Source organism: Nocardia sp. NPDC003963, from assembly GCF_053605105.1.
The window spans coordinates 1-44,907 of the sequence record NZ_JBSGIP010000046.1; the positions used below are offsets into that span (position 1 = coordinate 1).

At 68.6% G+C, this 44,907-nt stretch carries 37 protein-coding genes and 1 pseudogene; 23 read left to right on the forward strand and 15 right to left on the reverse strand.

Features of this window, described 5'->3' with window-relative positions; translation table 11 throughout:
• Nucleotides 1–473: 473 nt before the first annotated feature.
• Nucleotides 474–1,499 (reverse strand): glutathione S-transferase family protein, encoded by a 1,026-nt coding sequence (locus ACWEWT_RS33450; RefSeq protein ID WP_452564849.1) that lies wholly within the window; start codon nucleotides 1,497–1,499, stop codon nucleotides 474–476.
• A gap of 113 nt (nucleotides 1,500–1,612) precedes the next feature.
• Between ACWEWT_RS33450 and ACWEWT_RS33455 the strand changes: the two genes are divergently transcribed.
• Both ACWEWT_RS33455 and ACWEWT_RS33460 read left to right on the forward strand, forming a co-directional pair.
• On the forward strand, nucleotides 1,613–2,407 hold the full coding sequence (locus ACWEWT_RS33455; protein ID WP_452564850.1) for an enoyl-CoA hydratase/isomerase family protein: 795 nt from the start codon (nucleotides 1,613–1,615) through the stop codon (nucleotides 2,405–2,407).
• A gap of 175 nt (nucleotides 2,408–2,582) precedes the next feature.
• Nucleotides 2,583–3,926 (forward strand): class I adenylate-forming enzyme family protein, encoded by a 1,344-nt coding sequence (locus tag ACWEWT_RS33460; protein ID WP_452564851.1) that lies wholly within the window; start codon nucleotides 2,583–2,585, stop codon nucleotides 3,924–3,926.
• Nucleotides 3,927–3,929: 3 nt separating this feature from the next.
• Here ACWEWT_RS33460 and ACWEWT_RS33465 read toward each other — a convergent pair whose 3' ends face one another.
• Nucleotides 3,930–4,688, reverse strand: coding sequence for a tyrosine-protein phosphatase (locus tag ACWEWT_RS33465; RefSeq protein ID WP_452564852.1), 759 nt, complete (start codon nucleotides 4,686–4,688; stop codon nucleotides 3,930–3,932).
• Between the two features lie 439 nt (nucleotides 4,689–5,127).
• Between ACWEWT_RS33465 and ACWEWT_RS33470 the strand changes: the two genes are divergently transcribed.
• Both ACWEWT_RS33470 and ACWEWT_RS33475 read left to right on the forward strand, forming a co-directional pair.
• The gene (locus ACWEWT_RS33470; protein WP_452564853.1) at nucleotides 5,128–5,562 is read left to right on the forward strand and encodes a TetR family transcriptional regulator; all 435 of its coding nucleotides are present in this window, start codon (nucleotides 5,128–5,130) and stop codon (nucleotides 5,560–5,562) included.
• 44 nt (nucleotides 5,563–5,606) lie between these two features.
• Complete coding sequence (locus ACWEWT_RS33475) at nucleotides 5,607–6,794, forward strand: amino acid deaminase/aldolase (protein ID WP_452564854.1); 1,188 nt, start codon at nucleotides 5,607–5,609, stop codon at nucleotides 6,792–6,794.
• Nucleotides 6,795–6,913: 119 nt separating this feature from the next.
• Here the strand turns inward: ACWEWT_RS33475 and ACWEWT_RS33480 are convergent, their stop codons facing one another.
• Both ACWEWT_RS33480 and ACWEWT_RS33485 read right to left on the reverse strand, forming a co-directional pair.
• Complete coding sequence (locus tag ACWEWT_RS33480) at nucleotides 6,914–10,237, reverse strand: AAA domain-containing protein (protein WP_452564855.1); 3,324 nt, start codon at nucleotides 10,235–10,237, stop codon at nucleotides 6,914–6,916.
• Between the two features lie 135 nt (nucleotides 10,238–10,372).
• A complete protein-coding gene (locus ACWEWT_RS33485) occupies nucleotides 10,373–12,175 on the reverse strand; it encodes a DEAD/DEAH box helicase (RefSeq protein WP_452564856.1) in 1,803 nt (600 codons plus the stop codon).
• Nucleotides 12,176–12,235: 60 nt separating this feature from the next.
• Between ACWEWT_RS33485 and ACWEWT_RS33490 the strand changes: the two genes are divergently transcribed.
• Both ACWEWT_RS33490 and ACWEWT_RS33495 read left to right on the forward strand, forming a co-directional pair.
• Nucleotides 12,236–13,102: a carbon-nitrogen hydrolase family protein gene (locus ACWEWT_RS33490; protein ID WP_452564857.1), complete on the forward strand. Its 867-nt coding sequence runs from the start codon at nucleotides 12,236–12,238 to the stop codon at nucleotides 13,100–13,102.
• A complete protein-coding gene (locus ACWEWT_RS33495) occupies nucleotides 13,102–13,737 on the forward strand; it encodes a phosphoribosyltransferase (RefSeq protein ID WP_452564858.1) in 636 nt (211 codons plus the stop codon). The genes ACWEWT_RS33490 and ACWEWT_RS33495 overlap by 1 nt, the downstream gene beginning before the upstream one ends.
• A gap of 40 nt (nucleotides 13,738–13,777) precedes the next feature.
• Here ACWEWT_RS33495 and ACWEWT_RS33500 read toward each other — a convergent pair whose 3' ends face one another.
• Nucleotides 13,778–14,902 carry an acyl-CoA dehydrogenase family protein gene (locus ACWEWT_RS33500; protein WP_452564859.1) on the reverse strand — a complete coding sequence of 375 codons (1,125 nt, stop codon included), beginning with the start codon at nucleotides 14,900–14,902 and terminating at the stop codon, nucleotides 13,778–13,780.
• Nucleotides 14,903–14,911: 9 nt separating this feature from the next.
• Complete coding sequence (locus ACWEWT_RS33505; protein ID WP_452564860.1) at nucleotides 14,912–16,084, reverse strand: acyl-CoA dehydrogenase family protein; 1,173 nt, start codon at nucleotides 16,082–16,084, stop codon at nucleotides 14,912–14,914.
• A 229-nt stretch (nucleotides 16,085–16,313) separates the two neighbouring features.
• Here ACWEWT_RS33505 and ACWEWT_RS33510 point away from each other — a divergent pair, with 229 nt between their 5' ends.
• From ACWEWT_RS33510 to ACWEWT_RS33530, 5 genes are all read left to right on the forward strand, one after another.
• Nucleotides 16,314–17,039, forward strand: a complete 726-nt coding sequence (locus ACWEWT_RS33510; protein WP_452564861.1) for a hypothetical protein — start codon at nucleotides 16,314–16,316, stop codon at nucleotides 17,037–17,039.
• Between the two features lie 96 nt (nucleotides 17,040–17,135).
• Nucleotides 17,136–17,819 carry an alpha/beta hydrolase gene (locus ACWEWT_RS33515; protein WP_452564862.1) on the forward strand — a complete coding sequence of 228 codons (684 nt, stop codon included), beginning with the start codon at nucleotides 17,136–17,138 and terminating at the stop codon, nucleotides 17,817–17,819.
• A 39-nt stretch (nucleotides 17,820–17,858) separates the two neighbouring features.
• Entirely contained in the window at nucleotides 17,859–18,245 is a 387-nt protein-coding gene (locus tag ACWEWT_RS33520) for a hypothetical protein (RefSeq protein ID WP_452564863.1), read from the forward strand.
• Nucleotides 18,238–19,509 carry a PPE domain-containing protein gene (locus ACWEWT_RS33525; protein WP_452564864.1) on the forward strand — a complete coding sequence of 424 codons (1,272 nt, stop codon included), beginning with the start codon at nucleotides 18,238–18,240 and terminating at the stop codon, nucleotides 19,507–19,509. The genes ACWEWT_RS33520 and ACWEWT_RS33525 overlap by 8 nt, the downstream gene beginning before the upstream one ends.
• Nucleotides 19,506–20,252, forward strand: coding sequence for an ESX secretion-associated protein EspG (locus ACWEWT_RS33530; protein ID WP_452564865.1), 747 nt, complete (start codon nucleotides 19,506–19,508; stop codon nucleotides 20,250–20,252). Before ACWEWT_RS33525 ends, ACWEWT_RS33530 begins: the two co-directional genes overlap by 4 nt.
• Nucleotides 20,253–20,286: 34 nt before the next feature.
• Here ACWEWT_RS33530 and ACWEWT_RS33535 read toward each other — a convergent pair whose 3' ends face one another.
• Nucleotides 20,287–21,072, reverse strand: coding sequence for a hypothetical protein (locus ACWEWT_RS33535; RefSeq protein ID WP_452564866.1), 786 nt, complete (start codon nucleotides 21,070–21,072; stop codon nucleotides 20,287–20,289).
• 298 nt (nucleotides 21,073–21,370) lie between these two features.
• Here ACWEWT_RS33535 and ACWEWT_RS33540 point away from each other — a divergent pair, with 298 nt between their 5' ends.
• From ACWEWT_RS33540 to ACWEWT_RS33550, 3 genes are all read left to right on the forward strand, one after another.
• Nucleotides 21,371–21,667 carry a hypothetical protein gene (locus tag ACWEWT_RS33540; RefSeq protein ID WP_452564867.1) on the forward strand — a complete coding sequence of 99 codons (297 nt, stop codon included), beginning with the start codon at nucleotides 21,371–21,373 and terminating at the stop codon, nucleotides 21,665–21,667.
• Nucleotides 21,668–22,186: 519 nt separating this feature from the next.
• The gene (locus ACWEWT_RS33545) at nucleotides 22,187–23,272 is read left to right on the forward strand and encodes an S-(hydroxymethyl)mycothiol dehydrogenase (protein ID WP_452564868.1); all 1,086 of its coding nucleotides are present in this window, start codon (nucleotides 22,187–22,189) and stop codon (nucleotides 23,270–23,272) included.
• The gene (locus tag ACWEWT_RS33550; protein WP_452564869.1) at nucleotides 23,269–23,883 is read left to right on the forward strand and encodes an MBL fold metallo-hydrolase; all 615 of its coding nucleotides are present in this window, start codon (nucleotides 23,269–23,271) and stop codon (nucleotides 23,881–23,883) included. The genes ACWEWT_RS33545 and ACWEWT_RS33550 overlap by 4 nt, the downstream gene beginning before the upstream one ends.
• Nucleotides 23,884–24,065: 182 nt before the next feature.
• Here ACWEWT_RS33550 and ACWEWT_RS33555 read toward each other — a convergent pair whose 3' ends face one another.
• The 6 genes and pseudogenes from ACWEWT_RS33555 to ACWEWT_RS33580 form a co-directional block, all read right to left on the reverse strand.
• Nucleotides 24,066–24,548 carry a nitroreductase family deazaflavin-dependent oxidoreductase gene (locus ACWEWT_RS33555; RefSeq protein WP_452564870.1) on the reverse strand — a complete coding sequence of 161 codons (483 nt, stop codon included), beginning with the start codon at nucleotides 24,546–24,548 and terminating at the stop codon, nucleotides 24,066–24,068.
• A 23-nt stretch (nucleotides 24,549–24,571) separates the two neighbouring features.
• A complete protein-coding gene (locus ACWEWT_RS33560; RefSeq protein ID WP_452564871.1) occupies nucleotides 24,572–25,150 on the reverse strand; it encodes a TetR/AcrR family transcriptional regulator in 579 nt (192 codons plus the stop codon).
• Between the two features lie 18 nt (nucleotides 25,151–25,168).
• The gene (locus ACWEWT_RS33565) at nucleotides 25,169–26,635 is read right to left on the reverse strand and encodes an FAD-dependent oxidoreductase (protein WP_452564872.1); all 1,467 of its coding nucleotides are present in this window, start codon (nucleotides 26,633–26,635) and stop codon (nucleotides 25,169–25,171) included.
• A 188-nt stretch (nucleotides 26,636–26,823) separates the two neighbouring features.
• Nucleotides 26,824–27,705 (reverse strand): annotated as a pseudogene (locus ACWEWT_RS33570) (NAD(P)-dependent oxidoreductase); the annotation flags it as partial.
• Complete coding sequence (locus ACWEWT_RS33575; RefSeq protein WP_452564873.1) at nucleotides 27,705–28,454, reverse strand: SDR family oxidoreductase; 750 nt, start codon at nucleotides 28,452–28,454, stop codon at nucleotides 27,705–27,707. The gene ACWEWT_RS33575 and the pseudogene ACWEWT_RS33570, both read right to left, overlap by 1 nt.
• Nucleotides 28,455–28,550: 96 nt before the next feature.
• Nucleotides 28,551–30,020: an aldehyde dehydrogenase gene (locus ACWEWT_RS33580; protein WP_452564874.1), complete on the reverse strand. Its 1,470-nt coding sequence runs from the start codon at nucleotides 30,018–30,020 to the stop codon at nucleotides 28,551–28,553.
• A gap of 311 nt (nucleotides 30,021–30,331) precedes the next feature.
• Between ACWEWT_RS33580 and ACWEWT_RS33585 the strand changes: the two genes are divergently transcribed.
• The 5 genes from ACWEWT_RS33585 (at nucleotide 30,332) to ACWEWT_RS33605 (ending at nucleotide 35,475) form a co-directional block, all read left to right on the forward strand.
• Nucleotides 30,332–31,537 carry a cytochrome P450 gene (locus tag ACWEWT_RS33585; protein ID WP_452564875.1) on the forward strand — a complete coding sequence of 402 codons (1,206 nt, stop codon included), beginning with the start codon at nucleotides 30,332–30,334 and terminating at the stop codon, nucleotides 31,535–31,537.
• Nucleotides 31,538–32,338 carry an SDR family oxidoreductase gene (locus ACWEWT_RS33590; protein ID WP_452564876.1) on the forward strand — a complete coding sequence of 267 codons (801 nt, stop codon included), beginning with the start codon at nucleotides 31,538–31,540 and terminating at the stop codon, nucleotides 32,336–32,338.
• Complete coding sequence (locus ACWEWT_RS33595) at nucleotides 32,338–33,561, forward strand: cytochrome P450 (RefSeq protein ID WP_452564877.1); 1,224 nt, start codon at nucleotides 32,338–32,340, stop codon at nucleotides 33,559–33,561. The genes ACWEWT_RS33590 and ACWEWT_RS33595 overlap by 1 nt, the downstream gene beginning before the upstream one ends.
• On the forward strand, nucleotides 33,558–34,043 hold the full coding sequence (locus ACWEWT_RS33600; RefSeq protein WP_452564878.1) for a glutathione peroxidase: 486 nt from the start codon (nucleotides 33,558–33,560) through the stop codon (nucleotides 34,041–34,043). The genes ACWEWT_RS33595 and ACWEWT_RS33600 overlap by 4 nt, the downstream gene beginning before the upstream one ends.
• A 229-nt stretch (nucleotides 34,044–34,272) precedes the next feature.
• Entirely contained in the window at nucleotides 34,273–35,475 is a 1,203-nt protein-coding gene (locus tag ACWEWT_RS33605; protein WP_452564884.1) for an MCE family protein, read from the forward strand.
• Nucleotides 35,476–35,902: 427 nt separating this feature from the next.
• On the opposite strand, the gene ACWEWT_RS33610 is transcribed toward ACWEWT_RS33605, so the two are convergent.
• Both ACWEWT_RS33610 and ACWEWT_RS33615 read right to left on the reverse strand, forming a co-directional pair.
• Complete coding sequence (locus tag ACWEWT_RS33610; RefSeq protein ID WP_452564879.1) at nucleotides 35,903–36,838, reverse strand: TauD/TfdA dioxygenase family protein; 936 nt, start codon at nucleotides 36,836–36,838, stop codon at nucleotides 35,903–35,905.
• Between the two features lie 156 nt (nucleotides 36,839–36,994).
• Nucleotides 36,995–37,765: a deoxyribonuclease IV gene (locus ACWEWT_RS33615; RefSeq protein WP_452564880.1), complete on the reverse strand. Its 771-nt coding sequence runs from the start codon at nucleotides 37,763–37,765 to the stop codon at nucleotides 36,995–36,997.
• Nucleotides 37,766–37,870: 105 nt separating this feature from the next.
• On the opposite strand from ACWEWT_RS33615, the gene ACWEWT_RS33620 reads away from it, so the two are divergent.
• The 4 genes from ACWEWT_RS33620 to ACWEWT_RS33635 all read left to right on the forward strand — a co-directional run bounded on the left by ACWEWT_RS33620 (nucleotide 37,871) and on the right by ACWEWT_RS33635 (nucleotide 44,822).
• Nucleotides 37,871–39,223, forward strand: coding sequence for a protein kinase domain-containing protein (locus ACWEWT_RS33620; RefSeq protein ID WP_452564881.1), 1,353 nt, complete (start codon nucleotides 37,871–37,873; stop codon nucleotides 39,221–39,223).
• 214 nt (nucleotides 39,224–39,437) lie between these two features.
• A complete protein-coding gene (locus ACWEWT_RS33625; protein WP_452564882.1) occupies nucleotides 39,438–41,282 on the forward strand; it encodes a protein kinase domain-containing protein in 1,845 nt (614 codons plus the stop codon).
• A gap of 170 nt (nucleotides 41,283–41,452) precedes the next feature.
• Entirely contained in the window at nucleotides 41,453–42,229 is a 777-nt protein-coding gene (locus ACWEWT_RS33630; protein ID WP_452564883.1) for an ABC transporter ATP-binding protein, read from the forward strand.
• Nucleotides 42,230–42,308: 79 nt separating this feature from the next.
• Nucleotides 42,309–44,822, forward strand: a complete 2,514-nt coding sequence (locus ACWEWT_RS33635) for an ABC transporter permease (RefSeq protein ID WP_452564885.1) — start codon at nucleotides 42,309–42,311, stop codon at nucleotides 44,820–44,822.
• The last annotated feature ends 85 nt before the right edge of the window (nucleotides 44,823–44,907 follow it).

A 44,907-nucleotide genomic window follows, 5' to 3' on the forward strand; every position in this document is an offset into this window, starting at 1 on the left:
GGGCCTCGAGACTCGCGCCTTCGGCGCATGCGCTTCGAGGCCTGAACGGCGGGACGGGCCTCAACCCTTTGTGGTGTCTCGTAAGACTCGACTCGGGTGGGTTGCGGGGGGCATCGACGGCCGGGTCGGCATGCGGAGTGCGGTGGCATTCGAATGTTCTGGTCGGCCTGTGGGGCGTTGTCGGCCAGGCTGGTATGCGGGTTGCGGGGGTACTCGACGGACTGTCGGCATGCGCGTTGTGGGGGCGTGCCAGGTCGGCATGCGGGTTGTGGGGTGTTGTCGGCCTGGTCGGGATGCGGTTGTGGGGCGTTTACGGCCACATCGGCATGCCGGGTGTGGAGCATTGACGACTTGGTCGGCATAGAGACCAGATTTGTCGTGCGGGCTCATCTGTGGCGTTCGTGGTGTGGGCTTCCGTTCGTGGTGTGGGCTCTGTGGAATTCGGGCTGGGGAGGGGCGTTCCGGGAGATCGGCTAGCGCGCGCCGTGGCTTTCGGGAACGGTCTCGGCGGGAATCGGTGGGGGTGGGGGTGTGCCGTCGCCGAAGGGGCGTCCGCCGAGGGTTTCGCGGCTGTGGGGGGTGAGCCAGTTGGCGAGGTCGGGGCCCTTGGGGACTACCTGGGTGGGGTTGATGTCGGTGTGGACCTTGTAGTAATGGTCTTTGATCTGCGCGAAGTCGATGGTGTCGCCGAAACCGGGGGTCTGGAACAGGTCTCGCGCGTAGGCCCACAGGACGGGCATCTCGCTGAGTTTGCTCCGGTTGCATTTGAAGTGGCCGTGGTAGACCGGGTCGAACCGGGCCAGGGTGGTGAACAGCCGGATATCGGCTTCGGTGATGGTGTCGCCGACGAGATACCGCTGTCCGGCCAGCCGGTCCGACAGCCAGTCCAGGGCGGTGAACAGTCGGTCGTAGGCGGCATCGTAGGCGTCCTGGGCGCCGGCGAAACCGCACCGGTAGACGCCGTTGTTGACCTCGCGGAAGACGCGGGCGTTCACCTCGTCGATCTCGGCGCGCAGGGCTTCGGGGTAGAGCTCGGGCGCTCCTTCGCGGTGGTACTCGGTCCATTCGAGGGAGAAATCGATGGTGATCTGCGGGTAGCAGTTGGTGACGACTTGTCCGGTCGGTACATCCACGATCGCGGGGACGGTGATGCCGCGCGGATAGTCGGGGAAGCGGGCCAGGTAGGCGTCACGCAGGCGGGGGATCTGCAGGACCGGGTCCACGCCGCCCGGGTCCAGGTCGAAGGTCCAGCTGAGTTTGTCGTGGGTGGGTCCACACAGACCCAGCGATATCGCCGATTCCAGGCCGAGCAGGCGGCGCGCGATCAGGGTGCGGTTGGCCCACGGGCAGGCACGGGCGGCGACCAGCCGGTACCTGTCCGGTTCGACCGGATAGCCGTCGCGGCCGTCGGCGGTGATCCGGGTGGTGATGTAGTTGGTGTCGCGTTTGAATTCGCCCGGTTCGACGTAGGTGCCCTGTGCGGTTTCCGAGTCGGTCATGGCACCAGTCTTGCAGGGCCGGCCCATAAGCTGACGGTATGAGCGGGTCAGGCCCGGAGGCGGTAGCGGAGCGTAGCCATGGAGGGCCCCCGCTCATACCTGATAATCACGGTATGAGCGCAACCGAACGCACCCGACTGGAACGTACGGTCACCGACGGCGGTGCCGAAGTCGCCACCCTCACGCTGGCGAGCCCGCCGCTGAACCTGTTCGACCGGGCCATGTTCGACGCGCTGGTCGCCGATATCGCCGAGTTGACGGCGCGGCCGCCGCGGGCGCTGCTGATCCGGGCGGAGGGCAAGGTGGTCTCGGGTGGTGTGGATGTGCACACTTTCGACGGCCTCACCGCCGCGCAGGGTGCGCGGCTGTGGCAGGACCTGTTCGACCGGATCGGCCATCCGATCGAGGCGCTGCCGTGCCCGGTGATCTTCGCCGCGCACGGGCTCACCCTCACCGCCGCGTTCGAGATCGCGCTGGCCTGTGACCTGATCCTCGCCGCACCGAAGGCGAAGTTCGGACTGGTGGAGATCGTGGTGGGACTGACCCCGTCGATGGGCGGGCCGCAGCGGCTGGCCGAACGAGCCGGTTCCGGGCGGGCGCGTGAACTGGTGATGACCGGCGATCTGTACGACGCCGAGACCATGCGCGAATGGGGTGTGGTCAACCGGATCCACGAGGATCTCGACACCGCGGCGGTCGCGCTGACCCACCGGCTGGCCGAGGGTCCGACCCGCGCGCACGCCGCTACCAAACGGATCGTCGAAGCGTGGCGGTCGGGTGGGGTGGCGCACGCGGATTCGGTGACCCCGCAGGTGTCCGGCGAATTGTTCGGTACCGAGGATCTGCCGCGGGCAGTGCGCAGTTTCCTGGAGCTGGGCCCGGGCAAGGCGACTTTCCGGGGGCGCTGATACGACGTGGCCGCCGTTCGGCGGATCGGGTATCAGTGGGTCCGCGGGCGACCGGCCGGTCTGCCGGGATGACGATTCGATAATCGATTCCGGCGATTCGCCGACTCCGCACCCGGTTTTGTGATCTGCGTCATATAGTCACAGGTGCCTGACTGTTCGACTGTGCGGAGGTCCGATGCAAGCCGGTACGACCACGACCATCGGGCCTGCGACCGGTCCTGCCACGGCCGGGGAGCGGACGGGTGGTCCGCCCGCCGCCCGGCCGGATCTGGTGGAGTTCCATATCGTCGACGCCGGTACCGCGGCTCCGCTGTCCCGAGGCGCGGACGGGATCCTGCGTTACGGCAACCTCAGTCCCGCCCTCACCGAACTGCTCGATCTGCAGGTGCACGCCTTCTCCAACCGGGAGGCGGTGGTCGAGGTCGGGGGTGGCCGGCTCACCTACCGGGAGCTGTGGCATTCGGCGTCGCGGGTGGCCGGGGGGCTGCAGGAACACGGGATCGGCTACGGGGACCGGGTCGCCGTGCATATGCCGCCCGGTGTGCGCTGGGTCCAGGCATTCCTCGGGGCGTTGCTCAGCGGCGCGGTACCGGTGCTGGTGCACCACGGGTTACCGGGTGGACTGGCCGACCGGGTGATCGCCGACAGTGACGCCGATTTCGTATTGGGCGCGCTCGACCGTGGCTGCGGTGCCACTCGCAGTGGTGCCCACCGCGCCGCCGATCTGCCGGACGGCGCCGCGTTCATCGACGACGGCGCGGCACTCGACGATCTCGGCCTGCTCTGCTACACCAGCGGCGCCGGGGCGAACGGTATCCCCACCGGGGTCGAACTCACCAACGAGAATCTGCTCTCGGCCATCCGGTCCATGGTGGCCGCCCTGGATCTGCCCACCGACGGTCTGCGGAATCTGGTGTTGCAGCCGCTGGCATATGCCAGCGGCTGCGTGGACCAGCTGTTGCCGACCTTCGCGGTCGGCGGCACCGTCGTTCTGGCGCAGGAGCCGGCCGGGGTCGCGGCGGCGATCGCCACCGAGGGCGTGGACACCCTCGCCGCCAGTACCCGCATCCTCGGCGGTCTGCTGCCGGAGCTGGCCGCGAGCCGGTCCGCGGGGTTGTGTACCGAGCGGGTGATCCGGATCAGCACGGCGGGTCACCGCCCCGATACCGGCGATCCGGTCCCGGCCGATCTCGGCGAGGTCTTTCCGTCCGCCCGCCAGTGGTCGGTATGGGGTGCCACCGAGACCAGCGGTATCGGACTCGCCCTGGGGCCCACGGCCGGGCCGGCCGCGGACAGTGACGGCGCGGTGCTGGGGTTCCCGTTCGGCGGTACCGAGCTCGCGCTGTGCGGGCCGCGTGCCGCCGCGGGCCACGGTGAGCTGTTGTGCCGCGGCCCCAATGTGACCAGGCGCTATTGGAACGATCCGCAGCGCACCGCCGATCGTTTCACCGGCAGCTGGTTCCATACCGGCGATCATGTGAGCATCGGCGCCGACGGTCTGGTCCGGCGCAGCGCCTGAGAATCAGGCGAGCAGACGTTGCCGCAATCCCTCGCGCAGGTCGGGGGTCAGTCCGATTGCGGCCAGATACGCCTCGAAGTCGCCGTGCAGTTCGATACCGGACGCCACGCCGGCCCGCAGGTACTCCTCACGCACTTCGAGGACGGCCTGGGGCAGATCCGCGCCCAGTTCGTCCTTCAGCGATGTGCGCAGTTCGGCCACGGCCTCGTTGCTCAGCAGGTAGTCGCCCAGGATCTCGGACTCGGTGACCCCGACCGCCCGCAGCAGCGTGGCGATGGTCCAACCGGTGCGATCCTTGCCGGCGGCGCAGTGTACGAGGACCGCACCGCGATCGGCGACGATCGCCTCGGCGAGCGCGGTGATGGCGGCATGGGCCTCGGGCCGGGCCGGGAAGTTGCGGTACACATCCATCATGTAGGCGAGCGCGGCACCCGGGGCGTCCTGCCGGTCGGCGCCGGCCTCGTGCGGCGGGGCGGTGACCGTCCCGTCGTCGAAGGGGGTGATGCTCAGGCGGATCTCCGAGGGCAACCGGTCGGCGCCGGCGCGCTCGATCTCCCGGTGTCCGCGCAGATCGTGGACCGCGCCGACCCCGAGTTCCCGGAGTGTGCTGTGGCCGGCGTCGTCGAGCCTGCTGAGCTGGGCCGAACGGAGCAGGACCCCGGACCTGGTCGTCCCGCCGCCGCTGGTGCGCAATCCGCCGAGATCCCGAAAGTTGAATGTGCCGCTGATCCGCAGATGCCCGGCGATGGGAGAGCTTGTCACCGCATCAGGCTAACCGGCGCCGGACGGCGGCCGTTGTGTGATGCCGCACAGCAGCCGAAGATCGGTGGGAGGTGGTCGTAGACTATCCGATGGTCTCTGTCATGAGGCGCCAGGGCGGTGCGGGTAAGCTCGCCGGGCCCGGCCCAGGGTGGGCCGGGAGTGCGCGCACCGAGGTTGCGGGTATGCGGTGGCGGCCCGTTGGGGGCCGTAAAAACAGTCTTCGGGTATGAGTTTCCCGTCAGAACTGTTCTCAAACCCTGAAAACCTTCTAATATCGAGAAGACGGATTGTTTAGGCTGCCAGTTCCCGACCAATGCCTACTCGATCCGGCCGGCCGCTTCGGTGCCGAGTAATCGGCCCGGTGTGTGCGAGTTGTTTGCCGAGGGAGCTTGCGTTGGGCGTACGTGGAGAAATAGCGGAGGTCCGGATTCGATCGGCCGTGCGTGAGGCGGTCGATCATGCAGATGCGGTACTGGATATCACCGGATTACGGGCGTTGCGGGTGATGCTGCACGCCGGGGTGAGCGCCTACTGGCCGCTGGTCAAAGCGACGCCGGTGCAGCAGATCCATGCGTATTCGAAGACCGTGCAGTCACTGTGCCGGCACTGGGATTCCGGTCCCGACTACGAGCCCGACCCGGTCATCTCCGCACGGCAGAAGGCTCAGCAGCGCGATGTGATCGAGTGGCTGGAGCTGTGCGCCGCTCGGTCCGGTACCCGCTGGATCGAGCCGGTCGAATCGGTGGCGTCCTACGTGATCATGGTGGTTCAGGGGTCGGTGCTGCGGTGGCTGGCCGATTGTGACGACGAAGTGGTCCTGGTCGCCTTCGACGATCTGGTATCCAATCTGGTCACCCGCGCGGTCGACGCCTGAAACCCGCGCCGTAGAGCTGGACGTCTGACCAGTTCAATGGTTGAGTGGTCGGGGTGAGCGCGACCTCGCCGATTGCCCCCCTGCACGCGGCCACCGCCGATCTCGATCCGCCCCTGGCCGCCGTGGATCTGCCGGTCCTGCGCGCCAATGCGGCCGACCTGGTCCGCCGGGCCGCCGGGCGCCCCATCCGAGTGGCCAGTAAATCGGTGCGTTGCCGCGCCGTGCTCGAAGAAGTGCTCGGCTCCGGGCTGACCGCCGCGGGTGGTTTCGCCGGCCTCATGTCGTATTCGCTCGCCGAGGCGATCTGGCTGGTCGGCCGGGGCGCTCGCGACGTACTGCTCGGATATCCCACCGCCGATCGCGCGGCACTGGCCGAACTGGGCGCCGATCCCGTACTGCTCGACGCGATCACCCTGATGGTCGACGACAGTGATCAGCTCGATCTGATCCGGGCCGCGCTCGGTAGCGCCACCGTCCAGCCGCGGATCTGCGTGGACGTGGACGCGTCGCTGCGAATCGGGCCCGTGCACCTCGGCGTGCGCCGGTCGCCGATCCGGACGCCCGAACAGGCCGCCGAACTGGCCCGGACAGCGCGCGCCCGGGGCTTCCGGGTGGTCGGGCTGATGACCTACGAGGCGCAGATCGCCGGGCTCCCGGATGCTTCGCTGCCGGTGCGGCTGGTGAAGAAGGCATCCGCCCGGGAGATCGGCCGGCGCCGGAGCGCGGTGCTGGACGCGGTACGGTCGGTGACCGGGCCGCTGGAAATCGTCAACAGCGGGGGTACCGGCTCCGTCGAATTATCCGCCGCGGCCGAAGGTGTCACCGAGATCACCGCGGGATCGGGTCTGTACGTGCCGACGCTCTTCGACGATTACCGATCGTTCCGGCCCAGTCCCGCACTGTATTTCGCGCTACCCGTACTCCGGCGGCCCGCATCCGGAATAGCCACGGTATTCGCCGGAGGATATATCGCGTCCGGTCCGGCCGGGGCTTCTCGCGTACCGAAACCGGTGTGGCCGAAGGGATTGCGCCTGCTGGGTACCGAGGGGGCCGGCGAGGTGCAGACGCCGCTGTCCGGCGCCGCCGGACTGCAGGTCGGCGACCGGGTCTGGTTCCGGCACGCCAAGGCGGGCGAACTGTGCGAACGGTTCGACCGGCTGTATCTGGTGGACGGTGACGGTACACGGACGGCGGTACCGACATATCGCGGCGAAGGTAAATGTTTCGGGTGAACTCCGGCCGAATTCGGTTCTGCCGTGCCGCATGATCGCTTTCCCTTTCCGGCATACGAATCCTATTCCGGCGGCCGAATACGAACTGTCTCGGCGAGTGCGAAATATGTGAAAATCAGTCAATTGTTTCCCAGGCGGATGAAACGGGAGATATTCGCCGATTCTTCCAGTGTTTCCGGGAGGAATTCGGTCAGCAGCACCGAACGTACGATCACCGTCCGGCGGCGGGCCCGCCCCACCGAATCGTGCACCAGGGCGGGGGACAGCAGTGCGCCGACGGGCACCGGAGAATCCTCGGGACTCGACGCCGCGAGCGAGACCAGCACCACCGCGGCCTCACGCCCGCGCAGCAACTCCGGCGTGCCCACCAGCACTTCCTCGAACCGGGCGCGCGCCAACAGCGTTCGGATCCTGCCCACCTGCGCTCGATGCGGTGAGACCACGACGATATCGTGCGGCTGAAGCGGCCGGGATCCGCTGCCGTCGTGGCGATACTGTCCCAGCAGGTCCCGGATCTGTTGCAGGACCTCGCGGGCTTCGGCTTCGGCGGCAGTGCTGTTCCCGTGATGATCCACCAGCACCGCGACGATCCCGGGCGGTACGGCATCGGCGGGCCCGGCCGGTTCGGGCGCCGCACGCAACCGATCCTCGAAGTAGAGCTGTGCGAGCGTATCGCTCACCAGTGGATGCAGGCGCCGGGTGAGCCCCAGGAAGTAGCCGTGGTCCGGGGGCAGGGTGGGCCGGCCGCCGGCGAACCAGGTGAGGGCCGGCATGTGCACCGGCTCCGGGTGCGGACCCGGATCGGGGTCGTGACGGGCGGTCGGATCACCGGTGAGCAGCAGGTTGCGGGTGCTCACCGAAACGGCCGCGGTGGTGGCCAGCGGAACGGCGTTCGCGTCCGCGATCACCAGCAGGTCCAGCGAATCGCGGGGAATACGTGCCGGATCGCTGAAATCGGCGGGTGTACCGCCCACCACACAGCCGCGGATGGCGTTCGCCAGGAATCGGGGATAACGCCCGGGCTCGAGCACCAGCCATTCGGGGGCCACGGCCACCGCTTCGCTCTTGGCGACCAGCTCGGGCAGGACACCTGCCCGCACCACCGCGTCGAGCAGGTTCTCGACCGGCGCGGGAGTGGGCGCGACGATCCCGATACGCCAATTGTCCTCGGTGACCAGTGCGGCGAGGACATCGGCGAGGATGGCGTTGCGGCCGGTACCGGTCGGTGCCTGCACCGCGAGACAGGACCGGTCCAGCGCGCGCAGTGCCGCGGTGATCGCTGTCCGTGGATCGTCACCGGAACGCGGCAACTCGGGGCCGGTGCGGAGTCGCGGCGGGCGGCGGGCGAGCAGGTCGAACAGAGCGGTGGCGGGAATCGACGGCAGGGTGACCAGTAGCTGCCTGCCGATATCCTCCATCGCGTCCGCGGCGCCGGCCGGCGGATCCGGGAGCGCGGGGACCAGTGCGACCGGTAGTTCGCTGTGCGGTTCGGCTCCGGGAGCCAGGGTCTCCTCCAGCCGGACGATATCGGCGTGATCCGCGTCCACCGAACAACCTAGGACGGTGGCGGTTCCGCAGGTCCGGATGGCCCGGGGCGCACGGACCGCCGGTTCGTAGACGATCCGGACCGCGGTACCCGGTGCCGGACTCGGACCGGCCAGGCGCCCGGTGAGCCGGAGAAACCGCCGCACAGTATCACCGGGGCCGATATGCCATTTCGTATCCACCGCCGCGGAATCGGCCACCATGACCCGCGGCTCGGCGGTCCACTCGGCGAGCGGATGGGTCAACCGGTCGATATGCGCCCACCACGCCGACTGCTGTGCGCGGCGGTGGAAACCGAGCAGCGCGGCGGTCAGCTCCGCGACGCGGTACGGCCGCACCGGAGCCGCGGGATCCGCGGTCTCCTGCCGGGCCGCGAACTCGGCCAGCGCGGCCTCGGTGGAAGAAGGTTGTGCCGGGGGAGTTTCGCGTAGCAGCCGGTCGAGCGTCTCGACCGGCCCGGTGGGCGGAACGCTCGCCGGGGCGCCCTGCTGGTCACGCAACCTGTCCGCGAGCCGGAGCACAGTGAGGGCGTCGGACCCGCCCGGCCGGTCGCCCGTCACCGCGGCGATCGCCGGTAGTGCGTAGGTCTGTGCACCGGCGACGAAGGCGCCCCGGAAGATCGGATACAGATCCACCAGCGTGCCCGTCCGCAGCAGTACGTCCACGGTCTCCTCACCGGAGCCGAGGCGGGCGGCGGTGTGCAGCAGGAAGGTACGGGCGGCGGCGGTGTAGTGGTAGATGTGCAGATCGGGGTCGGCCAGCAGCGGTTCGGTGAGCGCGGCGAGGATATCGGTGAAGGCGCGGCGCCCGGCGGCGCGCAGCTCGCGCCGCTGTGCGGGAGCGAGCCGCTCGGATGTCGATTCGCGCGGGATCTCGCGGGTCAGGCGGACCGCCCCGCGGGCGGCGATCTCGATCCGTACCCGGCCGGACGGTATCTCGTGCACCTGGAGAGCGAGATCGCCGGGTGTGGCGGGCGGCAGCATATCGAGTGCGCGGGGATCGGCCGCGACGTACTCACCGCGGCCGGAATGCTCCTGCCGGAGTTGGACGACGGCCTGGGTACGCAGCCGCGCCAGGACCCGCGGTGGTATCTCCGGTGCGGCCACGGTGCGGGTCGTGAGCCGGTCGATGGTGGTGACGCCGACGGCACGCAATGCCGCTCGGGTGGGCAGATCCATGCCGGCGACGAGCAGCAGATCCCGCGCCTCGGCCCGCGCTGCGAGACAGACGGCGCATCGGTAGCAGGCGCGGAAGCGCGGATCACCCCACTGCACCGGAAGCAGTTCGCTGGAATGTTCGTCCAGGATCCGCGTGGTCCGCCGCCGCCGGGCTCGGTACAGCGGCAGCGTATCGGCGAGCGCGACGGTGTGGGTCCCGGTATCCGAGTAGACCGAGAGCAGCGGGTCGATCCGCACCGACCGTTCCGCCAGCAGTGCGGCGGCGACGGTCATCCGCAATGCTGTCGCGACCGCTTCCGGTCCGCCCACTCCGTGCAGCCGGAATCCGTCGGCGGTCCGGGTCAGTAGTTCGGTGTGCGCGAATACTTCCCCGTCGAAGACCGAGGGATCCACCATCGCCGGGGGGTCGGTGGTGAGCGCGGCGAGGGTTTCGGTGTGCGCCCCGGACAGGGCGGGGAGCTCGCCGGAACCGGTTCCGGGCCGGGCGATCTCGATCAGAGTGCCCGCGTACCGTTCCCGGACGGCGTCGCGCACCCGCTCGAATTCCGGCGCGCCGCGGATATCTCGACCGGAAGCGGCCGTGTCGCACCCGTCGTCGTCGGGTAGCGGGGCCACGGTGCCCAATTCGGCGTCGAGGGCGCGGAGCAGCGCGAATTCGCAGCGCGCGGCACGCACCAGATCCGTGGCGCCGTACACCACCCGATCACCGACAACGAACACCCACGGCCCTCCTACGCCCAGTGATACACCGCCCGACGCAGCCTGCGGACCGGACGACACCGGCCGGTGCTCGCCTGCGGACCGGACGGGCCCACTGTAACCACCGGGCCCGACCTGGTGGATCAGACCGTGGATTCAGGAACGCGGTTTCCGGCGATCCTGCCGTTTCGGACCCTCGCGCCGGGGGCCGCGGCCGATCGGGCGATGTCCGGGCGGGCCCTGGTCGAGCTGCAGTTGGATCAGTACGCCGCTGATCCGGGTGCGGCGCAGGGCCTCCAGGGTCTCCGGCGGCAGCTGGGCGGGCAGTTCCACCAGGCTGTGGTCGGGCCGGATACTGATATGCCCGAAATCGCTGCGTCGCAAGCCGCCTTCGTTGGCGATGGCGCCGACGATCGCACCGGGCACCACCCGATGCCGTTTGCCCACCGCGATGCGATAGGTGGCCAGTTCGGCATCGGTGGTGCGCTGCCGGGACGGACCGCGGCGCTCGTCGAAACCGCCCTCCTCGAAACGACGGGGCGTCCGTTCGCGGCGCGGCCGCTCCACCGGCTCCGGTTCGGGTTCGAGGAAGAAGCTCTCGCCGTCCTGCGCGGCCACCGCGAGCGCGGCCGCGATATCGGCCAGCGGGGTGTTGTGCTCCTGCTCGTAGTCCTCGATCAGCTTGCGGAACAGCGCGAGATTGTCCGAGCTGAGATTCTCGGTGATGGCGTCGCCGAATTTCGCGACCCGCTGCGCGTTCACATCGTCGACGCTGGGCAGCTGCATCTCGGTGAGCGGATGCCGGGTCGCGCGTTCGATGGATTTGAGCAGATGCCGTTCCCGGGGCGCGACGAACAGCAGGGCCTCACCGCTGCGGCCCGCGCGGCCGGTGCGGCCGATCCGGTGCACATAGGACTCGGTGTCGTGCGGGATGTCGTAGTTCACCACATGCGAGATCCGGTCCACGTCCAGACCGCGGGCCGCGACATCGGTGGCGACCAGGATATCGAGGGTGCCCGCTTTCAGCTGGCCGATGGTGCGCTCACGCTGGGCCTGGGCGATATCGCCGTTGATGGCAGCCGCCGAGAAGCCGCGGGCGCGCAGTTTCTCGGCCAGCTCCTCGGTGGCCTGTTTGGTGCGGACGAAGATGATCATGGCCTCGAAGGACTCCACCTCGAGGATCCGGGTGAGCGCGTCGAGTTTGCGCTGATGGGAGACGAGCACCCAGCGCTGGGCGATATTGGTGGCCGTACTGGTCTTGGCCTTGACCGTGATCTCGACCGGCTCGCGCAGGTACTGCTTGGAGATCTTGCGGATCGCCGCGGGCATGGTCGCGGAGAACAGGGCCACCTGTTTATCGGCCGGGGTATCGGCGAGGATGCGCTCGACATCCTCCTGGAACCCCATCTTGAGCATCTCGTCGGCCTCGTCGAGCACCAGATAGCGCAGCTGCGACAGATCCAGCGTGCCCTTCTCCAGGTGATCGATCACGCGGCCGGGCGTCCCCACCACGACCTGCGCACCACGCCGGAGACCGGACAGCTGCACACCGTAGCTCTGGCCGCCGTAGATCGGCAGCACATGAGTGCCCGGCATATGCGTCGCGTAGCGGCCGAACGCCTCGGCGACCTGGATCGCCAGTTCCCGGGTCGGCGCGAGCACCAGCGCGGCGGGCTGTTTACCGGTGGGACGTTCCTGCAGCAGTCCCATCAGGATCGGGATGGCGAAGGCCGCCGTCTTACCGGTACCGGTCTGTGCCAGGCCCACCACATCCGCGCCTTCCAGCAGCGGAGGGATGGTCGCGGCCTGGATGGGGGAGGGCGATTCGTAGCCGACATCGGCGATGGCCGAGAGGATGCGGTCATCGATACCGAGATCTGCGAAGGACGGTCCGGCGGTTTCGGGTTCGGTCTCGCCAGGGTTCTCGCCGAGGCTGTCGTCGCCCTCATTGGTGCTCATTGACCAGGAGTTTACTGGTACGGCCTGGTTGTCCGGCCCACCGGGCCATACGGTGTCAGCATGAACGCCGACCCCGCCGACCTCTCCGACCCCCCACCAGACGGCGCCACAGTTCTCGCGGTTGTGCAGTTCGCACCGCATAACGATATCGATGCCAATCTCGCCGCACTCGCCACTCAGGTGCGTGCCGCGGCGAAGCAGGGGGCGCGGATCGTGGTGGCTCCCGAGTACTCGATGTTCGCCCTCGGCCGGCTCGACGAGCGGGCCCTGACGGCCGCGCAGCCGCTCGACGGTCCGTTCGTCACCGCGCTGGCCGAACTGGCCGCCGAGACCGGGGTGTTTCTGGTGGCGGGGGTCGTGGAGACGGCCCCACCGGGAGACGAACGGATCCACAACACACTGGTGGTGCTGGGTCCCGACGGATCGCTGCGCGCCCGCTATCGCAAAGTGCATCTCTACGACGCCTTCGGTCAGCGGGAATCGGAGGTCGTCGCGCCGGGTCCGCTCGACGAAACGCCACTGTTCACCGCGGACGGCCTCACCTTCGGTCTGCAGACCTGTTTCGATCTCCGGTTCCCGGAGGGTTTCCGCCGGCTGGCCGCCGCGGGTGCGCAGGTCCTGCTGCTGCCCGCGCAGTGGATCCCCGGGCCGGGCAAGGTCGATCAGTGGACCACACTGCTGCGGGCACGGGCCATCGAGAACACCGTCTACCTGGCCGCGGCCGATCAGTGCGGTCCGCGCGGTGCCGGGGCCTCGATGATCGTCGACCCGGCGGGCCGGGTGCTGAGCGAACTCGCCGAAGCACCCGGTATCGCCCTCGCGGAGCTGGACTCCGGTTCGGTGCACCGGACCCGGCGCACCAATCCGAGCCTCGCCCTGCGCAGATTCACCGTCGCGGCGCCGGAGGCGAGTAGCGTCGAGAGGTAATGCTCTACGCCGACCGTGTCACCGCCGGGCGCGCGCTGGGAAGCGAACTGACGCACCTGCGTGCGGAGCATCCCCTGGTGCTCGGACTGCCGCGCGGCGGGGTTCCGGTGGCGGCGGCCGTCCACGAGATCATCGGCGGCGATCTCGATATCCTGCTGGTCCGTAAGCTCGGCGTGCCCTGGCAGCCCGAACTGGCGGCGGGCGCGATCGGCGAGGGCGGGGTGCGGGTGGTCAATGCCGATGTTCTGCGCCAGACCGGGCTGGACCGCAAGCGGCTGGACACGATCGAGGCGGCCGAACGCGCCGAACTGGACCGGCGTCGCACCCTGTGGCGTGGTGACCGGGCACCGGTGCCGCTGCGTGATCGGACCGTGGTGATCGTCGACGACGGGGTGGCCACCGGTGCGACCGTGGTGGTGGCCTGCCGGGTGGCCCGCGCCCGGCAGCCCCGGCGGATCGTGGTCGCGGTACCGGTCTCGGCGCCCGAGGCACTCGACCGGATCGGTGCCGAAGCCGACGAGGTGGTGTGCCCGCTGGCGCCCTCGGCGCTGGCGGGCGTGGGCGGGGCCTACCGCGATTTCCACCAGCTCGCGGATTCCGAGGTGTCCGGCCTGCTCCGGCCGGACGCCCGGTGAGCCGTACCGGGGGTCCGGGGCCGGAGCGGCCGGCCGGGGCTCAGAGCTCCGGTAGCGCGTAGTCCGCGACCTGCGCCGTCAGTATCCGCAGATGTTCGAGCGAGCTACCGAGGGTGCGTTCGATGGCGGTGAGCCGGGCCACGTAGTGACTGACCGGGTATTCGGAGGTTACGCCGATACCGCCGTGCATCTGGATCGATTCCTGGCCGATATGCCGTGCCGACCGGCTGATCTGCAATCGGGCCCGGGACGCGATCACCGGATCGCCGGCGTCCACCAGCGAGGCGGTGAGATAGAGGCTCATACTGCGGGCCAGTTCCAGCGAGACGTACATGTTCGCGGCCCGCTGGGTCAGGGTCTGGAACTTCGACAGCGTGACGCCGAACTGTTTGCGCGTTTTCAGATAGTCCGTGGTCAGGCGCAGCGATTCCTCCATCGCCCCGACCGATTCCGCGCACAACGCGGCCTGGGCCCGGGTCAGGACCTCGTGCACGGCGCCGGTGGCGTCTCCGCCGGTGCCGAGCAGTTCGGCCGGTGCGCTGTCCAGGACCACCTGGGCGCCGCGCAGGCCGTCGACCGTCGCGAACGTGGTGCGGTTCACTCCGGTGGCGTCGGCGGCGACCAGGAAGAGCCCGAGTCCGCCGTCGGGCAGGGTCGCGCTGACGACCAGGTCGTCGGCGCAGTCGCCGTGCGGTACGGGATTCTTGGTTCCGCTGAGGGTGTAGCCCGCACCCTGGGCGGTCGCCGTCGTGGCGACGGCATGGTCGGGCCAGCGGGTACCCGGCTCGCCGTGGGCGAAGGCCAGCAGTTTCGACCCCGCGGCGACCTCGGGCAGGATGCGCCGGCGCTGCTCGGGGGTACCGACCGCGCTGATCAGCCCACCCGGGACCAGGACCGCGTCGAGCAGCGGCTCCGGCGCCAGGCGGCGGCCGATCTCCTCGAGCACCAGCATGGTCTCCACCGGGCCGGCCTCCATACCGCCGTCGTCCTCGGTGAAGCTCAGTCCGAGCACGCCGAGTTCGGCGAGCTGACCCCAGACCTTCCGGCTCCAGCCCAGTTCGGTGCCGATGGCCTCGAGCCGGGATTCGGGGTTGTAGTGGCGGTTGAGCAGGTCGCGCACCGTATCGCGGAGTAGGGCCTGTTCATCGGTGAGATCGAAATCCATTACCTGACCTCACAATCCGAGGATCGAGGAGGCGATGATGGTGCGCTGCACCTCGCTGGAACCTCCGTAGATGGTTGTTTTGCGGTAGTTGAGATAGCTCGGGCCGGTGCGTTGTGCCCATTCCGGTGAGGCGATATCGGCGGCGTGGACCGGCAGGGCGTCGGGGCCGGCGATATCCAGCAGCAGTTCGGTGGCCGCCTGCTGGAGCTCCGAACCGCGCATCTTCAGCACCGACGACGCGGGATTCGGTTTGCCCTCGGAAGAGTTCGAGACCACCCGCAGCTGAGTGAGCTCGAGCGCGAGCAGTTCGTTCTCCAGTTCCGCGATCCGGGCCGCGAACAGCGGGTCTTCCAGCAGAGTGCCGGTACCGGATCGGGTGGCGGCCGCGTATTCCTTGGCCACACCGAGCCGCACCTTGGTGCGCCCGACCCCGGTGATACCGGTGCGCTCGTTGCCGAGCAGGAACTTGGCGTAGGTCCAGCCCATGTTCTCCTCGCCGACCAGCTGATCGGCCGGGACCCGGACGTTCTCGAAGAAGACCTCGTTGACCTCGTAGCCGCCGTCGATCAGTTTGATCGGCCGGATGGTGACGCCGGGCGATTTCACATCGAACAGGAGGAACGAGATACCGGCCTGTTTCTTCGGGGCGTTCGGGTCGGTGCGGACCAGGCAGAAGATCCAGTCCGCCCACTGGGCGAGGGTGGTCCAGATCTTCTGGCCGTTGACGATGTAGGAGTCACCGTCGCGGACGGCGGTGGTGCGCAGCGAGGCGAGGTCCGAGCCCGCGTCGGGCTCGGAGAAGCCCTGGCACCACCAGATGTCCAGGTTGGCGGTGGGCGGCAGGAACCGCTTCTTCAGTTCCTCGGAGCCGAACTGCGCGATGACCGGGCCGACCATGGTGGCGTTGAAGGTCAGCGGGTCCGGCACGCTGGCCAGCTGCATCTCGTCCTGCCACAGATGCCGCTGCATCGGGGTCCAGTCCTTGCCGCCCCAGGCCACCGGCCAGTTCGGTACGGCCAGGCCGTGCTCGTTGAGCGCTCGGTGGGATGTCACGACGTCCTCGCGGGACAGTTCGTGACCGTATTTCACGCGCTCCCGGATCTCGGCCGGGATCGCGGTGGTGTAGATCTTCCGCAACTCGTCACGGAAGGCGACCTCGTCGGGAGACAGAGTTAATTTCATACACATCTCCAAATATGTCTCGATTGTCCCGCATAGAATTTACACCCCTGGCCAATCCTGCCGTGTCGAGTGCATCACATGTGGTGAGGGCACCTGGGCGAGCACGGCGGGCGAGAGCAGAGTGTGACCGGGCGGCAACCCGAGGGGCCTGGTACTTTGCAGCGTGGGCGGGGGGTCGCCGGCCGGGTCCGGCGCCGTCGCCCCGATCGGATATAGGGAGTCAGCAGCAGTGGACAACAAAATCGTCGCGCGCACCGCGGCCACGGCAGCCGCCCTCGGTATCAGTGCAGCGCTGACCTTCACCCCGGCCGCGGCCGCCCCCGCGCCCACCCCGGCCGAAACGGCGATGCAGGCGCTCACCGAGCAGACCGCCGACCGGCCCGAGAACCGGGCCGGTGTGCAGGCGCTGGGTGACTACACCGACTACGTGGCCGACCACGTCAGCACCATCGGCCTGTACACCCCTTTCGTCTACGCGGCCCCCACCTTCGGCTGCGGCAGCAACGGACCGATCACCACCATCGTCGCGGCCGGTACCGCCAACGGTCCCAGCGCCAATATCTCCGGCCGGCCCGGCACACTGACCTTCCACGCCACCCCCGGGCACCCCGGTATCCCGCAGGCCTCCGGCCTGGTGGTCGCCTGGATCAATATCAACAACGGGCGCAGCGGTATCGCGATGCTCGACGATAAGACCGAATTCGGCACCCCGTCGCTGTCCAAGACGGTGGACAGCGGTCCCGGCACCGTTCTCGCATCCATGTGGGGCACCATCGACTACCCCGGCGCGCTCTGTGTGATGACCCCCACGGTCGGCATGTTCCCGGTACCCGAGCAGCCCGCCCCGGCGCCCGAACCCACACCGCAGTCGGCGCCCGCGGGACCCGGTGCCCCGGCGCCCGCACCTGCGCCCGCGCCGAATACGGAGCCGGCCCCCGCGCCCGCTCCCGCCTGATCCGATCGCCGGGCGGTGACCCGCCGCGCTGCCCCCGTCCGGCGCTCCGGCACCGTGGCGCCCCACCGGGCGGGGAATCTTTGCCAGAATCCGGGCATGGGTTTCTTCGACGGCGTTCGTGGTCGCCTGCACTATCGGGACCGGCCGGTCGAGGGAGCCACGGCCGGTCTGGTGCTGCTCCCCGGCTCGGGTCAGCACAGTGGGCACTACCACGAGTTCGCCCGGCAGCTGAACGAAGCCGGTATCGCCGTCTGGGTGCTGGACCCCGCCGGCCAGGGCCTCAGTGAAGGCGATCCCGCCGCGCGCCCGGTGCTGGCCGATCTCGTCGCCGACGCGGCCGGATTCTTCGTTCTCGCCCGCGCCCGGGAACCGCGACTCCCGTTGACGCTGATGGGCCATTCGCTGGGGGCGATCACCGCCCTCGCCGCGCTGGGCGCCGCCCCGCCCGCCCTCGACCCGGCTGTCCCGGCGGATCCAGCGCTGCCGCCGGATCTCCCGGCCGGTCTGGTGCTGTGCGGTACGCCGTCGCGAGCGCTCGACGACCGTTCCGGTGCCGCCGCGCCGCGGTTGCCCCCGGTGCTGGCCGTACACGGGGCCGACGACCGCCGCGCGCCTATCGATCCGGTCCGTACCTGGGCGCGCGGGCGCGACTCGGTGGAACTGCGCGAATACGCCGATGCCGGGCACGATCTGCTGCACGAGCGCGTGCGCGCCCGGGTGACGGCGGATATCGTGCAGTGGACGCAGGAGATCGTCGCGGGGCCGGTGCGACGACCGTGAAATACGCTGTGTGACAGCGGAGCAGGAGAGGGGGACGCGATGCAGCCGAATACGATCACCACGCTCGATTCCGCCGTCGAAGACGGGCAGCTGTGGATCGACGGAGTACTCGTGGCCGAGGGCGCGCCGGAGCGGTGCGCACTGCGCTACGAACAACTCGCCGACCAGGTGGACGCGCAGATCGAAACACTCACCGCCGCGGTATCGCTGCCCGGTTTCGGGGGATTCGATTCGGGCGCGGCGTTGCGGGCCGGGTTCGAGGGCAAGGCCACCGACGCGATCGCGGCGCTGCGCCGGTACTCCGCGGCGGCCCGGCAGTTCGCACATACCTTCCGAACCGCCGCGGCGGCCTATCACGAGGCCGATACCGGCGTGGCCGCGACCCTGGGCGCCGCTACCGAACCGGCGGGGGTACCCGGTGCGTGAACTACCCCGGGTAGGGGGACGCGGTGTCCACTACCGCGTCGACCCCGAATACGCCCCCACCGTCGAGGTCTTCGACAACCTCACCCATCAGCAGATCCATGCCGGTGTGGCCGCGCTGAATCCGTCGGTGCTGCAGACCGGCGGTCAGACCTGGCAGGATGCCGCGACCGGTCTCACCGATGCGGTGGCGCAGGCACATACCGAGATCCGCGGTGCCATCGCCGACGGCTGGCGCGGTTCGGCGGCGGGTCTGGCCACCGCGGCGGTCCGCGATTTCGAGGCCGCCGGGCGCCACCTCGCCGATGTGCTCGCGACGGTCGGGCAGCGACTGGGCCGGGCCGGAGACGCCGCGGAAACACTGCGTGCGGCGGTTCCCGAACCCGTCGGCACCGAGCCGGATCTCGCCGCGGCGCTACTGGATCCGCACGCGGCCACCGGCAATATCGCGGTCCAGCGGCAGGTCGACGACGATCGCGCCGATGTGGTCCGGGTGATGGACAGCGTCTACACAGGTGCCTTCATCCCCACCGGCACCCAGGTTCCGGCCTTCCCCGACCTGCCGGATTCGGTACCCGGCAGCGACCTTCCGGCCGGGACCGTACCGGTGGCGCCCGCGGCTGCCGATCCGGAAGGTGTGGTGGGGCAGCGCCCCGTCGTCGCCGTACCCGCCGCCCCGACCACGGCGGGAGAGCAGCCGGCGCCGTCCGGCCCCGATGATCCGGCGGCCCCGGCGGAACCGAGCCGCCCGGTGGTCGCGTACACCGCTGCCGGACCCGACTCCCCGGGCGTCACCCCGGACGGTGTGCCGGCGGAGACCACGGCCGCCGCGGCCGCCACCCCGCCGGCCACAATGCCCGCCGCCCCGGCCGCCCCGGCCCCGATTCCGTCCGGGAGCCCCCCGACGGTGGTCGCGACGGTGGCGGGCGTCCCCCCGCTCACCGCTCCGGTGCGCCCGGCGGGGGCGAACAGCGATCAGGAACGTTCCCGCGACGAGCAGCAGCGCCATTCGGGTGGTGAGGCCGTCACCGGGATGGGCGCGGGGGCGATCGGCGGCATGATGGGCGGCGCCATGGCGGCGGATACCGTCCGGTCGAGCACCCCGGTCGCGCCGCGCCTGCAGCGTTCCGAACCGGTCGAGGACGATCTCCATTTCGTCGACGACGATCTCACCTATCTGGAGCCCGGTGAACCGGCCGGGCAGTTGATCGGCGCCCTGGACCCCACCACCCCGCCGGTTCTGGGTGAGTGGACCGAAGAGGAGTGAACTGGATCCTGACCCCGGATCAGTTCGCCCTCGCCTGGCAACAGACCGTCGGCGACCGTATTCCCTATCCGCTGGCGGTACGTCTGTCGGCTCGTGATTCCGCCGAGCGGGCCGCGCAGTTGCCCGCCCTGCGGCAGTGGTGCGACAGCACCCTCGACGCCGACCTGGAAGCCGCGCTGCGCGTACTGGCCGGTCCCGAGGTGAGCGTGGCCGTGTTCGGGCAGGACGGCGGCGGCGCTCCGGCTGTACGGGTGCTCGGTGCCTCGACGGGCCGGATCGGGGTGGTCGCCACCCAACGTCCGGGCGAGTGTCCGGATCGGGGCGGGGAACTGCGGATCGTCGCGGGTGCCGGCACATCCCTGCCGGTACGCGTGATCGCGGCACTACCGGCCGCGCCCGCCGGTACCGGCGAACGGTTGCGCGCCCCACGGTCCGAGGTCGTCGAGGACGGCCGGGACCGGGTCACCGTCCCCGTGTCCGGGCCCGCGGTGCCGACTCGTATCCGCAAGCGGCTCAGGCAACCGCGCGACGGTATCGGCCAGATCGTGGTATCGGTGCACCGTGCCACCGGTCCGGCGCCGTTCGGTGTGCTGTGCTGGGTGGATATCTCCGCGGACGGCCGCTACGTGATCCATACGGGCAAGGACGTCGAGATCGCGGCGGTGGGTGCCGAGGGTTTCACCAACGCGCTGCGGCCGATGATCGCCGCCGCCCAGCGGTCGGTCGTCTACGCCGAGCGCTGAAGGTTCACCGGCCGCCGTACCGGTTTACGGGTCGTCACCGGATACGGCTACCGGGTGGAAGGGTGATGGTGGGCACCGGGACCTCCGGGCCGGATTCCGGGGTGGCCTCCGGTGTGGTCGATTCCGTGGCCGGCCCGGCTGCCCGGGGCGCGGCGGACACCTCGGGTAGCGGCGTGGGCGAGGGCTCGGCCGAGGTGCTCTCGGCAGGACCGGTTTCCGGTGCCGCCCGATCGTCCGGTGCCGCCTGCGGTTCGGCCGCGGGAGGTGTCGCCGCGGCGGGTTCGACGGGTGCGGGTTCGACGGGTTCGGGACCGGCCGGTGCCGGAGCACCGGGTTCCATCGGGTCCGGGGCGACGATCACACTCGTCGGAACCGGTGCGGGGACCGGTGATTCGGTATGCGCCGGCTCGATCGGCGGGCTCGGCAGCGAGGCGGTGGTCCAGCCGGGCTCGGCCGGGGCGGACGGATCCGGGGTCGCCGACAGGGTGACCCGCCGGGTGGTTTCGCCGGTCGTGGGCTCGGATCCGGGACCGGTGGAGGCGGTGACCGAGATCTGGTACTCCGGCGGAAGAGTGCGCCGCGGCGGCGGTTCGGGGGCCATCCGCCAGGTCGGTGACGGCGGTATCAGAACCTTCGCGACGCTGGTGGAGGGTTCACCGGTGAACTGCGCCGGTTCGGCGGCCTGCGGGCCCGAGCGGATCGGCGGTGGTGGCACGTAGGTGTCCTCCTGGCCGATACCGCACGCGCCGATGAGCACCAGCCCGAGGGAAACCGCCCCGGCGGCCGCCAGCGGCCCGGCGACCTTCGTTTTGCTCTCCATCGGTGACGCTCCTGTGATATGTCAGTGGCCCAACCTTAATTGAGCGTGCCGGTGAGAACTAGCCCCACGTCGGCGGATCGTGCTGGTTACCGGGTGTAGAACGGCGCGGAAGGGGTACGTATCAGGTATCGAATTGATATCAGCCGCGTGTCGTGGGCTTGTGTCGCGTAACAATCTTCGAGTTGTGGTCGTAGCGTATGTTGCCGAAGTGACGCATGAGGCATCGAGTGTTCTCGGTGACTATGCACTGAAGTGGTAGGCGCGAAACGATTTCCGGATCGGCGCCATCGAGGAGTAGATGATGGGAGACCAGACCACCACCGACCTGCCGGACGTGGCGGAGGGGTCCGCCGCAGCGGCGGCCCCGGAGCCGGCGGCGGATCCTGTATCGGGTGGTGCGGGTGTGACCGTGGGCAGAGTGCTGGGCTGGCTGGTCTTCGCCGGCGGGCTGGGCGCGGCGGCTTTCGGTATCGGCACCCTTCATGTGGTGATCAGTGTGATCGGTCTCATCCTGGCGTGTACCGCGGGGTTGACGCTGCTCAAGTTGCGGGCCGACGGGCCCGGACCCGAACCCGAACCGGGTATCGCCGGCTGATCCGGCGCGCTGTCGTTTTTCCGCTCGCGGAACTCTCGAATCACGCGGTCGCGTGGCTCGCGGGGTTCCGTTGCGCACTGAGTGGGACACGTGTCTGGTCAGTTTTACGGACACGTGGTTACCCGATTTCCGGTGTCCTGCCGGGGCGGTCGGCGGCCGCTGTTGCGGTAATCGATCGTTTGCCCGTCTCCTTCTTCGTCGGTACCTTGGCGCCGGTCGGGACGGATGAGAAAGAAGAGAAGAAATGATCGAAGCCGGTTCCGCGGCCCTGAATCTGGCGAATGTCGTCACTTCCATCGCCGCCAATGTGACCTATCTGCTGCAGGCCTGGGGAGTTCTCTGAGAGTTTGCCGACAGTGTGGCGGCGCACCCGGTGGGTGCGCCGCCACACTGCGTCCGGGCCGCTGGTTCGTTGCTGATCGCCGCCCCGAGCGCGCGGGGCACTGCCCGGGGCGCCGCTCGGACGGATAACGTATGCGGTATCGCGCATTACCGCATTACCGCCCGAGAGGAGATGCTGTGCCACAGCAGGTTCGAGGTGTCATCGCCCGCAGTTCCGGTGCCCCGGTCGAGTTGGTCCCGATCGTCGTTCCGGATCCGGGGCCCAGGGACGTGGTGGTGAAGATCCAGGCGTGCGGGGTCTGCCACACCGATCTGACCTACCGCGAGGGCGGGATCAACGACGAGTTCCCGTTCCTGCTCGGACACGAGGCCGCGGGTGTGGTGGAAACAGTGGGCCCGGCGGTCACCCATGTCGAACCGGGCGATTTCGTGATCCTGAACTGGCGCGCGGTATGCGGCCGGTGCCGCGCGTGTAAGCGCGGCCGCCCCTGGTACTGCTTCGACACTTTCAACGCCAGTGTGCCGATGACCCTCGAGGACGGCACCGAACTCACCCCAGCGCTCGGAATCGGCGCCTTCGCCGATAAGACCCTGGTCCACGAGGGCCAGTGCACGAAGGTCGACCCGGAGACCGATCCGGCCGTGGCCGGACTGCTCGGCTGCGGCGTGATGGCCGGTCTCGGCGCGGCGGTGAACACCGGAAACGTCGGCCGTGGCGATTCGGTGGCGGTGCTCGGCTGCGGCGGTGTCGGTGATGCCGCGATCGCCGGCGCCCGGCTGGCCGGGGCAGGCACCATCATCGCGGTGGATACCGACGCCCGGAAACTCGATTGGGCGCGTGAACTCGGCGCGACCCATATCGTCGACGCATCCGCCACCGACGCGGTCACCGCGATCCAGGATCTCACCGACGGCTTCGGTGCCGATGTGGTGATCGACGCGGTCGGCCGCCCGGAAACCTGGAAGCGGGCCTTCTACGCACGTGATCTGGCGGGCACCGTGGTGCTGGTCGGGGTGCCGACTCCCGATATGACACTGGAGATGCCGCTGATCGATTTCTTCAGCCGCGGTGGCTCGCTGAAATCGTCCTGGTACGGGGACTGCCTGCCGGAGCGGGATTTCCCGATGCTGATCGACCTGTACCGGCAGGGCCGGTTGCCGCTGGACAAATTCGTGACCGAGCGGATCGGCCTGGACGCGGTGGAACAGGCGTTCCACACCATGCACGGCGGACAGGTACTGCGTTCGGTGGTGGTGCTGTGAGCGCCCGGGTCGAACGGATCGTCACCGAGGGGCAGTTCTGCCTCGACGGCGGCTGCTGGGATGTGGCGAACAATATCTGGCTCGTCGGTGACGACAGCGAAGTGCTGATCATCGACGCCGCGCACGATGCCGGGCCGATACTCGACGCAGTCGCCGGCCGGCGGGTGACCGCTGTCGTGTGCACGCACGCGCACAACGATCACGTGACCGTGGCGCCGACGCTGTCGGCGGCGACGGGTGCGCCGATCTTCCTGCATCCCGACGACGATGTGCTCTGGCAGCAGACCCATCCCGGTGTCGAATACCGCCCGCTCACCGACGGCGAGGTGTTCCGGGTCGGTGGTGCGGAGTTGCGGGTCCTGCACACACCGGGACATTCGCCGGGATCGTGCTGCCTCTATCTGGCCGAGAACGGCGAGGTGTTCAGCGGCGATACGTTGTTCGAGGGTGGCCCGGGCGCCACCGGCCGGTCCTATTCCGACTACCCGACCATCCTCGCCTCCATCAACGAGCGGCTGTTCGGACTGCCGGAGGAGACCGTGGTGCACACGGGTCACGGATCCGACACCACCGTGGGTGCCGAACGGGCCAACGTCCCCGTGCAGCCCTGAGACAGCAACGCGCGAAAGCCGATAGGCGGTCACCTCGATCCAGGTGATCGCCTATCGGCTTCTCGGAATGCGTTCCCGATCCCCGACCCTGAGGTGGTGGGTGTCCGAGTGGGCCTCGTCCTATGGCCTGTGCCCTGCCCACACAGGCTGCCGCACCGGCGCGCGGCCGGACCCCGGAACTGTCAGAGGGTGCGCGGGACCAGCACGAATATCGGGATCCGGCGGTCGGTCCACGACTGGTAGTTGTCGAAATCCGCGTACAGTTCCAGCAGTTTCGGCCACAGCCGGTCGCGTTCGGCATCGTCGGCGAGGCGGGCACGCACCGGGATCCGGTCCTTGCCGATCTGCACGGTGGTGTCCGGCTGCGCGACGAGGTTGTAGTACCACTGGGGGTTCTTCGGCAGCCCGCCCTGCGAGGCGACCACGACGATATTCGCGTCGTCGCGCAGATACAGCAGCGGCGCCGTGAACTGCTTACCCGATTTGCGGCCGGTGTGGTCGAGCAGCAGGGTGGGTACCGGTTTGCGCAGGCCCGCCCCGACGCGCCAGGTGCCGCCGAGCCGCCCCCCGGTTTTCCGGTAGGCCCAGGTGTTGACCTTGGACATGTACTTGATGACAGTCGGCACCAGCGACGAATCGAGTTGCTTGGGGCGGTTGTTCATCATTGTTCGAAGCTTCTTTCCGGTGCTCAGCGCAGAATCAACAGCGCGGATTTCTCGATGAGATCGGCGATATCGGCGTAGGAGGCATAACCCATACCGGCCCGGACCAGCGCGCCCGCGTAGACGAGCTCGAGCGATACCACCACTTCGGGATCCGGATCGGGTCCCAGGGCGCGTTCGATCCGGGTCCGGATCTCCAGGCCGATCCGGGCGCGCAGATGCGCCACATCGGGGTCGCGGCCGAGCATGGCGCTGGTGACCGCCCCGGATACCTCTTGGTCGTCGGCGACCAGCATCGCGATGGATCGCAGTTCGGCCACCACCCGGATGATGGGATCGGGGTCCTCGCTGACCGGGGAATGCGCCGCCACCAGGCGCCGCCAGAAGATCTCGGCGACCAGATGCTCTTTCGACGAGAAATAGGTGTAGGCGGTGGCGGTCCCGACACCGGCCGCGGCGGCGACCATCCGGATGGTCATCCCGGCGAACCCCTCGCGGGTGAGCACCTCCACCGCGGCCTTCGTCAGTTTGTCGACCGTATCGGCCTGTTTCGCGGACAGGCGCCGGCGAGTCGCTTCGACGACGAGGGGTTCACCTTCGGACATGTGTCTGAATGTACCGTTTCAGTTCTTCGCGGCCGCAATCCCGGCCCGGCGGCCGTAGAAACTGCCGTCGCCCAGCGAGGTCCCGCTGGCGTAACCGCCCGCGCAGACGCCGGAGGTGCACCGGCCCGCCGCGAACAGTCCGGGGATGGGCTCCCCGCTCACGTGCAGCACCCGCGAATCCAGATCCGTGCGCAGACCACCGAGGGTGAACCCCGCGGTGAATCCGCGCATATCGAAGGCCGCGAACGGACCTTCCAGCGGTTTGGTCCACTCCTGTTTCTTGCCCAGCAGCGGATCTCTGCCGTCGACCGCGTGCTTGTTGTACAGCTCGACGGTGCTCTGCAGAGCGAGTTCGGGCAGGCCCATATCGGATTCGAGTTCGGCGACGGTCTCCGCGGCCCAGGTCGGCGGCTGCCGGAAGAACGGGGTCGAGGTCTCGGTGGTCAGCGATTCCTCGTACGCGGCCTCGCCGATGATCAGATACGCCTGGTTCTCCTGGTGGAACAGGGTCATCTGCCCGATCCGGCCGGGATAGGTGTCCTCCGGGACGTAACGCTGACCGCGTCCGTTGACGAGGATGCCGCGCGCCATCATCTGCGGATCGCCGAAGAACGCGACCTCGGTGGCGTCCATATGGGCCAGATCCGCGCCGAGCGCCTGCGCCACCCGGATGGCGATACCGTCGTGTTCCTCGATCGCGGCGCCCGGGCGGCCGATGAGCCGGGGCGCGAACCCCTCGATCATCTGGTCGTGATAGGCGAAACTGCCCGTGGCCAGCACGACTCCGCGTTCGGCGCGAATGGTCAGCTCTTTGCCGTATTGCTTGGCGACCACCCCGACCACCCGGTCACCGTCGACGACGAGGCGCTGGATGCGGATATCGTATTCGGCTGTGACACCCAGTTTCTCGGCGGTTTCGGCGAGCGGTTTCATCAGCATGTAGCCGCCACCCTTGGAACCGGTGCGCTTGTTGCTCATCTGCGGGACGTGCCCGCGCGGTGCCGGATCGGCGACGGTGTTGAAGGGGGCGGCGTTCTCGCCACCGGAATACATCAGGCCCTCGTCGTGCGGGGGCTCCCAGCCGGGCTCACCCCAGAACTCCGCTTTGAAGGGCACACCGTTGGCGACCAGCCACTCGTAGTGTTCGACACTGCCCCGGCAGTAGTCGGCGATCTTGGCCGCGTCCGCACCGGGGCCCAGCGCGGTGAGCATGAACTTCTCCATGTTCTCCGGGCTGTCCTCGAAACCGAGCGCCTTCTGCAACGGGGTGCCGCCACCGAGATAGATGAAACCACCGGCCAGCGCCGCCGCCCCGCCCCAGCCGCTGGTGCGTTCCAGGATCAGCACCTGCGAGCCCGCCCGCGCGGCCTCGATGGCGGCGCAGACCCCGGCGATCCCGTAACCGGCCACCACCACATCGGCGGTGCGGTCCCAGGTACCGACCTCGGCGGCGGGAAGTGGGCGGAGAGTAGTGGCGTCGGCCATTATTCGTCTTCCTTACTGTCGATCTGCGCGACGGCTCCCGGGGGTGTCGCAGCGGTGACATCGCGCCGCCCGGCGATGGTGCCACGGGCCGTCCCGCCCGGGGCGGAAGGCTCCCGCTCAGCGGCAGTAACACTGTCCTGCCCGGTGGCGGCCTCATCGTCCCGCTCGGCGGGTGTGACACTGTCGCGCGCGGCCGCGACCGCACCCTGGCCGACGCCGAGTCCCTCCCCGAACCGGGGTAGCGCCAGTGCGGCCAGCGGTAGCTCGGCACCCACCCGGCCGCCCAGATCCAGGGCGAGCGACAGATCCTTCTCGCCGAGTTCGCGGACATGGGTGAGGATCGACAGCCAGAAATCGCCCGCCTCGATCGGGGCCGTCGTATCGCGCAGCATGATCGACCCGGCTCCGCCGGTCACCGCGTCGGAGTGGCGGACCACCTTGCCCAGCACGGTGATATCGAGCCCGGCGGCCTCGGCCAGCCGCTGCGCCTCGGTGGCGGCGGTGAAGGAGATGAAATGCAGCAGATTACGCGCGAGCTTCATCCGGGTACCGGCCCCGACCTCGCCGGCGTGTACGACCATATCGGCGAAACAGCCGAAGGGCTCGCGTACCGCGTCGACCGCCGCGGCACTGCCGCCGATCATCACCGCCAGCCGTCCACTGTCCGCGCCCGCCGCGCCGCCGCTCACCGGTGCGTCGATCAGATCCACTCCGCGTTCGGCGCAGAGCCGCGCGAATTCCACGGCCGATTCGTCGCCGATGGTGGAGTGCACGGCCACCACGGTGCCGGGCGCGGCGGTGCTCAGCACCCCGTTCTCCCCGCTCAGCACGGCCCGGACCTGCTGATCGTTGACCACCGCGATACAGACGATCCCGCATTTCGCGGCCACTTCGGCCGCGGTCTCGGCCGCCTCCGCGCCGGCCGAGGTGAACGGTTCCAGGACTTCGGCCCGGGTATCGCAGACGGTGAGCCCGCCGCGCCAGTCCAGCAGTTTCTTGGCCATCGGCGCGCCCATCGACCCCAGGCCGATGAAACCCACCCGAGTGCCGGCGCCGGAGTCGGCGCTCATCAGCGGATCACCTGGCCGCCGTCGACGCAGAAGATCTGCCCGGTGACCCAGGACGCCTCGTCGGAGAGCAGGTAGAGCAGCGCGCCGGCCATATCGTCGGGAGTGCCCATCCGCTTGAGCGGCAGCCGGTTCACCATATCCTTGACCATGCTCTCCGGCGTGGTGGTCTTGGTGGCCTCGGTATCGGTGGGTCCCGGCGCGATCGCGTTGACCCGGATATTGGAGCCGCCGAGTTCGGTGGCCAGCTGCTGGGTGAGGCCGTTGACGCCGACCTTGGCCAGACCGTAGAAGCCGGAGTACACCCAGGCCGCCGTGGAGGACTGGTTGACGATCGAACCGCCACCGTTCGCGGCCATGTTCTCCCAGACCGCGCGGGTCATCACCAGCGCGCCGTCGAGGTTCACCGACATGAACTTCTTGTAGTAGTCCCAGGGCACGGTGAGCAGCAGATCGAGTTTCATGCCGCCGTAGATGGCGGCGTTGTTCACGAGGTGATCGATCTTGCCGTACTTCTCGACGGTGAAATCGGCCAACGCCTCGGCCGAATCCGGATCCGAGACGTCGACGGTGTGGAACGAGGCGGTTCCGCCGTCGGCCACGATCTTCTCGGCGACGGCCGTGCCGCCCTCTTCGTTCAGGTCGGCGACGACGACCGACGCGCCCTCGGCGGCCAGCGCCTGCGCGTAGACCTCGCCGATACCGCGGGCGGCGCCGGTGACGATGGCGGTCCTGCCGGTGAAACGAGCCATGGGGTGTGCTCCTCGCTGATCGGGAAAGCTTGTTCGGAAGGGGATTTCGCGTTCACGGTGCGGTGGGGCGCCGCGGCGTACGGCGCGGCTCCGCACCTATTGCGCAGTGGCGACGAGTTTGGTCTCGAGGTACTCCTCGAAGCCGGCGACACCCATTTCCCGGCCGATGCCTGACTGTTTGTATCCGCCGAACGGTGCGTCGGCGCTGTACCACATACCGCCGTTGACACCGAGGGTTCCGGTGCGCACCCGGTCGGTGACCCGGCGGATCCGCTCGGGATCCTTGCCCCAGACCGCACCGGACAGGCCGTACGGGGAATCGTTGGCGATCCGGATGGCGTCGTCGTCGCCGTCGTAGGGCAGGACCACCAGCACCGGGCCGAAGATCTCCTCCTGGGCGGCCTTGGCGCTGTTGTCCAGATCGGCGATGACGGTGGGTTCGACGTAGAAACCGCGGTCGTGTTCGGCCGGGCGGCCGCCGCCGGCCACGATCCGGCCGCCGTCGGCTCGGGCACTGTCGATATAGCCGAGCACCCGGGTGCGCTGGCGGTCGGAGATCACCGGACCGCAGACGGTGCCGGGGTTCGTGGGATCGCCGGGGCGGATACCGCGCATGGTGTTCGCGGCGGCCTCGAGTGCCTCGTCGTATTTGTTCCGCGGCACCAGCAGGCGGGTGGACAGCGCGCAGCCCTGGCCGGCGTGCACACACAGTGAGAACCCGGCGTAGCTCACCGCGGTGGGGAGGTCGGCGTCGTCGAGCACGATGAAGGCCGATTTCCCGCCGAGCTCCAGGAAGGTTTTCTTGAGGTTGGCCGCGGCCGAGGCCATCACGGCGCGGCCGGTGTTGGTGGATCCGGTGAAACTGATCAGGTCCACACGCGGGTCGCCGGACAGTTGCGCGCCCAGGCCGTGATCGGAGGAGGTGACGATATTGACCACGCCGGGCGGTATATCGGTTTCCTCGGTGATGATGGACGCCAGCGCCGCCGCGCACCACGGGGTATCGGGGGCGGGTTTGAGGACGATCGTATTGCCGGCGGCCAGTGCCGGACCCAGCTTCGCGAAGTTGATCTGGTGCGGGAAGTTCCACGGTGTGATCGCCCCGACCACACCGATCGCTTCGCGCCGCAGTGCCCGATGGGTACTGATACCCATCGGCGCGGCAACGCCCAGTTCGGTTTCCCATTCGTAGTTCGCGGCGAGCCGGGTGGCGAAGCTCAGATCCTCGACGGGCCCCTCGAGCTGGGGGCCGCTGGTGAACATGATCGGCGCGCCCACTTCGGCGACGGTGATCTCGCGCAGTTCCTCGGCGTGGGCCTTCAAGCCCGCCTGCAGTTGTTCGAGGCAGCGCACCCGGAAGGCGTGATCGCGGGACCAGTCGGTGTCGTCGAAGGCGGTCCGGGCGGCGGCGATCGCGGCATTCATATCGGCCGCGTCCGCATCGGCCGCGGTGCCGATGATCTCCTCGGTCGCCGGGTTCACATTGTCGAACACGCCGCTGCCGCCGGGCACGAGGCTGCCGCCGATCAGCAGTCGAGAACTGTCGCCGGGCAGAAGACTGTTCATGAAAGACCCCAATACTGTCTGGACAGGTGTATGGAATATAGTCCGGACTGATTCTCGAGTGCAAGAACGGGTTCTATAGTTCGTGCTCCGTGCTGATCGTGCCCGAAAGCTCGGCCGGATGGGGACGCTAGCCGGTACCGATATCGGGATTCGGCCGACTACCCGCTTCTGAGCAGTCAATTCCCGTACGATCATTGTCGCGGGGGCGTGCCGCTGGTACCGTCCAGACACATGTCCAGCTATGTGTCTCTCCCCGGCGGCCGATCGGTCGCGTCCGGCGAGAACTCGTTATCGAAACAGAGGTGGGTCCGATGACGGCCGCATCGTTGGAGCCGGTGACGTTCGATCCGTACGATTACGTCTTCCACGAAGACCCGTACCCGATCTACGCCCGGCTGCGCGCGGAGGCACCGCTCTACTACAACGCCGAACTCGACTTCTACGCGCTCTCCCGGCACGCCGATGTCACCGCGGGGTTCCGCAACGCCGCCCAGCTGTCGAACGCCAACGGGGTATCGCTCGACCCCGCGGCCTGGGGCCCGCATGCGCACAAGACCATGTCGTTCCTCGCCATGGACGATCCCCGGCATATGCGGATGCGCAAACTGGTGTTCAAGGGTTTCACCCCCAAGCGGGTGGCCGATATGGAGACCCGGATCCGGGAGCTCACCCTCGAATACCTGGAACCGGCACTCGAACGCGGCGAATTCGACTGGATCCAGGAATTCGCGGGCAAGCTGCCGATGGATGTCATCTCCGAGCTGATGGGCGTACCGGTCGCCGACCGCGACGAGATCCGCCATATGGCCGATATGGTCATGCACCGCGAGGACGGCGTGACCGATGTTCCGGATACGGCGATCGAGGCATCGCTGAACCTGGTGGTCTACTACGCCGATATGGTGGCCGAACGCCGGAAGAAACCGGCCGACGACCTCACCTCCGCACTGCTCGGGGCGGAGATCGACGGTGACCGGCTCACCGACGACGAGATCATCGGCTTCATGTTCCTGATGGTCGTCGCGGGGAACGAGACCACCACCAAACTGCTGGGCAACGCCCTGTACTGGGCCGGCCGCAATCCGGCGGAATACGCGAAGGTCACCGCCGATCCGGACCGGGTCCCGGACTGGGTCGAGGAGACGCTGCGCTACGACACCTCCAGCCAGATCGTCGCGCGGACCGCGACCGAGGACCTGGAGTACCACGGCCGGGTGATCCCGGCGGGTTCGAAGGTACTGCTGCTGATCGGATCGGCCAACCGGGACAGCGATGTCTTCGACGACGGCGACGTCTACGACCTCGACCGTGCCGAGAAGGGCAATCTGGCCAGTTTCGGCGCCGGTGTGCATTTCTGCCTCGGCGCTCATCTGGCCCGGCTGGAAACCACTGTCGCGCTGCACGAATTCGCGGCGCGCGTGCAGTCCTACCGAGTGCGCGAAGACGAATTCGTCCGCGTGCACTCGTCCAATGTCCGGGGCTTCGCCGAGCTCCCGGTCTCTGTGGAGGTGCGGTAAATGCCCCGGTTCGACCCCCATCCCGAGAAACGGCCGACCATCGTGGCCGGTGCGTCGTCGGGTATCGGTGCCGCCACCGCGGTGGAACTGGCCGCCCAGGGCCATCCGGTGGCGCTCGGCGCGCGCCGGGTGGAGATCCTGGAGGAACTGGCCGGCAAGATCCGGGCCGACGGCGGCACCGCGTTCGCGTACCGGCTCGATGTCACCGATCAGGCCTCGGTCGACGAATTCGTGGCCGCGGCCGAGGCGGCCATCGGACCCACCGAGATCCTGGTCTCCGGGGCTGGTGATATCGAATTCGGGCTCATCCAGGACATGGATCCCGCCGATTTCGCGCATCAGGTACAGATCCACCTGATCGGTGCGCACCGGATGGCCCATGCGGTGCTGCCCGGCATGCTGGCCCGGCGGCGCGGCGATCTGGTGCTGATCAGTTCCGACTGCGCGCCGCTGCCCCGCCCGTGGAACGGCGCCTACAGCGCCGCGAAGGCCGGCGTCGAGGCGATGGTCCAGCAGTTGCGGATGGAACTCGAGGGCACCGGCATCCGGGCATCGCTGGTACGGCCCGGGCCCACCGTCACCGGGATGGGGATGAACGCCTCGCCCGAGGTGGTGGGGCCGCTGCTGGAGTCCTGGCAGTCCTGGGGTCTGGCGCGGCATCCGTACATGCTGCGCGCCGGTGATCTGGCGCGGGCGGTCTCCGCGGTCGTCGGCACCCCGCGTGGTGCCCATCTCGTACTGGTCGAGGTGCAACCGGAAGCGCCGCTGCGACCGCTCCCGGAAGAAGGAAAGGACTCCTGATGACAACCGCACTGCCTCCCGGTTTCGATTTCACCGACCCCGCGCTGTGGGCCGATCGCAGCCCGGTGGAGGAGTTCGCGCTACTACGGCGAACGGCCCCGGTCTGGTGGAACGCCCAATCCGACGAGACCTCGGGCGGTTTCAACGACGGCGGCTACTGGGTGGTCAGCACGCTGGAAGACGTCAAGGAACTCTCCCGAAACCCGGAGCTGTACTCGTCCCAGCAGAAGGGGTCCATCGTCCGGCTGCCCGGCGATATCACCCCCGACCAGATGCAGCTCACCGAGGCGCTGCTGGTGAACATGGATCCGCCGAAACATTCGAAAGTGCGGCGGATCGTCGCCAAGGGCTTCACGCCCCGGGCGGTGGAGGGTCTGCGGGACGCGCTCACCGAGCGCGCGCACCGGATCGTGCACGAGGCCAAGAAGGCCGGCGGCGGTGATTTCGTCACCCAGGTCGCCTGCGAACTGCCCCTGCAGGCGATCGCCGAACTGCTCGGGGTCCCGCAGGAGGACCGCCGCAAGGTGTTCGACTGGTCGAACCAGATGCTCAACTACGACGATCCCGAATACGGCGATCCGACCGTCGCCTCGGCGGAGATCCTCGGTTACGCCTGGAACATGGCCGAACAGCGCCGGTCGTGTCCGGCCGACGATATCGTCACCCAGCTGGTCAACGCCGATGTCGACGGTGACGGGCTGGCCTCCGACGAGTTCGGTTTCTTCGTCATCCTGCTCGCGGTCGCGGGTAACGAGACCACTCGTAACGCCATCACCCACGGGATGAAGGCGTTCGTGGACAATCCGCAGCAGTGGGAGCTGTACCGGGAGCAGCGGCCGCGCACCGCACCCGACGAGATCGTGCGCTGGGCTACGCCGGTGACCGCGTTCCAGCGCACCGCCACCGCCGATCACGTGCTGGGCGGGCAGGAGATCGAGAAGGGCCAGCGGCTCGGATTGTTCTACAGCTCGGCCAATTTCGACCAAGCGGGGTTCGACGAACCGTTCCGCTTCGATATCCTGCGCGATCCGAATCCACATGTCGGATTCGGTGGCACCGGCACCCACTACTGTGTGGGCGCGAACCTCGCCCGGCTGGAAATCGACCTGATGTTCAACGCGATCGCCGACGCCATGCCCGGCCTGGAATCCGTTTCGGATCCGGTACGGTTGCGGTCGGGGTGGATCAACGGAATCAAGAGTTGGCAGGTGCGCTACGAATGAACGTCCGAGAAATTCCGGTGAACACACTGTCCGGTTCGGCTTCCACGCTCGGTGAGCTGGTCGGCGACCGGGTGGTCCTGCTGGTCAATGTCGCGTCGAAATGCGGGTTGACACCGCAGTACACCGGGTTGGTCGAATTGCAGAAGGCCTACGGCGACCGCGGTTTCAGTGTGGTCGGGGTCCCGTGCAACCAGTTCATGGGCCAGGAGCCGGGCAGTGCCGAGGAGATCCAGCAGTTCTGCTCGACCACCTACGGGGTGGACTTTCCCCTGTTGGAGAAGGTCGAGGTGAACGGCGACGGCCGGCATCCGCTCTACCGGGAGATCATCGATACCCCGGACGCCGAGGGCGCGGCCGGGGATGTGCAGTGGAATTTCGAGAAGTTCCTGATCGACCGGGACGGGGCCGTGGCCGGGCGATTCCGGCCCACCACCACGCCGGATGCGGACACGCTGGTCGCGGCGATCGAGAAAGCGCTGTAGCCCCTGCCGTAACGGCTTATGATCGAGGCCCGCTCACCCGATGGTGAGCGGGCCTTTTCACTTTCTACCTGCGAAAACAGTGTGATGCGGCGAAATCCGGACGTGATCGGTGAAAACCGCCCGCCGGGATTGAATCAGCCATAACATGGACAACTGTCTGGACATAAATCCGGCTCAGTTCGGCACGCCGGGGTGCCGAACGGTTCGAGGCAGGTGAGTGGTGGTATCGATACACGACCGGTCCGATCGGCAGACGACTGCGCGCAAGGTCTGGGCCGCGGTGCAGTACAAGCTCGCGGCACTGGGGATGGTGCTGGTCGTCGTCCTCGCCGTGGTCTTCTCGCTGGTCATGTTCTTCGGTGGTTTCACATCCAAGGAACCGGTGGCCGTCGTAGTGCCCCGTAGCGGCTTGGTGATGGACCCCGACGCCAAGGTGAAATTCCGCGGCGCGGAGGTCGGCCGGGTCGGCAAGATCGAATCCGGGAACGGGGAGGTACGCCTCGAACTGGATATGAACCCCGATCTGATGCGGCTGGTGCCGGCGAACGCGCAGGTCGATATCCGCTCCACCACGGTATTCGGCGCCAAGTACGTGAATTTCCTGGAGCCCGCCCAGCCCGCCGGCCGGCTGCAACCCGGCCAGGTACTCCGCGGCGAATCGGTGACCGTCGAATTCAACACACTGTTCGAACGGCTGACCGAAGTGCTGAACATGGTGCAGCCGGAGAAACTCAACGCCACGCTCACCGCGCTCGGCACCGCACTCCAGGGTCGCGGCGAACAACTCGGCGATCTGCTGGTGAACGCGGATCGGTTGATCCGTGAGCTCAATCCGAGCCTGCCCGCGCTACAGCGCGATTTCCAGTCGACCGCCGCGGTGACCAACCTCTACGCCGACACCGCACCGGACCTGCTGCGCACCGTCGACAACGCCACCGCGCTCAGCCATACCCTCACCGAGAACGAACAGAGCTTCGACGCTCTGCTGCTCGATACGATCGGCCTGGCCGACACCACGGGCGCGGTGCTGAACGAGAACGAGCAGAGCCTGGTCACCGCCCTGGATCTGCTACGGCCCACAACCGAACTGCTGAACACCTACAAACCCACCCTGACCTGCGTCATCAGCGGTCTCGCCAAGGCGATGCCGCTGGCCGAGGACCTGTTCGGCGGACGTAACCCGGGCGCCTCGTTCAACGCGAGCTTCATGTACGGCGCGGAGGCCTATCAGTACCCCAACGACCTGCCCAAGGTGAACGCGACCGGCGGGCCGCGTTGCGAGGGGGTACTGGACCGGATCCCGGGCAGCCACGCGGACTATCTGGTCACCGATACCTCGGAGGTCAACCCGTTCATCCCGTCCACCCGGATCTATCAGAACCATCCCACGGTGTTCGAGTTCCTCTTCGCCGGAATGCCCGGTATGCGCTGAGCTCCGCCCGGGGTGGTGTCAGGAGCCGCTCTCGGGCTGTCCGGGCCCGGGTCGGACACACATCACCCCGCCGCAGGGTTTATCCGTGAGTCCGGCGGGGTTCGGATGGACGGTCGGGCGCCGGTGGGCGGGCGCGCGCAGTTCGTAACGGCTGCGGCTACGGGGGCCGCGGGCAGTGCGACGTCGTTTCACCGGGCGGCTCCCGGTGCGCCCCCGAGCGCAGCGGTCCGCACCCGGCCCCGGGGGTGATTCCGGGTACGGCCGGAATCACCCGGGAAGGCCCCGGTAACGCCCGGTGCCGCATGGGGCGAACCTGTCGGTGACCAGTAGTTCATGGCCCCCAGTCTGGCGGATGCCCCCTCGGGCGGTCGCAACGGGGGTTTACCCGGCGGACCTGCGGCACGCCCGGTCGCGGAGACCGACCGGCTCAGGAGGCCAGCCGCCGCGGCGCCTCGACCACCGAGTAGTGCGCGGCGTCACCGGTGAGCACGGTGCTCGGCCGACCGTCGACACCCACCGGAATATCGCCGGCCAGGGTGATCCGGGTCAACCGGCGGGGCTGCCCGTCGTAGTCGTTCACCGCGTAGTGCTGGGTGGCACGGTTGTCCCAGATCGCGATATCGCCGAGCTGCCAATCCCAGCGGACCGTGTTCTCCAGCCGGGTCACCCGATCCTGGAAGAGCCGGAACAGCGTCTGCGATTCGGTGGTCGAGAAACCGACGAAGTTCCGCACGAAATGGCCGAGCAGCAGCGCCCGCTCCCCGCTCTCCGGATGCACTCGCACCACGGGGTGCTCGGTCTCGTACAGCGAGGACTCGAATTCGGCCCGGTGCTCACGGGTCTTCGCGTCGGGGCTCTCCCCGTGCCGGCCCACATAGTCGTAGACATTGGTGTGTACAGCCCGCAGGTTCTCGGCCAGCAACCGCAACGGCTCGGGCAGCGAATCGTAGGCCGCCACGGTGGACGCCCAGGTGGTGGTGCCACCGTAGGGCGGCAGCGTGACCGCCCGCAGGATCGATGCCTTCGGGATCCGGTCCACGAAGGTCACATCGGTATGCCAGCTGTTGGCGCTGCCGTACTCCGAATCGATCGCCAGCGTCTTCTCGCCGTGCGAGGTGACCGTCGGATGCGGGGTGGTCGGGCTGCCCAGCAGTTCGGCGAACTCGTACTGCCCGTCCTCGGTGAGCTGATCCTGACCGCGGAAGAAGATGACCTTGTGTTCCACCAGCGCTTTGCGAATGGTCTCGACGGCCGCCGGGCCGAGGTCACCGCCCAGTCGCACCCCGTCGATCCGCGCCCCGATCCTGGACCCGAGCTTGACCACGGTGGGGAGGGTGGCGGGGGTGGTGTTTTCGGATGTCATGGGCACCTCACGGATCGAGAGCGGAATCGTTCGCTCTCCGAGCACACCACCGGCCCCGGGCACCGAACAGGGTTGCGGTCGTACTGATCACAACGGTGCGCTCGCGCGTACGGGCCGCCGGCCGTCCAGGCAGCCGCCGACCGGATCTTCGCGCCGTCAGCCGAGGTGTTCGCGCAGATAGGCCAGATCTTCGGCCAGACCCTCGGCGGGGGTTTCCAGCACCACCGGTGCGGCCGCGGTCCGGCACACTTCGGTGAGCAGGTCCGGATCGATGGTGCCGTCGGCGAAATTGGCGTGCCGGTCGGCACCCGAATCGAATGCGTCACGCGAGGAATTGAGATGCACCAGATCGATCCGGCCGGTGATGGCCCGGATCCGATCCACCACGCCCACCAGCTCCTCGCCACCCGCCCACGCGTGACAGGTATCGAGGCAGAAACCGGCGTCGTACTCGCCGACGGCATCCCACAGCCGGGCGATATTGTCGAAATACCGGGCCATGGCGTGGTTTCCACCGGCGGTGTTCTCGATCAGGATCGGGACCGCGAAACCGCCCTTGTCCTGCTGGCGTTCGAATAGCTTGCGCCAGTTGTCGAACCCGGTCTCCATTTCGGCGTCGGATCGCACATGGCCGCCGTGCACGACCAGCCCGAACGCGCCGAGATCGGCGGCCGCCCGCGCCTGCTGGGCCACCGCGTTGCGCGAGGGCATCCGCAGGCGGTTGTTGGTGCTGGCGACATTGATCTGATAGGAGGAGTGGACCACCACATCGATCGGGCTGGCCAGGATCTGCTCGGTCGCCGGATGCGGTGCGGGTTTGTCCCAGCTCTGCGGATCCACCACGAACAGTTGCACTACATCGGCGCCGAGTCGCTCGCCGTACCCGATCGGGTCGCCGTCCGTGCGGACGTGTGCTCCAATGCGCATACCGTCAGACTATCGGCCCGAACCGACAGGCCTCGTGTTGCGCCCGGCCGGTGCGGGAAGATACACCGGAAGATACGCGTACGACCCGACGAGGGGGAATCGGCCATGCTCGAGCCCGGTGACGACTTCGCGGGCTATGCCATCCGGCGGCGGCTGGGCGTCGGAGGTATGGGCATGGTGTTCCTCGCCCGGCATCCACGGCTCCCGCGGCTGGTGGCGTTGAAACTGCTCAACCCGGACCTGTACTCGGACAGGGAGATCCGCCTGCGCTTCGAACGCGAATCCGAACTCGCGGGCCGGCTCGAGCACCCGAATATCGTCACCGTCTACGACCGCGGCGCGGAGGGCGAACAGCTCTGGATCTCGATGCAGTACGTACCGGGTTCGGACGCCTCCCTGGTGGATCTGCACGTCCTCGATCCGCGCCGGGCGGTGCAGATCGTCGCCGATACCGGGATCGCCCTCGATTTCGCCCATGCCAACGGGGTGCTGCACCGAGACGTGAAACCGGGCAACATCCTGCTCGCGAAACCACCCATCGGACAGCCGGAACGGGTGCTGCTCACCGATTTCGGTATCGCGGGGGTGCGCGACGCCGAAACGACCATCGCCGCGGCGGACACCATCACCGCGACCCTGGCCTACGCCGCGCCCGAACAGCTCACCGGCGCGAAACTCGATCAGCGTGGTGACCAGTACTCCCTGGCCTGCACGCTGTTCTGGCTGCTCACCGGGGCCGGGCCGTATCGGGGCAACAATCCGGCCGAGCTCATCCAGGCGCATCTGACGGCGCCGGTACCCAGGGTCAGCCGGATCCGGGCCGGGCTGCCGCCGGCGCTCGACGAGGTACTCGCGCGGGCGCTGGCGAAGAATCCCACCGAACGGTTCCTGAGCTGTAGTGAATTCACCGCGGCCGCCGCGCAGACACTGCGCCCGTCCGGACCGCGCGGTGGGCAGCCGGGCGGGGTCAGGTTGCGGCCCGATCCCCGGCATCCGGCGCCCACCGGGTGGCAACCGGGGTACGGGTCGGGCGAATTCCGGCAATCACCGCCGCGGGGTGTGCCACCGCATCCTTCCACCGGGTATCGTCGGCCCGGTCCGGCGCCGCGGCATCCGTCCACCGAGTTCGGACAGCCCACCGCCGGCCCGCCCTACCGATCCGCGGAATACCGGCAGCCCGGTCCCGGTGGTCCGCCGCAGCTACCCGGTGATCACCGGCCGCCCGGCGGCCCACGACACGGTTCGGCGGAGTTCCGGCAGCCGGATCCCGGCGCCCGTCCGACGCCCGGGCCCGGATCCCCGGCCGACCAGCGGGTCACCCGCCCCGACCGTCCGCATCGTTCGAACCCGGCCGAATCGGCGATGATCGAACTGCCCGGTTTCCGCAACCGGCCCGGCGGGACACCACCACCGCCCGCACCCCAGCGGCCCCCCGCGGATCCCGGCGGATCGCCGTAGCGGTCGGGCCGGCGGGGCCCGAGGCGGAGTGTCGTACCCGTAGCGGCCGTGTTGCGGCTGCGTATGTGTACCGATGAGAGCCCTCGGCGCCTTCTCGACTGCTGCTATGGTTTCGATGATTTCGCGTGCCCGGACCCGTGCGGTCCGGACACGCTTTTCGTCTACGCCTGTGTACCGGTGGGTCCCGGTCCCGCAGGCGGGAATTGGAGCAGACATGCTGGCCAACGGCGATGTTTTCGCCGGCTATGTCATCGACCGGCAACTCGGCCGGGGTGGGATGGGCTCGGTCTACCTTGCGAAACATCCGCGCCTGCCGCGGATGACAGCGCTGAAGCTGCTGAATCGGGAGATGTTCTTCGACAAGGAGGTGCGCGCCAGATTCGAACGGGAGGCCGATCTGGTCGCCCGGCTGGACCACCCCAATATCGTCACGGTCTACGACCGCGGTCTCGAGGACGAACAGCTGTGGATCTCGATGCAGTTCATCGACGGTATCGATGCCGCCTCGGTGGATCCACAGAAACTGCCGCCCGAACGGGCCGTCCAGATCATCGCCGAAACCGCGTCCGCGCTCGACTACGCGCACGGGATGGGCGTGATGCACCGGGACGTGAAACCGGCCAATATCCTGCTGGCCCGCTCCACCGGCGGCCGCGGTGAACGTGTCTATCTGACCGATTTCGGTATCGCGCGGCTGCGCGACGACACCGGGCACCTCACCCAGACCGGGACGTTCACCGCCACGCTGGCCTACGCCTCACCCGAACAGCTCACCGGCGCGGATCTCGATCACCGCTCGGACCAGTATTCGCTGGCCTGCTCGCTGTACTGGTTGCTCACCGGCAGCGGACCGTTCACCTCCACCAACCCGGCGGGGGTCATCCAGGGGCATCTGCAAGCGCCGCCGCCGTCGCTGAGCGCGGCTCGGCCGGAGTTGCCGCCCGCACTGGACGCGGTGCTGGCCAAGGCGATGGCGAAACGTCCCGACGACCGGTTCACCTCGTGCAGCGAATTCGCCGAAGCCGCCAAACACGTTCTGTCCTCGCCCAGTTCGCCGGGGATCCCGCAGGCCGTACCGCCCACCGCGATCAACCCGCTGCACCAGCCCGGCCCGTACAGCAGTGGCGCGAACCAGTACCCGAGCACTGCCGCGCCCCAGCCCTATGCCAGCGGCACCCAGCCGCAGCCCTATGCGAGCGGCGTGCAGGCCCAGCCGTACGGCAGTGGCGTCCAGGGCCAGCCCTACGCCGGTGCTCCGCAGGGGCAGCAGCAGTACGCGAGCGGATTCCAGCAGAGCCCCGGCGACCCGCAGCAGCCCTACGGCGGCGTACCCGGGTACCCCGGCCAGGCCGGCCAGTCGTTCGGCGGCGGTACGCCGGGCGGGTACACCCAGCCGACCAGTTACCCGCAGCCGATGGCGCAGGTCCAGCAGGGGCCGCGGCCGCCCAAATCGAATACCGGGCTGATCGCCGCCATCTGTATCGGGCTCGTGGTACTGATCGGTGTCGTCATCGGTGTGGTGGCCATGGCCACCAGTGACGGTGGCGGCGGAACCGACCCCACGGCCGCCGGGACCAGCACTCGGACCACTGTGGCGCCGGTACCCGCCACCGCGGATTCCATCAGCAAGGAGTTCCCACGGCTGGTGCCGAAGTCGACCTCGGAAGAGACCGGCTACAACAACGCGAAATGCTGGGAAACCGACAGCAGCTACACCCCCAGCCCCGATGACGGCGAACCCGATCTCGGCAAATGGGCCTGGCAGTGGCGTTGCTACGGCGGTAACGACAACGACGATCCGTTCTACCGGATCTACGCCTACGCCTCGGCGGCCGATGTGGAATCGGTGATCAAGGGGCTGCCCGCGACCTCGGAGAAGTCCAGCGACACCAGCGGTGGCCGGACCTACACCAACTACAAATGGGACAGCGACGGCCCGAAGATGGTCACGGTGTTCACCAACCATCCGGAACGGGCCCAGTATCTGATGTACACCGACGGTATCGTCGGCACCATCGACGAGATGCTGACCTGGTGGAAGTCGGCACCGCTGAACTGAGCTGTGCCCCGGCGACGGCGGGCCCGCGTGCGCGGGCCCGCCGTCGCCGTCCCCGGGTCCGGCCACGACCGCCGTCATCCCACCCGCGTATCGCGGGGTACGCGAGGGTGTACAGGTAGTCAGGGCGATCCCGGATGGCGCGGTTCGCGGTGGCCCGACACACTGGACCCATGACTGCTCACGCTGTCGACGTGGACCCGGCCGAGCCGGGCGCCACGTCCACTGTCGCCGCCGGCGCCATCGAACTGACCAAGGTCTACGGGACCGGGGATACGCGGGTCACCGCGCTGGACGCCGTATCGGTCGATTTCGCGCGGGGAGAGTTCACCGCCATCATGGGGCCCTCCGGCTCCGGGAAATCGACCCTCATGCACTGCCTGGCGGGGCTGGACGAGGCCAGCTCGGGCCGGGTGCGCATCGGGGATACCGAGCTCACCGATCTCTCCGACAAACAGATGACCGCCCTGCGGCGGGATCGCGTCGGCTTCGTGTTCCAGGCGTTCAACCTGGTCCCGACCCTGACCGCGCTGGAGAACATCACTCTGCCGCTCGATATCGCCGGGCGCACCCCGGACCACGAATGGGTCGCCACGGTACTGAAGCGGCTCGGGCTGGAGGACCGGCTCGGGCACCGGCCCAGCGAACTGTCCGGTGGCCAGCAGCAGCGGGTCGCCTGCGCCCGGGCGCTGGCGGGCAAACCGCAGATCATCTTCGGCGACGAACCGACCGGCAACCTGGACTCCCGGTCGTCCGGTGAGGTGCTGTCCATCCTGCGGGCGGCGGTGGACGAATTCGGCCAGACGGTCGTCATCGTCACCCACGAGCCCACCGCCGCGGCCTACGCGGACCGGGTCGTGTTCCTGGCGGACGGCCGGATCGTGGACGAGATGCGCGATCCGACCGCCGACTCGGTACTGGACCGGATGAAAGCACTGGAGGTCCGGTGACCCACCGCGACCTGCGGAGCATCGGATCCGCGCTGCCGGGCCGATCGGTGGAGGTGGTCCGGTAGTGGCCGCCCATCCCATGCGCAGAGTGGCCCTGCGCAATCTCGCCGCGCACAAGGTGCGGTTGGTGCTGACCCTGCTCTCGGTCGTACTCGGGACGGCCTTCATCGCGGGCTCGTTCGTCTTCACCGATACGTTGCAGCGCACCTTCGACGGTATCTTCGCGAGCGAGGCCAAGGGCGTCGATGTCCGGATCAGTCCGGAGGAGCGGCAGTCCGCGGGGATCCCCCAGGACGTTGTCGACCGCGTGGCCGCGATGGACGGGGTCCGTACGGTGGCTCCCGGTATCGAGGGCTCGGTGGTGCTGCTCGATCCGACCGGGAAGAAGGCAGTGCAGACCGGCGGTGCCCCCAGCTGGGGACAGGCCTATATCCCGCCGCAGCGGGCGGTCGCCGAACCCGATCCGTTCGTCGAGGGTGTACCGCCGGCCGGGCCCGGGCAGGTAGCGCTCAATACCGGCGCCGCCGAACGGGCCGGCCTGAAAGTGGGGGATCACACGAAGGTCCTCGTCCCCTCGCACGGCGCGCCCATCGACGTGACGCTCACCGGTACCTACGCCCCGCCCTCGGATACCGGCGGTTTCATCGGATTGCAGTTCACCGAGGCCCAGGCCCGGGAACTGTTCACCGACGGGACCCATGTCGCCTATCTGGATATCGCGGCCGAAGGTATCCCGGGTGACACCCTGCGCGACCGATTGTCCATGCTGTACCCGGACTACAAAGTGCAGAACGGTGATCAGGTACGCGCCGATATGAAGGCGCAGATCTCCGAGGCGCTGAACTTCCTGAACTATTTCCTGCTGGCCTTCGGCGCCATCGCGCTGATCGTGGGCACCTTCATCATCTACAACACCTTCTCGATGCTGGTGGCGCAGCGGCTCCGGGAACTCGCGCTGCTGCGGGCCGTCGGCGCGAGCCGCGGGCAGGTGGGGCGCTCGGTGGTCGGGGAGGCGCTGGTCGTGGGTGTGCTCGGCAGTCTGCTCGGACTGCTGGCCGGTATCGGGCTCGCCTACGGTCTGGCCGGTCTGCTGAACGCCTTCGACCTGGGCTTGCCGACCGGCCGGATGGCCGTCCTGCCCCGAACCGTGGCGGTGGCCTTCGTGGTGGGCCTGCTGGTCACAGTGGTGAGTGCGTACGCGCCGGCCCGCCGTGCCTCCCGTATCCCGCCGGTCCAGGCCATGCGTGAGGAATTCGCCTCCGCCGGTGATTCGCTGCGCGCGCGGACGGTGACCGGTGCGGTGCTGGCGGTGGTGGGTATCGTGCTCGTCATCCTGGGCGCCCGGTACACCGGCGGTGGGGCGGCAGCGGTGGTCGGTGTCGGTGCGCTCGGCCTGATCCTGGCCGTACTGTTCGCCTCGCCCGCGATCTCACGTCCGGTATTGGCCGGGCTGGGCTGGCTGATCCGGCCGTTCGGGTCGATCGGGCGGATGGCGCGCAACAACGCCATCCGCAATCCGCGCCGCACCGCCGCCACCGCCTTCGCGCTGACCCTGGGCCTGATGCTGGTCACGGCGATCGGGATGCTGGGCGAATCGGCGAAGGTCAGTATCTCCCGTCTGGTGGACCAGGGCATCGAAGCCGACTACGTCCTCACCGGACCACAGATGATGGGTGTGCCGACCGGTGCCGCCGACGCGGTGCGGGCGAAGGTACCCGAGGCGGCCCAGACCGTGGGGCTGCGCGGGGTCGCGCTGAAGATCGATGACGACAACGAGTTCGGCACCGCACCCGACGGCGCGCTGGATCAGGTCGTGAATCTGGATATGCTGAGCGGCGCACCGACACTCGGGGATTCGGAAATCCTGCTCGGTCAGGACGAAGCCGAACAGCACGGGGTGACGGCCGGTGACCCTCTCACGGTGACAACCCTCGACGGTTCGGAGATACCGCTGACCGTCTCCGGGGTCTATGTGGACTCGCAGGTCCTGGGCCCGCTGATCGTGCCGCCCACGGTCTACGAGCGCGCGGTGCCGGTCGCCATGCGGGCCGACGCCGCGGTACTGATCAAGGCTCGGCCCGGCACCGATCTCGCGTCCATGCGCACCGATCTGGAGCGCGCCACCGAGGAATTCGTGATCGTGCAGGTCCAGGATCGCGAGGAGTTCAAGGGCGAGAACGCCAAACAGATCAACAATCTGCTGGCCATCCTGTACGGACTGCTCGCGCTGGCGGTTGTGATCGCGGTACTCGGTATCGTCAACACCCTGGCCCTGTCGGTGGTGGAGCGACGCCGCGAGATCGGAATGCTGCGCGCGGTGGGTACCCAGCGTGCGCAGGTCCGGCGGACGATCTACCTGGAATCGATGTTGATCGCGGTATTCGGTGCGCTGGTCGGTGCGGTTCTGGGGCTGGGGCTCGGTGTCGGATTCCTGCGCACCCTGCGCGATCTCGGCCTGGACCAGATCGCGGTGCCATGGGATCAGCTGGTGTACATGCTGATCGGTTCGGCCGTCGTGGGTGTGCTGGCCGCACTCTGGCCCGCGATCCGTGCTGCCCGCACCCCACCGCTGGCCGCGATCGCCGACGTATAGGTTCCGCCGCGGTGGGGGCGGGCGCCAGCAACGGCGCGCGCCCCACCCACAAAAAAAAAAACCGCGCCGCCGGCGAGAGGAACAA

Coding starts and splice junctions, on each gene's coding strand:
- ACWEWT_RS33450 (WP_452564849.1), bottom strand. CDS start 1,499: ATGACCGACTCGGAAACCGCACAGGGCACCTACGTCGAACCGGGCGAA.
- ACWEWT_RS33455 (WP_452564850.1), top strand. CDS start 1,613: ATGAGCGCAACCGAACGCACCCGACTGGAACGTACGGTCACCGACGGC.
- ACWEWT_RS33460 (WP_452564851.1), top strand. CDS start 2,583: ATGCAAGCCGGTACGACCACGACCATCGGGCCTGCGACCGGTCCTGCC.
- ACWEWT_RS33485 (WP_452564856.1), bottom strand. CDS start 12,175: ATGAGCACCAATGAGGGCGACGACAGCCTCGGCGAGAACCCTGGCGAG.
- ACWEWT_RS33490 (WP_452564857.1), top strand. CDS start 12,236: ATGAACGCCGACCCCGCCGACCTCTCCGACCCCCCACCAGACGGCGCC.
- ACWEWT_RS33495 (WP_452564858.1), top strand. CDS start 13,102: ATGCTCTACGCCGACCGTGTCACCGCCGGGCGCGCGCTGGGAAGCGAA.
- ACWEWT_RS33500 (WP_452564859.1), bottom strand. CDS start 14,902: ATGGATTTCGATCTCACCGATGAACAGGCCCTACTCCGCGATACGGTG.
- ACWEWT_RS33505 (WP_452564860.1), bottom strand. CDS start 16,084: ATGAAATTAACTCTGTCTCCCGACGAGGTCGCCTTCCGTGACGAGTTG.
- ACWEWT_RS33515 (WP_452564862.1), top strand. CDS start 17,136: ATGGGTTTCTTCGACGGCGTTCGTGGTCGCCTGCACTATCGGGACCGG.
- ACWEWT_RS33520 (WP_452564863.1), top strand. CDS start 17,859: ATGCAGCCGAATACGATCACCACGCTCGATTCCGCCGTCGAAGACGGG.
- ACWEWT_RS33535 (WP_452564866.1), bottom strand. CDS start 21,072: ATGGAGAGCAAAACGAAGGTCGCCGGGCCGCTGGCGGCCGCCGGGGCG.
- ACWEWT_RS33540 (WP_452564867.1), top strand. CDS start 21,371: ATGATGGGAGACCAGACCACCACCGACCTGCCGGACGTGGCGGAGGGG.
- ACWEWT_RS33555 (WP_452564870.1), bottom strand. CDS start 24,548: ATGATGAACAACCGCCCCAAGCAACTCGATTCGTCGCTGGTGCCGACT.
- ACWEWT_RS33560 (WP_452564871.1), bottom strand. CDS start 25,150: ATGTCCGAAGGTGAACCCCTCGTCGTCGAAGCGACTCGCCGGCGCCTG.
- ACWEWT_RS33565 (WP_452564872.1), bottom strand. CDS start 26,635: ATGGCCGACGCCACTACTCTCCGCCCACTTCCCGCCGCCGAGGTCGGT.
- ACWEWT_RS33575 (WP_452564873.1), bottom strand. CDS start 28,454: ATGGCTCGTTTCACCGGCAGGACCGCCATCGTCACCGGCGCCGCCCGC.
- ACWEWT_RS33580 (WP_452564874.1), bottom strand. CDS start 30,020: ATGAACAGTCTTCTGCCCGGCGACAGTTCTCGACTGCTGATCGGCGGC.
- ACWEWT_RS33585 (WP_452564875.1), top strand. CDS start 30,332: ATGACGGCCGCATCGTTGGAGCCGGTGACGTTCGATCCGTACGATTAC.
- ACWEWT_RS33590 (WP_452564876.1), top strand. CDS start 31,538: ATGCCCCGGTTCGACCCCCATCCCGAGAAACGGCCGACCATCGTGGCC.
- ACWEWT_RS33595 (WP_452564877.1), top strand. CDS start 32,338: ATGACAACCGCACTGCCTCCCGGTTTCGATTTCACCGACCCCGCGCTG.
- ACWEWT_RS33600 (WP_452564878.1), top strand. CDS start 33,558: ATGAACGTCCGAGAAATTCCGGTGAACACACTGTCCGGTTCGGCTTCC.
- ACWEWT_RS33610 (WP_452564879.1), bottom strand. CDS start 36,838: ATGACATCCGAAAACACCACCCCCGCCACCCTCCCCACCGTGGTCAAG.
- ACWEWT_RS33615 (WP_452564880.1), bottom strand. CDS start 37,765: ATGCGCATTGGAGCACACGTCCGCACGGACGGCGACCCGATCGGGTAC.
- ACWEWT_RS33620 (WP_452564881.1), top strand. CDS start 37,871: ATGCTCGAGCCCGGTGACGACTTCGCGGGCTATGCCATCCGGCGGCGG.
- ACWEWT_RS33625 (WP_452564882.1), top strand. CDS start 39,438: ATGCTGGCCAACGGCGATGTTTTCGCCGGCTATGTCATCGACCGGCAA.
- ACWEWT_RS33630 (WP_452564883.1), top strand. CDS start 41,453: ATGACTGCTCACGCTGTCGACGTGGACCCGGCCGAGCCGGGCGCCACG.
- ACWEWT_RS33635 (WP_452564885.1), top strand. CDS start 42,309: ATGCGCAGAGTGGCCCTGCGCAATCTCGCCGCGCACAAGGTGCGGTTG.